Genomic DNA, 47,382 nt, shown 5'->3' on the forward strand with positions numbered 1-47,382 from the left:
TTCATAACTTCATGGCCTTGGGCTAAAGTCGGCGACCTGGAACAGTTGGTGACCGTGTCGTCGCCGACTGTGGGGTGGCGTATTGGGGCTGCGCGGCGTCCGGCGGTGGTCGGTTAGGTCCGTGCGGGGGGTCGTATGGTCAACGACGGTGTTGGCGGCCTTGGGGAAGGCCGTGTCTCGGATGGTCTCGGCATGGTGCCGGCACGGCTGTTGCCCGAGACGCGGACGGCCTGGGCCAAGTTCGATATCAAGAGCGATGACTGGATGCCGCTGTGGCGGCACATGGCCGACAGTGCCGCTGTCGCCGGGCTGTTGTGGGACCGGTGGCTGCCGTCGAATGTGCGGAGCCTGGTTGCCGCTGCCCTGCCCGGCGGGATGTCCGATGCTCGGCGGCTGGCGGTCTGGTTGGCCGGGATGCACGACCTCGGCAAGGCGACCCCGGCGTTTGCCTGCCAGGTCGACCCCCTCGCTGATCGGATGCGGGCTGTCGGCCTGGAGATGCCGTCCCGTCAGATGATGGGCCGCGACCGGAGGATCGCCCCCCACGGCCTCGCCGGGCAGCTTCTGCTGCAGGAATGGCTGGAGGTCGCTCAAGGGTGGCCGGCCCGCTCAACCGGTCAGCTTGCGGCGGTCATCGGCGGCCACCACGGGGTGCCCCCGGACGACGTGCAGATCGTCGACCTCGATCGCCGGCCGGACCTGCTGCGCACGCCCGGTTCGAGTGAACCGGTCTGGCGCCGGGTCCAGACGGACCTGCTGGAGGCCGGCGCGGACGCGTTCGGCGTGCGATCCCGGCTCGCGGACTGGCAGACCGTCAGGCTCCCGCAGCCCGTGCAGGTGGTGCTGTCGGCCCTGGTCATCGTCGCCGACTGGATCGCCAGCAACCCCGACCTGTTCCCGTACGCCCATGTGGGCCGCACGCGCACCGACGACGAGCGTGTCGCCGCAGCCTGGCGGGGGTTGGGCCTGCCGGACCCATGGCGGCCAGCGGAGCCGTCCGGCCCTGTCGATGAGCTGTTTCGGGCCCGGTTCGCGCTCCCACGCGGTGCGGCGCCGAGACCCGTCCAAGCCGCTGCGGTGCATCTGGCGCGCGCCATGCCCCAGCCAGGGCTGATGGTGATCGAAGCACCCATGGGGGAGGGGAAGACGGAGGCGGCACTCGCCGTCGCGGAGATCTTTGCCGCCAGGTCCGGTGCCGGAGGCTGCTTCTTCGCGCTTCCGACCATGGCCACGAGCAACGCGATGTTCACCCGGCTGCTGTCCTGGCTGGACCGCCTCCCGGTGCGTGACGGCGCGCGACTGTCGGTGCTGCTGGCCCACTCCAAAGCCGCCTTGAACGAGGATTACTCCGAGCTGCTGCGCGCCTCCTGGCAGCCCATCACCGCCGTCGACCTTGATGGTGACGGTGGCGACGGCGCCGGCAGTCCGCCGCGTCCCGGCCGCGGGAACGACGATCGGCGCGCGGCCGCCGAGCTGGTGGCGCATCGCTGGCTGCAGGGGCGGAAGAAGGGCATGCTCTCCTCCTTCGTCGCGGGGACGATCGACCAGCTGCTGCTCGCCGGGTTGAAGAGCCGTCACCTCGCACTGCGTCACCTGGCGCTGGCCGGCAAGGTCGTGGTGATCGACGAGGCGCACGCCTACGACACCTACATGAACTCCTACCTGGATCGCGTCCTGTCCTGGCTGGGTGCCTATCGCGTGCCCGTGGTCGTGCTGTCGGCGACGCTGCCCGCCGACCGGCGCCGCGCCCTCGCCGAGGCGTACGTCGGGGTCCCCGCGGGCGCGGACGGCTTCGACCCGGTGCAGGACACGGACACGTATCCGCTGCTGACCGCCGTCGCGCCCGGGTGCGCGCCGCGCATCGTCGCCCCGGCCGCGTCCGGCCGTCGGACCGAGGTTGTCCTCGAGCCGATCGCTGACGACCCCGCCCTGCTCGCCGACCGGCTGGTTGAGGAGCTTGCCGGCGGGGGGTGCGCCCTGGTCGTGCGCAACACCGTCGACCGGGTTCTGGAGACGGCCCAGGCGCTCCGCGAGCGGTTCGGCGCGCACGAGGTCACCGTCGCGCACGCCCGGTTTATCGACCCCGATCGCGCCGCCAAGGACGCTGATCTCCTGGCCCGCTTCGGCCCGCCCGGCGACGAAGCCGGCCGGGACGACGCGGACGGCCGCGACGACGCGGACGGCCCGGTCGACCGTTCGCGGCCGCCGCGCCATGTCGTGGTGGCCAGCCAGGTCGTCGAGCAGTCCCTCGACGTCGACTTCGACCTCCTGGTGACCGACCTTGCCCCGGTCGACCTGGTGCTTCAGCGCATGGGACGCCTGCACCGCCACGCCCGCGGCGTCGGCCAGGCCGACCGCCCGGAGCGGCTGCGCACCGCCCGGTGCCTGGTATCCGGTGCCGAGTGGAAGACCCAGCCACCCGAACCCGTCGGCGGCTCCCAGCGGATCTACGGCGCGCACGCCCTCCTGCGTTCGGCCGCGGTGCTCAACGCCCACCTTGACGGCACGTCCGTCCCGGTGCGACTACCGGAGGACATCAACCCGCTGGTCCAACGTGCGTACGCGGGCGCCCTCATCGGGCCCGAGGCATGGGCCGAGCCGATGCAGCAGGCCCGCGCGGCCCATGACGACCTCCAGGCGCGGAAGCACATGCGCGCCGAGACCTTCCGATTGGGTGCCGCGCGGCGGGCGGGCCGTCCGCTGATCGGCTGGCTGTCCCGCGGGGTCGGGGACGCCGACGACACCCGAGCCGGCCTCGCCCAGGTCCGCGACAGCGACGAAAGCCTGGAGGTCCTTGTCGTGCAGCGGCGCGCCGATGGCACGCTCGCCACCGTCGACTGGCTCGCCGACGGCCGCGGTGGTCTGCCACTGCCCACCGACGCCGTCCCCACCTCCAAGTCGGCCAAAGCCGCGGCCGCGTGCGGCCTGCGCCTGCCCTGGCACTTCTCCCGACCCGAATCGATCGACAGGGCCATCGCCGACCTCGAGGCCAACTACGTCGAGGCCTGGCAGGTGAAGGAGTGCCACTGGCTGGCCGGCGAGCTGATCCTGGTGCTCGATGGCGACCGCCGGGCCTCCCTGGCCGGCTACCGACTCGACTACAGCGATAGCGAGGGATTGCGAGTCCACCGTGACCAGTGATCAGAATCCCGATGCAGCAAGCCAGTCCGGGGCGTTCGACCTGACGGCGCGTCCCTGGCTGCCGGTCCAGTTCCTCGATGGCCGCGAGGCTGAGCTTTCCTTGCGCGAGGTGTTCGCGCGGGCCGAGGAGATCCGCCGAGTGGCCGGCGATGTGCCCACCCAGGAGTTCGCGCTGACCCGGCTGCTGCTGGCCATCCTCCACGACGCCCTCGACGGCCCGGACGAATTGGAGGACTGGGCGGAGCTGTGGGAGGCCGCGGCGCCCTTCGCCCCGGTGGCCGGCTACCTCGATGCGCATCGGGACCGCTTCGACCTGCTGCATCCGGTCACGCCGTTCTTCCAGGTCGCCGACTTGCGCACGGAGACGGACGAGGTGTCCCGGCTCGCCCGCATCGTCGCGGACGTGCCCAACAACGAGCCGCTGTTCACCATGCGGTTCCCCACCGTGGCGCGGATCGGCTTCGCCGAGGCGGCCCGGTGGGTGGTGCATGCGCAGGCGTACGACACCTCCGGCATCAAGACCGGGGTGGTCGGGGACCCCAGGGCCAAGGGCGGCCGGGCATACCCCCAGGGGGTCGCGTGGGCCGGTGCTCTCGGCGGCGTCCTGGCCGAGGGGGGCACCCTCCGCGAGACCCTGCTGCTGAACCTGATCGCCGCCGACAGCGAGGTGGTGCGCGGCGGTTCGGACGACCGCCCCAGCTGGCGTCGCCCGCCGACCGGCCCTGCGGCGGCCAAGGACCTGGCCGCCCGTCCGACGGGTGTGCGCGACCTGTACACCTGGCAGTCGCGGCGGCTGCGCCTGCACCACGACCCGAACGGCGTGCACGGGGTGGTCCTGACCTACGGTGATCCGCTCGCCGTCCAGAACATGCAGGACATCGAGCCCATGACCGGGTGGCGCCGCAGCCAGGCGCAGGAGAAGAAGCTCGGCAGACCGCTCGTCTACATGCCCCGTGAGCACGATCCGGCCCGGGCCGCCTGGCGCGGACTCGAAGCCCTGATCGCCCCGCGCGACCACGGCGTCCAGGGCCGGGGCGAGCCCGAGCGCGCATTGCGCCCCGGCCTGGTCCACTGGTTGGCGCAGCTGGTCACCAACCGGTTCCTGCCGCGCGACACCCTCATCCGCCTGCGCACCTACGGTGCCGTCTATGGCACCCAGCAGTCGGTCATCGACGAGATCACCGCGGATGCCGTCGCCCTGGCCGTCGTCCTGCTCAATGCCGACGACCCCCGCCTCGGCCAGACCGCGGTCGACGCCGTCTCCGTCGCGGAAGCCGCCGTCACCTCGCTCGGCCATCTCGCCGCCGACCTCGCCACCGCGGCTGGGGCCGAGCCCGAACCCCGCCAGGACGCCGCCCGCACGCGCGGCTTCGCGGCGCTCGATGCCCCCTACCGCCGCTGGCTGGGCAGCATTCGCGACGGCGACGATCCCCAGGCGCTGCAGGCGGCCTGGCAGCGGACCGCCCGCACTCGCCTCACCGCCCTCGCCGGCGAAATCGTCGCCGCCGTCGGACCGGCAGCCTGGCAGGGCCGAGTCATCGAGCACCCCGGCGGTTCGAGCTGGCTCGACGCCAGCTCGGCCGACCTGCGCTTCCGCGTCCGGCTGAGGAAGGACCTCCCGCTGGCCGCCGAGCCTGCTTCCGCCGCGGCCGTCGAAGCACCGGACACCTTGACCCCGGAGGTTCCCGCATGAGCAACCCGACCCGCGTCCCCGCCCCGCGGGCCCCGGCCGCGCCGATCGGCACTGTCGGCCACGTGGTCGCCCGGCACCTGGAGCGCCTGCAGCGCGGCTACCTGGCCGACCAGCCCGCTGCGGTCGCCACCCTCGCCCGCCTGCGCCGCGGTGCCGGAAAGGACGCTCAGGCCGTCCCCGACCTATGGGGTCTCATCGACACCTCGGACCTGTACGCGGACCCCACCCTCACCGGCCGTGATGTCGAGCGGGCCGAGACGGCCGTCTTCCTGGCCATGCCGCTGTGGGCCCTGCACCAGCAGTCCCGTCGCATCGGCATGCACACGGCCGGCATCGAACTCGGCGCGGCTGTACGGAAACTGATGCCCAAGGGCGAGATCGACGAGGCAGTCCGCAAGCGCTTCGTCCGCGCAGGCAGCGCTTCCACGCTCACCATCCTCGCCGTCCGGCTGCGCGAACTCGTCCTGCTGCTGCGCCGCGACGAACTCGCCCTGGATTACGCACTGCTCACCGACCAGCTGTTCCGCTGGCAGCGTCCCGGTGGACCGGAGTCCGTCCGCGCCTCCTGGGGCCGTTCCTTCCACGCCTACCGCGCCGCGTCCGAATCGGATCGGGACGCCACCGAAGCAAAGGAATCCCGATGACCAGCCGCATCATCCTCGACATCCACGCTCTGCAGAATGTCCCGCCCAGCAACCTCAACCGCGACGACACCGGCGCGCCCAAGACCGCCGTCTACGGCGGCGTCATTCGGCCGCGCGTTTCGAGCCAGGCCTGGAAGCGGGCCACCCGCCGGGCGTTCGACGACCTGCTTGACGCGAGGGAGCTGGGCGTCCGCACCAAGCGTGTGACCGAACTCCTCGCCGACCGCATCCGCGCGCTGTCCTCGGAGATCGACGAGGTCACCGCGAGGGAACTGGCCGCCGAAACCCTCCGCACGGCCACCGGCTCGAAGATCGAGGTCCCCAAGCGGCGGGCCGGCGCGAAGAAGGACGCAGATGCCGAGAGCCCCGAGGCGGCACCGGAGTCCTCCTACCTGATGTTCCTCAGCTCCCGCCAGTTCGACGGCCTCGCCGAGCTCGCCGTCGAGGGTGCGGCCGACATCAAGGGATTCCTGAAGAACAAGGACAACAAGGCCCGCGCCAAGCAGATCGCCAACAGCCGGCACTCCGTCGACATCGCCCTGTTCGGCCGGATGATCGCCGACTCCGCCGACATCAACGTCGACGCCGCGGCCCAGGTCGCCCACGCCATCGCCGTGCACCGCGGAGACACGGAGTCGGACTACTTCACCGCCGTCGACGACCGGAACACCGACGCCGAACCCGGGGCCGGGATGATCGGCACGGTCGACTTCAACTCCGCCACCCTCTACCGCTACGCCGCTCTCGACGTCGACCTGCTCGAGCGCAACCTCGGCAAGGGCCTGCGCGAGAACGAGGCCCCGGCGACGCCCGTGCGCCGCGCTGTCGAGACCTTCGTGCACGGCTTTCTCGCCTCCCTGCCCACCGGGAAGATCAACACGTTCGGGAACCACACCCTGCCCGACGCTGTTGTCGTCAAGCTGCGCAGCGCCCGGCCCATCAGCTTCGTGTCCGCCTTCGAGAAGCCCGTCCTGGCCGACCACGAGTCCGGCGGCTACATGGAGGCCGGCTGCGCGGCCCTGGCGGACTACATCCCCGAGATCGAGCGCGCCTTCGGCGCGGAGAGCACCGCCACCTGGGTGCTGCGTGTCGGACCGAACACCCACAAGATCGCCGATCTTGGCACCGAGGTCGCCAGCCTCTCGGCGCTCGTGCAGTCCGTCGGCGCGGCCGTAGCCGAACGCCTGGAGCAGCGCGGATGAACGTGCTGGTACTGCAGTTGGCCGGCCCGCTGCAGTCGTGGGGGTCCGCCGCCCGATTCGTGCGCCGTACCACCGAACCGGCCCCCACCAAGAGCGGGGTCCTCGGCCTACTGGCCGCCGCCCAGGGCCGCGATCGCGACGCCGACCTCTCCGATCTGACCGCCCTCAGGTTCGGTGTGCGCGTGGACCAGGAAGGCACCACGCTCCGCGACTTCCAGACGGCTCATGGCGCCGACGACCGGCCCTTCCCGATCTCGCAGCGGTACTACCTCGCCGACGCGGTCTTTGTCGCCGCCCTCGAGGGCGACGCCGCCCTGGTCGAGGATCTGGACGCTGCGCTGTACACCCCCGGATTCCTGCCCTACCTCGGGCGCCGGTCCTGTCCGCCGTCCCGACCCGTCAACTTGGGGGTCCGTCCCGACCGCGGCCTCGAGCAGGTGCTGGCTGCCGAACCCTGGCACGCCGCGGAGTGGTACCAGCGGCGCCGCTCGGACGAGCACGAGATCCCCTTGGCCATGAGCGTCGACGCCTCGCCCGCAGACCTGGCCGCGACGCCCGCCGCCGACACCGTCCGGGACCACCCGATCAGCTTCTCCCCCCGCCACCGCCGATACGGGCTGCGCGCCGTGCGCTCCACCACGGTGACCGTCGCCAATCCATGGGCCCGCCCGCGCATCCGCACCCGGACGACGCTGCCGGTCCACGACCCCACCACCCTCCTTGATCCGGAAGAGGACGGCATCTGATGTACCTGACCCGCTTCCGCTTCAACACCGCACGCGCGGGCGCCCGCAGGCTGCTGACCTCGCCTCAAGCCGTGCACGCAGCCGTCATGTCCGCCTACCACGGCCTGCTGCCCTCCTCACCCGGGGACGCGTCCCGGGTGTTGTGGCGGCTGGACCGAAACGCCCGGGCCGAGGTGATGCTGTTCATGGTCGGCACGGAGCGGCCGGACCTGACGCACCTGGTCGAACAAGCCGGTTGGCCCGCCGCGGCGGCCTCGGGGACCAGGGGCTGGCAGACCTACGGCTACGCGCCGTTCCTCGACCGGCTCACCAAGGGGGGCGTGTGGGCGTTCCGCCTCACGGCCAACCCGGTGCACAGCATCCGCAACCGCGACGGAGCGCCGCTCAAGCGCACGGCCCATGTGACCGCGCGGCACCAACTCGGCTGGTTGCTGGAGCGTCAGGAGCGGTCCGGGTTCCGCATTGCCGCCAAGCGGGAGGACCGGCGCACGCTGGACAGCGGCGACGAGTACGAGGCAGTCGTCAGCGACCGCCGCAACCTGGTGTTCGCCAAGGGCGGCTCGGGCGCTGAGCGGAAGGGACAGGTCAGCCTGGTGACCGTCACCTTCGACGGCCGTCTGGAGGTGACCGACCCGGACGCACTGCGGCATGTGCTCACCCGTGGCCTGGGCAAGGCCAAGGCGTATGGCTGCGGTCTGATGACGCTGGCCCCTGCGGGGCGGTGACGCAGTGGCGACCGTCGGCCGCGGCCCACGGAGCAACCCTCGGGACCTCACTCGCATTTCCGACCGCGTCTCGTTCGTCTACCTGGAGCGCTGCACCGTTCACCGTGACGCCAACGCCATCACTGCGGAGGACGCGGAAGGCGTCACCCACATCCCCTCCGCGACCATTGGCGCCCTGCTGCTCGGGCCCGGAACCCGCGTCACCCACCAGGCGATGAGCGTGCTCGGCGAGTGCGGGGCCAGCGTGGTGTGGGTCGGTGAGCACGGCGTGAGGTACTACGCGGCGGGTCGCGCGCTGTCCCGCTCGTCGGCGCTCGCCGAGGCGCAGGCCGAGCGTTGGGCCAACCGGCGGACCCGGTTGGAGGTGGCGCGCGGGATGTACCGCCTGCGGTTTCCGGACGAGGATCCGTCGGGCCTCTCCCGGCAGGAACTCCTCGGGCACGAAGGGCGCCGCGTCAAGGACTGCTACGCGGCCGAATCGGCACGAACGGGGGTGCCGTGGCGGGGCCGGCGCTACGTCCCGGGTGACTTCTCCTCGGGCGATGACGTCAACCAGGCCATCACGGCTGCCGGTCAGTGCATGTACGGAATCGCCCACGCCGTGGTCGCGGCGCTGGGGTTGAGTCCGTCGTTGGGGTTCGTCCATTCGGGCCACGAGCTGTCCTTCGTGCTGGATGTCGCCGATCTGTACAAGACGGAGATCGGGATCCCCGTTGCGTTCGACGTCGCCGCACAGGACGAGGAGGACGTCGGCGCGCGCACGCGCCGAGCCCTCCGGGACCGGATCAACGAGGCGGGCCTTCTGAACCGCTGCGTGCAGGACATCAAGAATCTGCTCGGTGTCACTCCGGATGCTGAGGCCGCTCCTTTGGGAGCGGACGCCGACGTCGTCACCCTTCGGACGGACCGGGACGAGAACGTGAGCGCCGGCCGCAACTATGCGGAGGGGGAGGTCATCTGGTGACGGTCATCGTGCTCACCAACTGCCCGGCCGGCCTGCGCGGTTATCTGACACGTTGGCTTCTGGAGATCTCGGCGGGCGTCTTCATCGGCAATCCGTCGGCACGGGTCCGAGATGCCTTGTGGGAGGAGGTTCGGCAGTACACGGGGAAGGGCCGAGCGTTGCTCGTTCACACGGCCGACACCGAACAGGGCTTCACCTTCCGCACCCACGAGCACGCCTGGCACCCCGTCGACTACGACGGACTCACTCTCCTTCGCCGCCCGGCCGCGGGCGCGTCGAAGAAGCCGCCACGGGGTTGGAGCACTGCGTCGAAGCGGCGCCGTTTTGGGAAGAGATAGACGTTATAGACCCATAAGGCTTGTATGCCTGATTCTGATGAAGTGCTAAAAACCGCGCCTTGGGGTCTATGTACCCGCAGGTCGCGGAGTGTGCTCCCCGCGGACGCGGGGAGCACCGCGATTGCTTGGTTCATGAACCTATGAGTGATACGTGCTCCCCGCGGACGCGGGGAGCACCGCGCCGCATAGCGCAACAAAAAAGAACCCCCGTAGTGCTCCCCGCGGACGCGGGGAGCACCGCTCGCCGTCTTCCTCCACGAGCTGCGGCTGGTGGTGCTCCCCGCGGACGCGGGGAGCACCGCTCGGGGACGATCGGGGCGCCCGGCCAGCACGGGTGCTCCCCGCGGACGCGGGGAGCACCGCCCAGCACCATCGCGAGCGAGTTGGCGTAGCAGGTGCTCCCCGCGGACGCGGGGAGCACCGCAGCCACCGACTGCCGTCTGGCCAGCGTTCCAGGTGCTCCCCGCGGACGCGGGGAGCACCGCTCCACCGCGCCGTCCGGATGGCGTCCACGGCGGTGCTCCCCGCGGACGCGGGGAGCACCGCTCAGTGAGGGCGGCTACTATCCCGCCCTGAAGGTGCTCCCCGCGGACGCGGGGAGCACCGCGCTTCCAGGACCAGCGGGCGCGGTAGCAGGGTGCTCCCCGCGGACGCGGGGATGGTCCCACCGATGGCCTCGCATTCACCAAGCCCGTCTTGTGCTCCCCGCGGACGCGGGGATGGTCCCTACACGGCGTTCGCCAACCAGTTCGCGGCGGCGTGCTCCCCGCGGACGCGGGGATGGTCCCAACCGGATGGTCGCGGAGAAGCGCGCCATCTCGTGCTCCCCGCGGACGCGGGGATGGTCCCAAAGGAGGCTCCTGATGTCGGGAGTGATGAAGGTGCTCCCCGCGGACGCGGGGATGGTCCCTAGTGGTGGAATGTGGGGGGTTGGGGGGGCCGGTGCTCCCCGCGGACGCGGGGATGGTCCCTCCCGCTTCTTCCGGCGGCCGGAGATCATCCAGTGCTCCCCGCGGACGCGGGGATGGTCCCTACGTCACCGCGCAGACCGTGATCAAGCCGCCGTGCTCCCCGCGGACGCGGGGATGGTCCCGTCCGGCCGCCGTTGATCAGTCGGGCCACCGAGTGCTCCCCGCGGACGCGGGGATGGTCCCGACTCGCCCGTCCGCGTGCAGCTGCTCGCGATGTGCTCCCCGCGGACGCGGGGATGGTCCCCTCGGCGGCGCCGAGCCCACGCTGCGCGTGCGGTGCTCCCCGCGGACGCGGGGATGGTCCCGCGACGACCGGGCTCGGAAGCAAGGACGCCACGTGCTCCCCGCGGACGCGGGGATGGTCCCCAGACCGTGTACAGCGTCACCCTCACCCTGAAGTGCTCCCCGCGGACGCGGGGATGGTCCCTCAACGGCGGCCCACCGGTCGCGACTGGGGAAGTGCTCCCCGCGGACGCGGGGATGGTCCCGCGCCCCGGACCCAACACCGCTCGGTCCGCATGTGCTCCCCGCGGACGCGGGGATGGTCCCCCCCGGTGAAGCCGGCACCATGAACACGTAGGTGCTCCCCGCGGACGCGGGGATGGTCCCGCGCCGCTTCCCACCGGAGCGTGGCGGGCGGCGTGCTCCCCGCGGACGCGGGGATGGTCCCCTGGCCGTAGCCACGAATCGACCAGGTCTCGCGTGCTCCCCGCGGACGCGGGGATGGTCCCGCCTGGCCCGTGTGGTCGTACTGCTGGCGGCGGTGCTCCCCGCGGACGCGGGGATGGTCCCAGAATCCGGTGTCCGGCTCAGACGCGGTCGCCGTGCTCCCCGCGGACGCGGGGATGGTCCTAGGATCCCGGATATCCGGACACGTCAGTCCCGGTGCTCCCCGCGGACGCGGGGATGGTCCCCGCTACGGCCGCAGTCCTAGCAATGATTCGCAGTGCTCCCCGCGGACGCGGGGATGGTCCCGAACTTCATTTCCCGTACCTCCTAGGTTGTCCGTGCTCCCCGCGGACGCGGGGATGGTCCCAGGTGTTGACCATGGTGCGTCCGCACCGCCGGGTGCTCCCCGCGGACGCGGGGATGGTCCCCGCCCCCTGCAAAGAAGCAGGTGGATGGAGAAGTGCTCCCCGCGGACGCGGGGATGGTCCCGCGACGCTCGGCGGGGTCAAGGCGGCGCTGGCGTGCTCCCCGCGGACGCGGGGATGGTCCCGAGCACGCTTCGGTGCACGTCCGCAACGCACGGTGCTCCCCGCGGACGCGGGGATGGTCCCCCCACCCTCTCTGATGAGCAGGTGCAGCGGTAGTGCTCCCCGCGGACGCGGGGATGGTCCCCGGGCGCGGCCGCCCTCCGCAATGGCGTCCCAGTGCTCCCCGCGGACGCGGGGATGGTCCCGGGGCGCACGGCGAGGGCCACCAGGACCGTGAGTGCTCCCCGCGGACGCGGGGATGGTCCCGGCTTTGGCCGAGTAGGTCAGCAGCCCGTCACGTGCTCCCCGCGGACGCGGGGATGGTCCCCAGCAGCAGGGGACCACGGACCCCACGGCGCAGTGCTCCCCGCGGACGCGGGGATGGTCCCCGGGTGACCGCCCTCGTACGAAATCCCCATGGGTGCTCCCCGCGGACGCGGGGATGGTCCCTGGGGAATGCTTGCTAACGACACCGTCGGAGAGTGCTCCCGCGGACGCGGGGATGGTCCCCGCTGCGCCGACTCCAGGGCGAACGCCACCGCGTGCTCCCCGCGGACGCAGGGATGGTCCCCGCCCGCCCCTCGCATCCCGCAGGGGCGGGCCGTGCTCCCCGCGGACGCGGGGATGGTCCCAGGAACGTCCCGGCGGTGCTCGCCGTCCACACGTGCTCCCCGCGGACGCGGGGATGGTCCCGCGGCGAGGTCGAACCCCCAGCCGAGTGCGCTGTGCTCCCCGCGGACGCGGGGATGGTCCCCACCGCGAGGAGCTCTACGCGAACGGGCGCCGGTGCTCCCCGCGGACGCGGGGATGGTCCCCGGTTGGCGTTGGGGCTGACAGACTCGATGGCGTGCTCCCCGCGGACGCGGGGATGGTCCCCCGCGCTCCAGCCGCCGGCCCTCCCCCGCCAAGTGCTCCCCGCGGACGCGGGGATGGTCCCCTGTCCGACTACGTGACCCGCGACGGCGTCAAGTGCTCCCCGCGGACGCGGGGATGGTCCCGTCTCCAGGGCGATCTCGTGGGCGCTCGGCAGGTGCTCCCCGCGGACGCGGGGATGGTCCCTGCATCGGCACCCGCAGCACGAAGGAGAAGCTGTGCTCCCCGCGGACGCGGGGATGGTCCCCAGCCCCGCTACAACCCGCGCCGCGTCTACGTGTGCTCCCCGCGGACGCGGGGATGGTCCCTGCGAGCCAGCAACTCTCGCAGTACAGCTCATGTGCTCCCCGCGGACGCGGGGATGGTCCCGCTTTAAGCGGCGCGCGCGGGCGGCCTTGCGGTGCTCCCCGCGGACGCGGGGATGGTCCCTGCACGTTCCCGAGATCCCGGGCGGCTTCGACGTGCTCCCCGCGGACGCAGGGATGGTCCCTGCCCGGCTACATTCAGCGGCTAGCTAGTTCTGGAAGAGCACTTCCGGATTGTTCGGCGAGGGCCCGTCCAGCAGCGGACGGTGGATTCCCTTCAGCGTCTGGTCGAAGAACGCCGTCACGTACTCGCGGGTGATCACCAGCCCGCGTTCCGGGGCGAGGGGCGGGGTCGGGAACCCGGCCTGCTGCTGGAGCAGGTCCAGGTCGCTGAAGCTGAAGTGGTCGGCGCCGGTGACCGTCAGCCATCTCTTGTAGCCGCCGAGGGCGGTCCAGGACTGCTGCCAGGTGGTGTCGTCGCCGCCGACCGGGTGGTCGACGGCCGCACCCAGCATGAGGAACGGCCGGTTGATCTGACCGGGCATCAGGGCAGGGTGGAAGGCGCCGTCCATGTTCACTCCGGCCCGTACCCGCCGGTCGGCGACCATAGTGGTGGCGGCCGCCGCTCCGCCGAGGGAGTGTCCGGCCATGCCGATCTCGTGCTTGTCGATGAGGTGCGCCAGGGGCCACGCGGTATGGCCGTGCGTCAACTCGTCGATCACGAAGGACACGTCCAGCGCGCGGCTGGCGGCGACGGAGTCGAAGTTGGGCGGCGGGTCGCCGCAGATCGCGCACGGTGGCGTCTGGCCGTTCGCCAGGGTCTCGCCGCTGTCCTCGTAGGTGTGGCCGACGAGCGCGACGACGTAGCCGTGACTGGCCAGGTCGGTCGCGAGCGAGGTGAGCGTCATGCGCGGGTCCTCGTACGCGGGGGAGAGGATCACCAGCGGGTGCTTGCCGTGCTGCGGCCGCGCGCCGTCGAAGGCGTGTGTGGTGACGCTGGAGAGGGTCTGCGGGGTGACGCCGGAGCTCGCCGGTAGCTTCCGGTGCTGGATGATTCCGGCTGCCTCGGCGAGCGTCATATAAGGGGCCGGGGTCCCGGTCCCGGGGACGGCCGGGTAGACCATCGTGACGGTCAGTCGGCGGGGGCCGGACGACGGCACCCACGGGTCGGGACGGTTCGCGTCGGTGAGGTGGATGACGTCCTCGCCGGCGGCGTAGGGGCCGGTCGGCGCGGGGAGCGTGCCCCGGAAGGACCGCGTGGCCGGGGTGGCCGCGGCCGATGCGGTGTCTAACGCGTGCGTGGCCACCGGTGCGGCCGACGGCGCGGCCGTGGCGGTGAACCCGGCGCCGGTTCCGGTGCCGAGGGCGGTGAGTGCCAGCACAGCGACAGCGCTGATACGGCGATTGCGTTTCATGGGAGTGACGCTAGGGCGCCGCAGGAGGACGGTGCCATGAAGCCTGTACCCGATCCCATGGTGAACCTAGTAGGGCCTTCGGGCGTGAACCGGTGGCGGGTCGGTGGGCGAAGACCACCGGAAAGAAGACCGCCGGATAGAAGGCCGCCAGAAATCAGTGCGGGGCGTCGTGCATCCGGTTGTGCCTCATCGACGGAAGTGGACCGCAGGAGCTTGCCGCAAGGCTGCCGCCCCTCCTGGGCCAGCAGCCGACACCGCAGTCTCCCGGCGGGACGCGATGACATGAAACGCGCCCCCTGCGAGGCCGGGACCCTGCCGCCCCCGCTGCTCCCTCCATGGTCCGGGCGGGGGCGGCAACCCGCCCGGCTGGACGTCGAGTCGTCCTCGCGTACGCTCCCCGCACGGGGAGCCCTTGGCGGTTGGCGGTCGGCTTCTTGCTGCTGCTGCTGGCGGCGGTGGCCGTGCCGGCCAGTCGGATGCGCGAGCGGCGGTGGGATCCGAGGACCGAGCGGCGTTGGACGCCCGCGCGGGGGCTGCTGTCGCCGCGGTGCACGCTGACGAGCGCGGCGCTTGCCCTGACGCAGGGTCAAGCTTTCAGCATGGCCGCATGAGTGCGACGACGATCGAGACGTTCACGGTGCGGCATGACGGGGTGGTACTTCCGGTTTCGCGGGGCGGGCGGCGGGGGCCGGGGCCGGGGGTGGTGTTCTGCCCGGGGTTGGGGACGACGCAGGAGGATCTGGGGGAGCTGATCGGGCTGCTGCGGCGGGATCATGAGGTGGTCGGCTTCGATCTCCGCGGGCACGGCGCGGCCTCCGCCGCCGAGCGGTACACGTTCGACGCGTTCCTGGGTGACTTCGGTGCCGTCATGGCCGCCGTCGGGCTGCCGGAGCCGCCCGTGCTGGTCGGGCACTCGCTGGGGGCGGACGTCGTGCTGCACCACGCCGCCGCCGCGGGGCCCGGCGCGGTCGCCGGGCTGGTGCTGGTGGACGGGGCGAACCCGCTGCCCGAGCCGTTCCTCACCGGTGACGACCTGGAGGAGTTCCGCGCGCTGGCGGAGGCCGCCGCGGGCGGGGACGAGACCGGCCGCGGTCCCACCGCGCGGCAGATCCTCGACCTCAACCTGGAGATGGACGAGGTCCGTTCCACGATCCTCGACGCGTACCGCACGGTCGAGGCGCCCGTCACCGTGGTCATGTCGACGTCCATCGCGGGCGCTGCCGCCGGCGTCATCGCCGAGGAGCGGATGGACCGTCACAACCGGCTCTGGCGCTCCGGCGCGGAACGGCTGCTGCGCGAGCGTCCGGGCATCGCCGCGCACTGGCTCGACGCCGACCACCGCCTCGTCCTCACCCACGCCCCGGACATCGCCCGGATCGTCCGGGGCGCGACACTGGCGGCATGCTGACCATCGGCGAACTCGCCTGCCACGCCGGGGTGACGGTCCGCGCGGTGCGGCACTACCACGCCAAGGGCCTGCTGCCGGAGCCGGAACGGGACGCCGCCGGCTACCGCCGCTACGGCGCGGACGCCGTGCTGGAGCTGATCCGGATCCGCACCCTCGTCGCGGCCGGCATCCCGCTCGCTCACGTGGGCGAGCTCCTGCACGCCGACGAGGAGGCGTTCGCCGCGGCGCTGGCGGACGTCGACCGGCGGCTGCGGGAGGAGATCCGGGAGCGGCAGCGCCACCGCGCGCGGATCGCGCGGCTCGCCTCGGGCTCGGCGGAGAGCGTGGCGCTGCCCCCGGAGGTGGTCGCCCACCTCGAACGGCTGCGGGCGCTCGGCGTCGACGAGCGGATCGTCCGGGTCGAGCGCGACGGCTGGATCCCGCTGGCCGCGCGCTCGCCCGAGCGCGTCGCTGAGTGGATCGAGCGCAAGCGCGAGCAGCTCGCCGACCCGCAGCTGGTCGACCTCTACCGGACGTTGGGCCGGGCCCTGGACGAGCCGGACGACGACCGGGCGCTGGCCGCCCTCGCCGACCGGCTCGCCGTGCGCCTCGCCCGCCTCGCGGAGCGGCACGGCGAGTCCGCCCTGGACGACACCGGCCTCGACCCCCCGCTCGCCCGCCTCATGGACACCCTCGCCTTCGACGCCGTCCCACCGGCCCGCCGCCTCATCGAACTCCTGGAGGAACGCGGCTGGACAGGCTGGACCCGCCTGAAGCGCGTGCCCCCGCGGGGAGCCGGCGGCAAGCGGTCGGTGCCGGGCGGCACTTGACGTGGTCCCGGTGGGGCTGAAGGGTGTCCGGATGCGTGAGTACCTTGTCCTGCTGCTGGTGTCCGCAGCGGTGACGTATCTGCTGACCGGGCCGCTGCGGGCGTGGCTGTTCGCCCAGGGGATCGTGCCGGCGATCCGGGCGCGGGACGTGCACTCCGTGCCGACGCCCAAGCTCGGGGGCGTCGCCATGTTCGCCGGGTTGTGCGCGGGGCTGCTGACGGCGACGCACTTCACGCGGGTGGGGCGGGTGTTCGCGGACACCAGCGATGTGAAGGCGCTGCTCTCCGGCGCGGCGCTGATCTGGGTGCTGGGCGTCGTCGACGACCGGTGGGAGCTGGACTCGCTGCTGAAGCTGGGCGGGCAGGTCCTGGCGGCGGCGGTGATGGTCTTCCAGGGGCTGAAGATCCTGTGGGTGCCGATCCCCGGTGTCGGGGTGGTGGCGCTGGGGCCGCTGGAGTCGACGCTGCTGACGGTCTTCGTCATCGTCATGACGATCAACGCCGTCAACACCATCGACGGCGTGGACGGGTTGGCCAACGGGGTCGTACTGATCGCCTCGCTGGCGTTCTTCCTCTACGCGTACCGGCTGTGGTTCGGCTACGGCATCCAGGGCGCCGCCCCCGCGGCGCTGATCGCGGCGGTGCTGACGGGGGTGTGCGCGGGGTTCCTGCCGCACAATCTGCCGCCCGCTCGGATCTTCATGGGCGACTCGGGCGCGCTGCTGATCGGGCTGGTGCTGTCGGTGCCGTCGATCTCGCTGGCCGGCCAGGTGGACCCGGAGTTCATCGCCGCGCAGGTCAGCTCGCACGCCGCGGCAGGTTACAAGCTGGCGCCGTTCTATCTGCCGCTGCTGCTGCCGGTGGTGATGATCGGGGTGCCGGTCTTCGACATGGGCTTCGCGATCGTCCGCCGGGCGGCGACGGGCAAGCACCCCTTCCGCGCCGACCGGGGCCATCTGCACCACCGGCTCCGCGACCGCGGCCACGGCGATGTCTGGACGGTGGCGGTGGTCTACCTGCTCTCCGCGGCGCTCTGCTGCGGTGTGGTGGCCCTGTCGGTCCAATCCGCGCGCCATTCGTGGCTGCTGATCGCGATGGGTGTCCTGCTGGCGGCCGCCGGGCTGGTCCTGGCGGCTCCGCGCATGATCGCCTTCGTCCGGCGGACGCCCCGCACGGCGGAGACCGAGGGCGCGGCATGACCTTCGACGGTGGGGGCTTCGACGCAGTGGGCTTCGACGCGATGCGCTTCGATGCGGTGCTCTTCGACGTGGACGGCGTGCTGCTCGACTCGGCGGCGGCGCACCGGCGGATCTGGGACGCCTGGGCGCGGCTGCGCGGCCTTGACGCCGAGGACGTCTGGCGGAGAACCTTCGGCCGGCGGCCCGAGGACACGGTGCGGGAGGTGGCGCCCGGGCTGGATCCGGCCGCGGAGCGGCGGGTGCTCGACGGGCTGATGGAGCGGGAGGGGGACGCGTTCCCGCCGATGGACGGCGCGGCCGCGCTCCTCGGCGCGCTTCCGGCGGACGGCTGGGCGCTGGTGACCTCGGGCAGCCGCGGCCCGGTCCGCGAGCGCTTCCGCCGCGGCGGGCTGCCGCTGCCCGCGGTGCAGGTCTACGGCGAGGACGTGCGCAACGCCAAGCCGCACCCGGACGCCTACCTGCTGGCCGCGGCCCGGCTGGGGGCGGCGCCCGAGCGCTGCGCGGTCGTCGAGGACGCCCCCGCGGGAGTCGCGGCGGGGCGCGCGGCCGGCTGCACGGTGATCGCGGTGACCTCCACCCACACCCGGGACCAGCTCGCCGGGGCCGACGCCTGGGTGGCGTCCCTTCCCGAACTCGGCGAGCTGCTGGGGGACATGGCGCGGTGACCGGGATGCGTGCCCGGGTGCGGGCGGCGTGGTGCGCGGGGCTGGTCGGTGCCGGGGCGGCGTCCGGGGCGGGGCTGCGGGCGGTGACGGTGGCCGAGTTCGCGGCCGAGTGCGGGTGCCGGCCCGGGCTGCTCGACGCGGGGCTCCAGGTCGGCACCACGGTGGGGCCGGCCGCCGTGGTGGTCGGGGTCGTGGGCGTGCTGTGGCGGGGGCGGGCCGGGTGGGCGCTCGGGGCGCTGGCGGTGCTGGCGCTGATCTGGCTGGGGGAGGGCGCGGCGCTGGCGGTCGGCGGACGGTGACGGAGCCTCAGAAGGCGGGCTGGTCGCCCGGGGCGGCGAGGTGCTCGAAGACCGGCTGGCGGAGGCGGCCCGCGGTGGTGCGCTCCAGGTAGGCGACGGCGACGGCGAGTTGGGGGCGGACCCATTGGCCGGTCTCGCCGGCCGGGACGGGGACCGCCGAGCGGTCCGCCGCGAGCGGGGCGAGGCGGGCCGCGAGGTCGCGGGCGGTGCGGTCGGTGATGCCGGAGCCGACCCGTCCCGCGTAGGCCAGGCCGCCGCTGCCGTCCGCCGCCGGGAGCGCCAGGTGCAGGCTGCGGGCGTCGCCGCGCTCGTCGGGCGTCCAGCCGATGACGAGGGCGACGGCCGTGCGGTGCCCCCGCCGCTGCTTGATCCAGTCGGGCGAGCGGACGCCCGGCCGGTAGGGCGAGTCGAGGCGCTTGGCGACGACGCCCTCGAGTTCGTGGTCCGCGACGAAGGCGAGCGCCGGCGCGAGCGACGGCCACACCGGCGGGACGGTGAGGTGCGGGCCCGCCGCCCCCAGCCCCTCCAGCAGCCGGCGGCGCTCGGCGAGCGGGCGGTCCAGCAGCGACTCGCCGTCCAGCCGCAGCAGGTCGAACGCCATCAGCACGACCGGCGCCGCCCCCGGACGGGCCCGCGCGGCCTGCAGCCGCGGCTGGAGGAGGGCGAAGGAGGGCCGCCCGGTCGCCGCGTCGAGGGCGACCAGCTCCCCGTCCAGGACCACGGACCGCCCGAGCCCCGTCACCTCGGCGAGCTCGGGGAAGCGGGGCCCGAAGTCGTTACCGGCCCGGGAGCGCGCTTCCCAGGAGCCGCCCGCGCCGCGTGCACCGCGTGCACTTCCCGCGCCGCCCGCGTCCGCGGCGAGGAGGCAGCGGGCGCCGTCCCACTTCACCTCGTAGCACCAATCGGGGGCGTCCGGGGGCGCGCCGGCGGTGGCCAGCATGGGGGACAGGCGCGGCAGGGGAGTCACGAGCCCGGTCTAAGCGGACGGGGCGCACCCCGCAAGCGGGCCCGGATGCGCGGGTCGGCCGCCCGCGTGAGCATGGAGCCATGCCCGCAACGATCTTCAAAGGCAGCATAGCGTTCGGCCTGGTCAGCGTGCCGATCCGGTTGATCGCGGCCACCGAGGAGAAGTCGGTGACCCTGCACCAGGTGCACAAGACGGACGGCGGCCGGGTCCGCTACCGCAAGGTGTGCGAGCGGGACGGCCAGGAGCTGCAGGCCGCCGACATCGAACGCGCCTACGAGGCCTCGGACGGCCGCGTCGCGTTCCTGTCCGCCGAGGACATGCAGCACCTGCCGCTGCCCACCCGCTCCACCATCGAGGTCACCTCCTTCACCGACGCCGACCAGATCGACCCGACCCTGCTCGGCCGCTCCTACCTCGTCGAGGCCGACCCCAAGTCGCCCGGCAAGCCGTATGTGCTGCTGCGCGACGCCCTCGCCGAGTCTGGCCGGGTGGGCGTGGTGCGGGTGGCGCTGCGCGGACGGGAGCACCTGGGCATGCTGCGCGCCGCGGGCGAGGTGCTGATGCTCCAGCTGCTGATGTGGCCGGACGAGGTCCGCGACGCCTCGGCGGTGAACATCCCGGAGGACACCGTGCGGGCGCAGGAGAAGCAGATGGCGGGCAGCCTGATCTCCGAGATGACCGCGGACTTCGAACCCGACCAGTACGAGGACCACTATCGCGAGGCGCTGCTCCAGCTGGTGGAGGCGAAGCTGGAGGGTGCGCCGCTGCCCGAGGCGTCGGAGGTGGGGGAGGGGGCGCAGGTGCTGGACCTGATGGCGGCGCTGAAGGCGAGCGTCAAGGACGCGGCGGGCGGCGGAAGGAAGGCGCCGGCACGGAAGGCCGCCCCGGCGGGGAAGAAGGCCGCGGCGGGGAAGAAGGCGACGGCTGCGAAGACGTCCGCGGCCAAGTCCGCCGACAAGCCCGCGAAGAAGGCGTCGGCCGCGAAGGAGACGTCCGCGAAGGCCGAGCCGAAGAGCGCGAAGAGCGCCAAGAGCGCGAAGAAGACGGCGGCCAAGAAGAAGACCGCGCCGAGCCGGCCGCGGCGCGCGGGCTGACGCGGCGATGGCCGAGGAACGCGTGCCGGTCCGCGTCGGCGACCGGGTGCTGGCCCTCACCCACCTCGACAAGCCGTGGTGGCCGGGCTTCAGCAAGCGGGACGCGCTGCGCTACTACACCGCCGTCACGCCGGTGCTGGTGCCGCTGCTCGCCGACCGCCCCGCGTCGTTCGTCCGGGCGCCGGACGGGGTCGCGGGGGACCGGTTCGTCGCCAAGCACGTCCCGCCCGGCGCGCCGGAGTGGGTGCCGCGGATGACGCTGGAGGGCAAGGAGGGCGAGCGGCAGCAGGTGGTGGTCGACGACCCGGCGACGCTGATGTGGGCGGTGAACCTGGGGTGCGTGGAGTTCCATGTGCCGCAGTGGCGCGGCGATCCGGACCGCCACGACCGGCTGGTGCTGGACCTCGACCCCGGACCGGGCGTCGACGTCATCGGCTGCTGCGCGGTGGCGCTGCGGCTGCGCGAGATCGTCGCGGCGGAGGACGGCTTCGGGGAGCTGCGCGCGGTGGTCTCCGGCTCCAAGGGCCTCCATCTGTACGCGGATTGCGACGCGCTCGCCGAGGAGCCGGCGGTGGCCGCGGCGCGCCGGATCGCGGAGCGGCTCGCCGAGGAGCGGCCGGAGACGGTGACGGCGGTGATGGCGAAGGACCGGCGGGCCGGGCGGGTGTTCATCGACTGGTCGCAGAACCGCTCGGCGAAGACGACGTGTTCGCCGTACTCGCTGCGGCTGGCGCATCCCGACGCACCGTCTGTGGCCTGCCCGATCTCCTGGGACGAGGCCGAGGCGGCGCACGAGCCCGAGGAGTTGCGCTTCACCCCGGACCAGGCGCTGGAGCGCTTGGACGCGGGCGCGTGAACGCGCGCCCCTGACAGGGCCGGACGCGCCCCGTCAGGGGCGCGGGGAACTGCGCGAGGAAGAACCGCGGACCGGAACCCGGCTCACGACGAGGCGGGAGCGGGAACGGACCGACCCGCTCAGGCGGACCCGTTCACGCGAACCCGTTCATGCACCCCCGCCCAGCGCCGCCGCGCCGATGACGGAGGCGTCCGCGCCGAGGGCCGCCGGGCGGACCGTCAGGCCGCGCAGCGGCGGCAGCAGCTCCGGCGTGAACGCCGCGCGCAGCGGCTCCCAGAAGAGGTCGCCGATCGCGGCGACGCCGCCGCCGACCACCACGGTGTCCGGGTCGAGGAGGTTGGCCGCGCCGCCCAGCGCCCGGCCCAGCGCGGCCGCCGCCCGGGTGATGACGCGGTGCGCCACCGCGTCCCCCGCCGCCGCCCGCCGGGCGACCTCGCGCAGATCCGGGTGGGCGGTGTCGCCCGCCTCGTGCGCATAGGCGGCGGCGATGGACGGGCCCGCGGCGACGGACTCCAGATGGCCGGGCCGTCCGCAGGAGCAGATCCGCTCGCCGCCGGCCGGGACGTGCCCGATGCTGCCGGCGACGCGGTGGTTGCCGTGCCGCAGTGCGCCGTCCACCACCAGGGCGCCGCCGATGCCGGTGCCGATGGCCGCGAACAGCGCGCTGCCGGAACCGGCGGAAGCAAAGGAACCGGCGGAACCGCCGGAGCCAGAGCCGGGCCCGCGGCCCGCGGCCAGCGCGCCCCAGCGCAGCTCGCCCGCGGCCAGCGCGATGGCGTCGTTGTCGGCGGCCACCGGCACCCCGAGCAGCGCGCCCAGCCGCGGCGCGATCTCGGTGCCCTGCCACTCCGGGAGCAGATCGGTCGCGGAGAGCACGGTGCCGGTGTCCGGGTCGACGACGCCGCCGGTGCCGACGCCCGCGGCGGCCGCCGTCCGGTCCGGGTCGACGGCGCGGGCCGCGTCGGCCATCGCGGCCAGCACCCCGTCGCTGCCGCGGTCCAGCGGGGTGGGCACGGCCGTCTTGGCGAGCACCCGCCCCTCGGCGTCGACGAGGGCGGCCGCGATCTTGGTGCCGCCGACGTCGACGCCGATGGTGCGCTCGTTCATGGGGAGTCGGCCCTTCGGGACGCGGGCGGAAGGATCTTGCCGCGACCCTAACAGGGCCTCAGCGGGTCGGCCCCGAGCCGTAGAAGGCGGTGCAGGTGGTGCCGACGTAGTCGGTGGCGATCTCCAGCACCGAGCGCCCGTCGGTCGAAGGGACCAGCGTGGAGCTGTAGTTGGGGCAGACGTCCAGCCGGGCGTCGGGGACGGCGACGGGCGCGGGGATCGCCGTCCAGTCGCCGCTGCCGCCGCGGTCGTTGGTGAGGACCGTCTCGCCGTTGCCGGCGGCGAGGCTGCCGTCCGGGTTGGTGACGCGCTGGCCGACCAGGAAGAGCCGGCCGTGCCACTCGGCGAGGGTGGGGGTGGCGGTGAAGCGGCGGCCGTCCGCGGTGCGCGGCACGGTGCCCAGGTCGGTGGGGTCGCCCCAGTGGTCGGCGTCCGGGGAGCGGCGCAGGTGGACGAGGCAGTCGTCGGCGCCGCCGACCCCGCACACCTCGTAGGACATCACGTACGAGCCGTTGGGCATGCGGCGGACGTTGGGCATTCCGGGGCGGTTGCCCGCGTCCGGGCCGGTGACGATGGTGGCCGGGGCGGACCAGGTGAGGCCGTCGGAGGAGAGGGACTCGGCGAGCACCTGGCTGTGCGCGGGCTGCTGGGTCTCGTCCGACCAGAAGGCGGCGAGCCGGCCGCGGGCGTCCACGGCGAACTCCGGCTCCCACAGGCCGTGGGTGTTGGCGGCGACGTCGACGGTGGAGAGCGCGGACCAGGTGCGGCCGTGGTCGTGGCTGGCGTAGACGTCCAGCCGCATCCGGCGGTCGGCGGGGCCCTGCCCGACCGAGCCCGCCCACAGCAGGGTGCCGGGCGCCAGCGCGCCGACCCGGCTGGGCAGTTCGAACAGGGTGGTGCAGCAGAGGCCCTGGGCGGCGGCGGGGTCGTCGACGCGGCCGATCTGCTGGAAGGTGGCGCCGTCGTCGTGGGAGGCCCAGACGCTGCCGTAGGGGGAGGTGGGGGAGAACGCGGTGTCCTGGGCGACGATCGTGCCGTTGGCGGCGCCGGAGTGCTGGAGGCGCACGGCCCGCGGGTACATCCCGGTGTCGGAGGAGAGCGCGGTGCGGGTGCTTGCGGGCGCGGTGCTCGCGGGCGTGCTGCTCGCGGCCGCCGCGGTGCGCGGCGCGGCGTGGCCGGGGAGGGCGAACCCCACCAGGCACGCCAGCGCCAGCACCGCGGCGCCGATCATCCGTCGGATCGTCACGTCTGTTCTCCCGTCGTCTCGTTGGACCCCCGTGCCCCGTGTTCAACGTTGTAGATGGAAGCGGGGCACGGGCTGCGCGTCAAGACGGCGGACGGGGCTCAGGTGGTGAAGTAGTGGCCCTTGTCGAGGTCCTCGATCAGGCCGGGCTGCTCGGGGCGCCAGTCCAGCAGCTCGCGGGTGAGCGTGGCGGAGGACGGCTGGTCGAGCGAGGCGATCATGCTCAGCCAGCCGAAGTGCTCGGCCGCGTCGGCCGGGTCGACGGAGGCCGTCGGCAGGTCCAGGTGACGGCCGATCACCTCGGCGATCTCGCGGAGCGGCACGCCGTCGTCGCCGATCGCGTGCAGCGGCGACCCGGCCGGCGCGTGCTCCAGCCCGAGGCGGGCCAGGCGCGCGGCGTCCAGGCGGTGGACGGCGGGCCAGCGCTGGCTGCCGTCGCCGATGTAGCCGGAGACGCCCTTGGCGCGGGCCGTCGCGATCAGCATGGCGACGAAGCCCTGGTCGCCGTCGCCGTGCACGGTGCGGGGCAGCCGCAGCACCGAGCTGCGCACCCCCCGGTCGGCGAGGCGCAGGGTGAACTCCGCGTTGGCGCCGCGCGCCTGGGCGGGGTTGTCGGTGAGGTCGGCGTCCGGGTCGATGTCGTGTCCGTCGCGCTCGGTGGTGACTGTGCCGGGGGCGGCGGGCGTCCCGGAGGCGACCACGAGCGGGCGGTCGCTGCCGGCCAGGGCGTCGCCGAAGGCCTCGACGGCCGCCCGGTCGGACCGGGCGGCGGCGGCGAAGCCGCCGGTGAAGGCGACGTCGTGGCGGAACGCCAGGTGGATCACGCCGTCCGCCTCGGCGGCGGCGCGGCGCAGCATGTCGGTGTCGTCGAGGCTGCCGCGGACGACGTCGGCGCCCGCGGCGGTGAGCGCGGCGGCGGAGTCGTCCGAGCGGGCGAGGCCGGCGACCTGGTGGCCGGCCGCGAGCAGCTCGGGGACGACGGCGGAGCCGATCCAGCCGGACGCGCCGGTGACGAATACGCGCATGAGGGTCCTCCAGAGAAGCAGGCGATCTTTGATGTCAGCGACTGACATCGTCTGCTTCGACTGTAGCGCATGATGTCAGCGACTGCCATCACGTACGATCGGCGTATGGGTCGATGGCAGCCGAACGCGCGCGGGCGCCTGGAGCAGGCGGCGCTGGAGCTCTACCGCGAGCAGGGCTTCGAGCGGACGACGGTCAAGGAGATCGCCGCGCGCGCCGGGCTGACCGAGCGCACCTTCTTCCGCTACTTCGCGGACAAGCGGGAGGTGCTCTTCCCGGACGCCAACCCGCTGCAGGAGCTGATCCTGGCGGCGCTCGCCGAGGTGCCGGCGGACGTCGCGCCGATCGACGCGGTATCGCGGGCGCTGCAGGCCACCGCCGAGCGCGCCTTCGAGGGGCGGCGGGGCTTCGCCCGGCAGCGGCAGTCGGTGATCGCCGCGCACGAGGGGCTGCGCGAGCGGGAGCTGGTGAAGCTCGCGTCGATCACCGAGGCGCTCGCGGAGGCGTTCCGCGGGCGCGGCGTCGCGGAGCCGCGGGCGAGCCTGGCCGCGGAGGCGGGATCGGCGGTCTTCGGCGTCGCGTTCCGGCGCTGGATCTCCGGCCCGGAGGACCCGGCGGACGCCCCTGACCTGGCACGGGAGATCCGGGAGTGCTTCGCGGAGCTGAAGGCCGCGGCGGCGGAGGGCGACACGATCTCCCGGTAGGCGCCGAGGTGTTGGAAGATGTTCGGCGGCGTTCGGGGGGTGGACGCGGAGATCAGGTGCGGGCATGCTGGCTCGGAGTGCGTGCGGGTCGAGCCGGCTGTTGCCACCCGTATGACAACGCTGTCATGACCGTCTGAGCCGACAACCCTTTCAGTGCCGCAATCCCACGAGGGGACCTTTCGTGTCCGAGAAGATCCGTGTCCGGGTGTGGTCCGAGCACACCGCGCCCAAGACCGTCTACCCCAACGACATCAACGGCGCCGTCGCCGCCGGCCTCTGCGGTGACATCGACCTGGCCGTGAAGACCGCCGAGCTGATGGACGAGGGCGACGGCGTCACCGAGGCCGACCTCGCCGCCACCGACGTCCTGGTCTGGTGGGGCCACATGCTGCACCGCCGGGTCGGCGACGACGCCGTGGAGCGCATCGTCGCGGCCGTCCGCGACCGCGGGATGGGCTTCGTCGCGCTGCACTCCTCGCACATGGCCAAGCCGTTCACCGCGCTGATCGGCGACGACGGCCGGCTGGGCGGCGTGGAGCTGGACGCGGGGCGCGAGCACGTCACCGTCACCGACCCGGACCACCCGGTCGCCAAGGGCGTCGGCGACTTCGTGATCCCCAAGGAGGAGAGCTACCACGAGGAGTTCGGCTGCGGTAAGCCGGACGCGGTGGTCTTCCGCAGCCGCTTCGACAACGGCCAGGAGTTCCGCAGCGGCACGGCGTACACGGTGGGGGCGGGGCGGGTCTTCTACTTCCGTCCCGGCCACGAGGACTATGTGACGCTGTACCAGCCGGAGGTCCAGAAGGTGATCCGCAACGCGGTGTACTGGACGGCCAAGCGCGAGCTCTGAGACCCGCCTCGGGTTTGCGCAACAGCGCCGCGGGGTGCGAGGTTCGTGGGCGGGTGGCCGCGCCGTAGTGGGTCACCCGCGCGGTTCCCCGCGCCCCTGGCTCCGGAAAGGTGGTCCGCCCCCTCATGCGACTGATGCTGGTGCGCCACGGTCAGACCACGTCCAATCTGCTCAAGGCGCTGGACACCGAGGCGCCCGGCGCGGAGCTGACGGAGCTGGGGCGGGAGCAGGCGGAGGCGCTGGTCGCGCGGTTCGCCGGCGAGCGGGTGGACGCGGTGTACGCGTCCGTGCTGCGGCGCACCCGGGCGACCGCGGCGCCGCTCGCGCGGGAGCGCGGGCTCACGGTGGCGGTCCGGGAGGGCCTGCGCGAGATCAGCGCCGGCGACCTGGAGATGAACGCGGACGACGAGTCCGAGGAGCTCTACATCAAGACCGCCATGGAGTGGGCCCGCGGCCGCACCGGGCTGCGCATACCGGGCGGCGAGAGCGGCGCGGAGATGCTCGGCCGCTTCGACGCGGCGGTGGCCGGGATGGCCGGGGCCGGCGCGTCCGCGGTCGTCGCGGTGAGCCACGGCGCGGCGATCCGCACCTGGGTGGCCGCGCGGGCGGGGAACATCGATCCGGACTTCACGCTGGCCAACCCGCTGCGCAACACCGCGGTGGTCGTCCTGGAGGGCGGCATGGCCGCCGGCTGGACGGCCGTCGACTGGGACGGATCCCGCCCGGCCGGATGAGCACGAGGCGGCCCCGCGCCCCTGGTTCGAGGGGCGCGGGGCCGGCCCGCGCGTCAGGCCTTGTTCTCGCCCGCGGGGAGGCTGCGGTAGGAGTCCTCCGGGGCCTTGTCCGCCTTGCCGCTGCCGGAGGACGACTCGGGCTTGAGGTTCTTGCGCACCGAGTCGAGGATCGTCAGGCCCTGTCCGACCAGGCCGGCGGCGATCTCGCTGAGGCCGTCGGTGCCGTTCAGGACGTTGACGTTGGCGCCGCGCAGGCCGTCCGCGGCCTTCTCGACGATCTGCGGCAGCTGCTCGATGAGCATCCGGTCCAGGGCGACGCGGTCGTTGGACGCGGCCGCCTCCGCCTGGATCCGCATCCGGTCGGCCTCGGCGGTGGCCAGCACGCGGATGCGCTCGGCGTCCGCCTCGGCCGGCTTGATCACCTCGGCCTGGAGCTGCTGCTGCCTCAGCTCGGCGGCCCGCTGGGCCAGCTCGGTCTGGGCCTGCAGCACCTCCTGCTGGGCGTGCGCCTGGGCGAGCGGCCCCGCCTGGGCGGCCTTCGCCTGCGCCTGCTCCACCTGGGCGTTGTACTCGGCCTGGACGACCGCGGTCTGCCGGGTGAACTCGGCCTGCTTGCGGGCCGACTCCTGCTCGGCCTCGGCGGAGGCCTGCCGCGCCTGGGCCTGGGCGATCTGCGCCTGCCGCTGGATGGCGGCCTTGTGCGGCGCGGACATGGCGTCGATGTAGCCGGTCTTGCCGTCGTCGATGGACTGGATCTGCAGGGAGTCGACGGTGAGGCCGATCTTGGCCATCTCGGACTTCGAGGTGTCCAGCACCTCGGTGGCGAGCTTCTGGCGCTCGGTGACGATCTCCTCGACCGTCATCGAGCCGATGATGGAGCGGAGGTGGCCGGCGAAGATCCGACCGGTCAGGATCGACATCTGGTCCTGGTCGGAGAGGAACCGCTGGCCGGCGTTGACGACGCTGTCGTCGTCGTTGCCCACCTTGAACGCGATCACAGCGCGCACCGTCAGGGCGATGCCCTGCCTGGTCACGCAGGTCTCGGCGACCTCGGCCTCGCACATCGCGAGGGTGAGGTAGCGGACCTTGCGGAAGAAGGGCAGTACGAACTTGCCGTGGCCGGTGACCACCCGGAACGGCGCGTTCTTGATGCGTCCACCCGAGATGAGCATCGCCTGGTCTGGGGCGGGAACGCGGTAGCCGAACATGGGCTTCTCTTCTCTTCGGTCTTCAGTTAGGTAGGAGCGGCTGGATCGTCGACGTCCTCGCCCCAGGCGATGACATCGACCTCTCGGGCGCCGCGGGATTCGACCACGAGCACCGTCGAGCCCTTCGGCAGGGGCTGTTCCGACCAGGCGAGAAAAGCTTCGGAGCCGCCCCGGACGCGGACCAGCACCTCGCCTGGCCCGACGGTGCCCCGGGTGGCGTGGAGCAGGATCCCCGTCAGGCCGATCACGGCCTCGTCCGCCATGGACTTCGACCCCCTGTCGCTTTGACGTTGCAAACGACGACACTAGCGCGGGGCGCGGTTCCCGTGCAGGTGGCGGGGAGGTTCGGGCGTGTGCCGGAGAAGAGGGGGGCGGCGCCGGGACGGCGTCAGCCGCGGCCGGCGAGCAGGCCGGTGGTGCGCCAGACCGCGCGGCTCGCGGGGCCGTCCAGGACGCCGGTCTCGTCGAAGAAGGCGACGAGCTTGGCGGCGGAGGCGCGCAGCGTCTCGCGGCGGTGCGGGCTGCGGCGCGCCTGGGCCATCGCGGCCTTGGGGTCGATGCCGCATTCGGCGTAGGCGCGGGGGCTGATCAGGGTGCGCATCACCACCCGGGCGATCTCGGCCGTCAGGCCCCGGACGTACGCCTTCTCGGCGCGGCCGGCGGTCAGCATCTGGCGGCGCAGCTCCTCGCGGGCGTAGCGGACGTGCCGGGACTCCTCGATGACGTGGATCCGGGTTACGCCGCGCATCAGCGGCTGGACGCGCTCGTCCGGGAAGACCAGGCGCTGCATCCAGTCGAGGATCTCCTCGCAGAGCAGCGTGCCGGTGAAGGAGCCGGGGGTGGTGGAGAAGGACTTCAGGAAGCGCGCCAGGTGGTGGTCGACCGTGGTGGGCCCGTAGAGGGGGGTGTCCAGGGTGGTGATCAGCCGGGCGAACATCTTGGAGTGCCGGCACTCGTCGGCGATCTCGGTGAGGGCGTAGCGGGCGTGGCCGCTGGTCGGCGCGTGGTCGTAGATGTGCCGCAGGAGCAGCTGCATCAGGATCGTCTCGAACCAGATGCCGGCGGCCGCGATGGAGGACGCCTCGTGCTTGGAGAGCAGGATGCGCTGCTCCTCGCTCATCCGCCGCCACAGCGGGGTGTCGTAGAGGGAGACGAGCTCGGGCGGCCAGTACCAGAGGCCGTCGGTGAAGGGCGCGTCCCAGTCCAACTCCTTGTCGGGATCGAAGGAGTGGCGGTCGGAGGCGGCCAGCAGGCGCGTCGCGACCTCCTCGCGGTCGCGCAGCGCGGCTGCCGGACCGGTGGCGGTGGGGGAAGCGGTGCTGCGTGCCGTGGGTGCCATGGGAAGACCCTCCCGGGGGGAGATGCGACGGCTCTGCACTCTGCGTTCTACTCATCAGTAGACAAGGGTGCGGAAGGGCCGTCAATCCCCTGGGAGGGTTCTCATTGGACGCCGTGTCAACGACGCACGTCAGCTGTTACCCGATGAGCTGGACTTCTTCGAACTCTTGGTCTGGGGAAGGGACTTGCAGTACGTCTTGACGCCCTTCAGGTCGGTCTGCTCCTTGAGCGCGTCCGTGTGCGAGTGCTGCGCGCGGTTCAACTCGTCGGTAAGGAACGTCGCCACCGCGGTGTGCCCCGCGGACTTCGCCGCGCTGATGCGCTTCTGGAGGTTGGCGATCTCGCCGTGCCGCTTGCCGTTCTTGGTGCCGTCCAGGCGGCGCAGCTCCAGCTGCAGCCGGCGGCGGGTGACCGGCATGTTGCGGCACAGCCGGCGCGAACCGTCCTCGGTCTTCGCCGACTTGGACGTCGAGCCGGAGGACGAGGAGGACACGGCCGCCGCCGCGGTGGCGGCGTGCGACGTGCCGGTGTCGGCGTTGGCCGCCGCCACACCGACCGTGGCGCCCCCCGCCACGGCGACGGCGACCGCGACGCCGAGCGCCGCCTTGCGGGTCCGGGTCAGGCCGGACAGCCTGTGCATGGTCTTCATGGACCCGAAGTTAGGGGTCCGCCTTGTGGATTCTTTGTGGGCAGCCGGACCTCCATGCGCGCGCCCGGCAAAGGCGCCGCCTCCGCCGCCCGGACGGTGCCGCCGTGCAGCGCCGCCTGCTGGGCGGCGAGCGCCAGGCCCAGGCCGGAGCCAGGGCTTCCGGTTCGGCGGCGGAACCGCTCGAAGACCGTCTCGCGCTCGGCGGGCGGGATGCCGGGCCCGGCGTCCTGCACCACCAGCACGGCGTCGCCGCCCTCCTGGCGCAGCGTCACGGTGATCGGTGGGCGGCCGTGCACCAGGGCGTTGCCCAGCAGGTTGTCGACGAGGATGCGCAGCCCCGGCTCCCAGGCCGGCAGCGTCAGCTGCTCCGGCAGCTCGGCGCGCACCTCCACGCCGGGGCAGCGGCGGCGCAGGTCGGCGACGGCCGCGTCCACCGTCTCGGCGAGGTCGGCGGGGCGCAGCGCGGCGGTGTCGACGAGCTCGCCGCGGGCCAGGGTGCGCAGCGCGGTGAGGGTGGCGTCGATGCGCTGGTGCTGCTCCGTCAGATCGGCGACGATCTCGGCGTGCTCGGCTTCGGAGAGCCGGCCGGTGCCGGCTGCGGCGAGCACGTCCAGGTTGGGGCGCATGCTGGCCAGCGGGGTGCGCAGCTCGTGCGCGGCGGCGGAGGCGAACGACCGGGCCGACTCCAGGGCCTGGGCGGTGCGGCCGGCCTGGGCGTCGTAGCGGGTGAGGATGGCGTGCAGCACGGCGGCCAGCTCGTCCACCTCGGCGACGCCGGTGCGGCGCTGGGCGAAGGAGGCCGACGCCCCCGAGAGCGCCGTGGGGTCGAGGGCGGCGGTGCGGTCGCGCAGCCGCCGCAGCGGGACGGCGGCGCGCCGCGCGACCAGCAGCGCGAGCAGCGCGGAGGCGGGGGCGGCGCCGGCCGCCGTCCAGAGCACGGCGGTGCGGACGCCGTCGATCTGCCGGTCCACCGCGCGGTTGGAGGAGTAGACGGTGAGCTCGGCGGGGCCGCCGTCCTGGGGGTCGGCGATGCGGCGGGTGCGGGTGCGCCAGCCGGCGGTGTGCACGCTGCCGTCGGCGGGCTGCGGCCCGTCCGCGGCGCGCACCGTGCCGTCCGGTCCGGTGAGGCGGACGCCGATGTCCAGGGCGGCGCCGTAGAGCTGGCGGAAGGACTTGCGGGCGGCGGCCGGGCGGGCGGTGTCCTGGGCGGCGAGCAGGCCGCGGGCGGCCGGCACCAGGGCGGTGATCCGGTCGCGCAGCTGCCGGTCGGCCTGGGCGCGCAGGTCGTGGGCGGCGATGGTGAGGACGGTGAAGCCGGCGCCGAGGACGAGGAGCGGGACGAGCACGGCGGTGGCGAGCGCGAGCCGGGTGCTGAGGCGGAGGTTCACGGGCGGGGGCCGCCCGGGTTCCCGGGCTCGCCGTACCGTTCCGCCTTGGGCTCGCGGAGGACGAAGCCGACGCCGCGGACGGTGTGGATGAGGCGGGGGCGGCCGTCCGCCTCCAGCTTGCGGCGCAGATAGCTGACGAAGGTGTCGACGACGTCGGTGCGGACGTCCATCTCGTAGCCCCAGACGGCGTCCAGCAGTTGGCCGCGGCTGAGCACCAGGCCCGCGTTGCGGGTCAGGTGCTCCAGGAGGTCGAACTCGCGGCGGGTGAGGGTGAGGGGCGCGCCGTCGCAGGTCGCCTCGCGGGCGGCGGGGCGGAGCGCGAGGGGGCCGAGGCGCAGGGACTCGCCCTCGGCGGCGTTGGCGGCGGACGCGTCGGCGGCGTCGGCGGTCCGGCCGGAGCGGCGGAGCAGGGCGCGCAGCCGGAGCGTCAACTCGCTGAGGGCGAAGGGCTTGACGAGGTAGTCGTCGGCGCCGGCCTGGAGCCCCGCGACGCGGTCCTCCAGCTCGTCGAGGGCGGAGAGCATCAGCACGGGGATGTCGTCGCCGGCGGCGCGCAGGGCGCGGCAGACGGCGGCGCCGGACTCGTCGGGGAGGCAGACGTCGAGGACGAGCACGTCCGGCGGCGGCTCGGCGCGGCCGGCGTGGTCGGCGGCGACGGGGTTGCCGGCGAGGGCGGCCTTGGCGGTGCGGGCGTCCACGGCGAGGGTGACGGCGAAGCCGCCGAGGCGCAGGCCGCGCTCGAGGGAGCGGCGGATGGCGGCGTCGTCGTCCACGACGAGTACCCGGGGCGTGTCCATGTCGGTAGCAGAGCGCGGGACCGGTGAAGGCCGGGTAAGGAGCGTGTCGGCGAGGCGGTCAGGCCGGGTCCCGCTCGGCTGCTCCGGCCCGCGCGGTTCCCCGCGCCCCATCGGGGCACGCGTTGCCGGACGGTCCGGACGGTCCGGACGCGGGCTCAGGTCAACCGGACCGTCACGGACGGGTCCTCCGTCACATGGCCCGCGACCTCGGCGCGGCCCTCGCCGGCCGGCCGCGCGTCGAGCAGCGAGCCGGCGCCCTGGCGGACGCGGACGGGGCGCCCGACCAGGTCCGCCAGGACCATCGCCGCGGAGCCGGTCGCCTCGTCCTCCGGTGTGCCCACCGCCGAGGAGAAGTTGCGGGCCCGCACCGTCCCCGCCGCCTCGTCCTCCCACGCCCACACCAGCCGCCGGGTCGGCGTCCCCGCGTCCGGCACCGGCAGCGCGTCCACCTCCGCCGGCGAGCCGAGCTGGACGTACTCGCGCTCCGGGCAGTCCGCGAGCGCCCCGCGGATCCACACCCGGCCGTCCGCCTCCCGCCCGGCGGCGACCTCGCCCGCGAGCCGCGGGCGGAGCACGTCGATCGGCGCGCCCTTGAGGCGTCCCAGCAGCCAGGCCGCGCCGACCGCCGGGTGCCCGGCGAGCTTCATCTCGTCCGCCGGGTGGAAGATCCGGATCGCGTTGGCGGCGACGTCGTCGACGAAGACCGTCTCGGCGAAGCCCAGTTCGGCGGTGATCCGCGGCCCCAGCTCGGAGGGCAGGCCCGCGGTGTGCAGCAGCACGCCGAGGGGGTTGCCGTGCCGGCCGTCCGCGTCCGTGAAGACGCGCAGGACCAGCGCGGTGTACTCGGCGGGGGAGTGGGGGGAGGCGGGGTCGGCGGCGCTCGTCATGACCCGATCCTAGTGCGGTGATCACTCTTGTCGGTTGACGGCATGTTTGAAACGCTTGCGCGCATGACGCAGAGCCGAACCCTGCCGCCCGTGCCTCTCGGACCGGCCGGCAACCGCACCCGGAAGACCCTGGTCGTCGGCATCGACGGCACCCTCTTCGACCGGGTGCGCGACGCCGACGCCCCGACGCTCGCCGGCCTCGCCGCCGACGGGCTGCTCTCCGAGTGGCTGCTGCCCTACGACAGCACCGGCGGCAGCGCCAACACCGAGTCCGGCCCCGGGTGGTCGAACATCGCCACCGGCGTGTGGCCGGACAAGCACGGCGTGCTCCACAACGGCTTCGACGGCAAGCGGTTCGACAAGTACCCCGACTTCCTCACCCGGTTGAAGGCCGCCGACCCGGAGGCGTCCACCTTCGCCGTCGCCAACTGGTCGCCGATCCTCACCGAGCGCGAGAACGGCCCGATCTTCTCCCCGGCGGTCGACGTCCGGGTGGACGGCGGCCGCGCCTGCGACGCCGGCGAGGACGCGCTCTGCACGGCGCTCGCCGCGCGCTACCTGCGGGAGCAGAACCCGGACGCGGCGTTCGTCTACATCGGCCAGGTCGACGAGATCTCCCACGGGCTCGGTCCGGACTCCGACGAGTGCCTCACCGCGATAGGCAACGCCGACGCGCATCTGCGGGAGCTGCTCGACGCGCTGCGGGCGCGGCCGACGTATCCGCAGGAGGAGTGGCTGGTGCTGGTCACCACCGACCACGGCCACAAGCCCGGCGGCGGCCACGGCGGGCCGACGCTGCCCGAGCGCTCGGCATGGGTGGTGGCGCACGGCCCGGGCATCCCGGCGGGGGCGGTGCGCGACGACGTCCGCCATGTCGACATCCTGCCCACCGTGCTGGACTGGGCCGGGGTGGCCGTCGACCCCGCGTGGGACCTGGACGGCCGCCCGCTGCGGGAGTTCGCCGGGGTGTGAACCGGGTTGGGTAGCCTGGCGGGATGAGTGATGATCACCAGGCTGCCGCCGGGGCCGTGGAGGCCGTGCTGTTCGACTTCTCCGGGACGCTGATGCGGATCGAGCCGGGGGAGGCGTGGGTCTCCGCGGTGCTCGCCGATGCCGGCCTGGACGTCCCCGAGGCCGAGCGGGTGCGCTGGGCCCGGCTGGTGGAGGGCGCCGGGGGGCTGCCGGGCGGGGCGATGCCGTCGTCCGTCCCGCCGGAGCTGGAGCGGCTGTTCGCGGAGCGCGACCTGGACGCGGAGCGGCACCGCGCGGCGTACAGCGGGCTGGTGCGGGCGTCGGGCTGGCCGTGGCCGGAGCTGGTGGACGCGCTCTACGAGCGGCACATGACGCCGGCGGCGTGGCGCCCGTACCCGGACGCGGCGGCGACGCTGGACGCGCTGCGGGCGGCGGGCGTGCGCACCTGCCTGATCAGCAACATCGGGTGGGACCCGCGGCCGGTGCTGGACGCGGCCGGGCTGCTGGAGCGGCTCGACGGGGTGGTGGCGTCCTTCGAGGAGGGCGTGCAGAAGCCGGACGCGAAGCTCTTCGGGATCGCCTGCGAGCGGATCGGCGCGGACCCGCGGCGGACGCTGATGGCGGGGGACAGCGCGGGCGCGGACCGCGGTGGGGAGCCGCTGGGGATCCGGACGTTCCTCGTCGAGCCGCTGCCGGTGGAGGAGCGGCCCGACGGGTTCGCGGACCTGCGGGCGTTCGCGGCGGCGCGGGCCGCCTGACGGAGGGTCAGCCGCCGAGGAGTCCGCCGACGACGCCGGTGACGGTGTCGACGGTGCCCGTGAGGGTGTGCGTGACGGCCCCGAGGAGGCCGGTGCCGGTGCCGGTGCCGCTTCCGGAGCCGGTGCCGCTTCCGGTGGAGCCCGAACCGGACGAGCCCGAACCGGAGGAGCCCGAACCGCTGCCGGAGCCTGATCCGGAGGAACCGGAACCGCTCGACGAGCCTCCGGAGGAGCCGGTCTTCGTCCCGGTACTCCCCGAGCCGCCGGACGAGCCGGATGAGCCGGATGAACCGGATGAACCGGTGGAGCCCGTCGATCCGGTCACCGTGGTGCTGCCGGACGCCGAGGCCGGCGGGAGCGAACGCGACCGCGGCTTCTCGGCGGAGGCCTGCGCGGCGGTCCCGCCGGACTTCCGGGTGGCGGTGGACGCCGAGGCGTCGTGGTGCCGGGCGGCGACGGTGCGCGCCGGCAGGTGCGTCGGCGAGGCCGCGTGGTGCGGCGGCTTGGCGGGCCGCGGGTCGCCGCCGCCGCCCCGGCCCGGCTGCGGGTCGGCGGGGACGCTGCGCGACGGGGCGGGACCGGCCTCGCTGGGGCGGCCCGTGTGGTCCTCGTGCGTCAGCAGCCCGGCGCCGCCGACGCCGGCGGCGACCACCGTCGCGGCTATCAGGGCGATGCGACGGCGTCGGTCCCGTGCCGCGGCGGCGAGCAGGCGGTCGGGCGCGTCGTTCATGGTCGGTCAACTCCCCCGGTTGACGGTGCGCACGGCTGTCCTGTGCGCGTCGCGGCCTCCGATTGTGCGCGGCCCCGCCCGCCACGCCGAGACCTCACGCATATTCCCCCCGACTTTCGGCCACGCGCCCCGCCCGACCGCCGCGCGTTCGCCGGAGGCGGCCGGCGGCGTGTCGGGTGATGCTGATGGTGCGTCGGGTCGCGACGGTGCCCCCGGACGCTGTGCATTCGGGGGCACCGGCGGGGCGGGGCGGGCTAGTTCTTGATGCCGAGGAGGTTGTCGAACCAGGTGGAGACCGGGTCGCTGTGCTCCTGGGTGGTGCCCGAGGAGGAACCGGAGGGCGAGGGCGACGCCGTGGACCCCGTCGAGGAGGACGGAGCCGGGGTGGAGGAGACGGTGCCGCTCGCCCGGGTGGTCGCCGTGGTGTTCTTCGTCGCGGGGGCGGCCGCCTTGCCCGTCGCCGTCCGGGACGGCGTCGCGCTCGGGGTCGGCCGCGTCGCCGTGTGCCGGGAGTCGTACGCCGCCGCCTGCGGGGCGTACTGGTGCGGGCTCGTCGACTTGCCGTGGCCGGCGGTGTGCGACGGCGATCCCGCGCCCTCGCTCGTCGGCGAGGTGTCCGTCGGGAGGTCGGGCGCGCTCGCCGCCGGCTGCTGCGCCGACGCGCGCTGCTGCCCCGACGGGCCGCCGCCGAGGCCGAAGAGCGCGGTGAGCCCCGCGCCCAGCGCCACCGCGGCCGTCGCGCCCAGCGCGACCGGGCCCTTGCGGCCCGAGCGGGAGCGCCGGTGGGCGCCCTTCGCCTGCAGGCCCAACTCGTCGGCCGCGCCGACGAGGTGGCCCGTCCCGGTCCCGGTGACGGTCGCCGCGGACGGGTCCGGCAGCGCCGGCACCGGCCGGATCGGCGTCGCCGGCCCGTCGCGGAACAGGTCCAGGTCGGAGTCGAGCGGACCCTCGGGCGGGTCCTCCCGAAGTCGCGGAAAATCCGGTATGCCCGACTTGTTGGCGCGTTGCGGCACCGCGGGCAGCCGCGGCACCGGCAGCTCGGACGTCGTCGCCGCGTCCTGCGACGCCGCGCCCGCGGCACCCGCGGACGCCCGCTCCTCCGGCGTGCACGCGCAGGCGCGCGCGCCGGCGGGCAGCGGGCCGGGGCCGATGAACAGCCCGCCCGCGTCCGGCAGTCGGCCTCCGCAGCGGGTACACGTCCCGGCGTCGCCTGGTATCTCGCTCATCCCCCTCATCCCCTTCACCTCTCGGTGAGCCGACCCCCCGTGTGACGGTCTGTCGTTCTTCCGGTTTGAGTTGTCCGAGTTGCTTGACGTACCGCAGGACCGTACAGGAACACCGCCCCTCCCGCCGACCCCGAGGGCACCTCGGTGTCTGTGGCGCATGACACGATGGCCGATATGGGACTGGAGAAGAACGCCGCAAAGGTGATCGACCAGCTGTGGGCCCGCATCGCCGCCCATGACTGGGCCAAACTGGGCGAACTGCTCGCGCCCGAGCTGGTGGTGGAGTGGCCGGTGAGTGCCGAGCGCATCGAGGGGCCGCGCAATTTCGTCGCCGTCAACTCCGAGTACCCGGAGGGCTGGTCGATACGGGTGCTGCGGATCGTGCCCGCGCCCGACGGCGAGACGGTCGTCTCCGAGGTGGAGGTCCCGCACGAGGAGCTGGGCGATTTCCGGGCGGTCTCGTTCTGGACGGTCCGCGACGGCCTGGTCGTCGCCGCCCGCGAGTACTGGACGTCCACCGGCGCCGACCCCGTCCCGGAGTGGCGCACGCCCTACACCAGCCGCGTCGCCCCCGAGTGAGCCCGGTTCCGAGCCCCGTTCCGAGCCCCGTCCCCGGCCCGCCGCCGGCGGGCCGTCAGCTCGGCAGCGTCACCGGGTCCTTGCCGGCCGTCGCCTGGCGGTAGACGGCCTCGGCGGCGTCGCCGACATAGGCCGCGTACGAGGTGTCCGGGTTGCTGCCGCCGGTCTCCCAGCCCCCGATCACGCCGATGATCTTCCCGGTCCGCCCGTTGAACCCGGCCATCCACGGGCTGCCGCTGGTGCCGTCGTCGTAGCCGGCGCAGCCGATCCTCAGGAAGTCGTCCTGGAACGGCACCGCCGTGCCCGTGCAGCTGCGGGCCCGCCCCTCGTAGACGGAGTAGCCGACGAGCTGCACCTGGTGGTCGGTGTGCCCGGCGTTGAAGTCCATGGTGTTGGCGCCGACCACGTTCTCCACGTTCCGGCCGTCGAGGCCCGGCCCCACCTCGGCGAAGCCGATGTCGTAGGGGGCGCCGTCGACATGGCCCAGCTTCAGGTAGCGGGGGTCGATCCAGGTCCGCTTGAGGTTCACCGGGAACGCCCCGAACGGCTTCTGGCCCTGGTGGTACTGCGGGACGAACGCGTAGTGGCCGTGCCGGTCCGGGTTGTCCAGGCAGTGCGCGGCGGTGACGATCAGGTTGCGGCCGGGGCTGTGCACCACGGAGGCCGTGCACTCGCCGGCGTCCGAACTGATGCCCGAGTCCCCGACGTTGGTTCCGGTCATGAAGAGCCGGCCCACCACCGGGATCCCGTCGAACGGCGTGCTGCCGGCGATGCCGCCCGAGGCGGTGCGCGTCCCGTGGCTGCCCTGGGCGCCGTCCTGGCTGTCGCCCGTCTCGCCCGTGTCGTCCGTCATCCGGGCCGCCGTCCAGTAGCGGCTGGCCGCCTGCGCCGTCCAACTGCCCAGGCCCGGCGTGATCCTGCCGGGCGGCGGGGCCGCGGAGTCCGCCGAGGGGGAACCGGGATCGCCGTGCCCCAGCGGCATCACCGACGAGGCCAGCGCCAGCGACAGACCGACGCCGACCACGGCCGCCGCTGCCGCCCGAACCGCCCGCCGCATCCCTCGCGTCAAACCTGATCCGCCCTTTCGGTCTCGGATTCGGTCTCGGACCGCCATCGCACCTGTTTCGACACTGTAACGGTCGCGGGTGTCGCGGCGGTGTCAAAGAACCGTCGGAAACCCGGCCCCTCCGTCGGGGCCGGGGCCCACGGGAGCGTACCGGACGGTAATGTGGCGGTCGTGCGCCACAGGAGGGACACGCCGACCATGGGAGACCTTCCCGACGCCCGCAGCCACGCCGAGGACACCTCGCCGCTGCGCATCGCCATGCTCAGCTACAAGGGCAATCCGTTCTGCGGCGGCCAGGGCGTCTACGTCCGCCACCTCTCGCGTGAACTCGCCCGGCTCGGCCACCGCGTGGAGGTCTTCGGCGCCCAGCCGTACCCGGTCCTCGACGATGTGCCCGGAGTCACCCTCACCCCGCTGCCCAGCCTCGACCTCTACCGCCAGCCCGATCCGTTCCGGACCCCGCCCCGCGAGGAGTACCGCGACCTGGTCGACCTGCTGGAGGTCGCCACCATGTGGACGGCCGGCTTCCCCGAGCCGCTCACCTTCTCGCTGCGCGCCCGCCGCCGGCTCTCCGCGATGCGGCGCGTCTTCGACGTCGTCCACGACAACCAGACCCTCGGCTACGGGCTGCTCGGACTGGAGCGGTTCGGCCTGCCGCTGGTCACCACCGTCCACCACCCCATCACCGTCGACCGCCGCCTGGACCTGGAGGCGGCCGCGCCGCACGGCTGGAAGAAGCAGCTGTCGGTGCGCCGCTGGTACGGCTTCGCGCGGATGCAGGCGCGCGTCGCCCGCCGGCTGCCGTCCATCGTCACCGTCTCCGAGCACTCCGCGGCGCAGATCCGCGACGAGTTCGGGGTGCGGCCCGAGCGCATCCACACCGTGCCGATCGGCGCCGACACGCGGATCTTCCACCCGGATGCCGCACGCACCGCCCCCGTTCCCGGACGGATCGTCACCACCTCCAGCGCCGACGTCCCGTTGAAGGGGCTGGTGCACCTGGTGCGGGCGCTCGCCAAGGTCTCCGCCTGCCGGCCGGACGCCCATCTGGTGGTGATCGCCAAGCAGCCCGCGAAGGACGGCCCGGTCGCCGCCGCCATCGCCGACCACGGTCTCGCCGACCGCATCGAGTTCCGCACCGGCATCTCCGACGAGGACCTCGGCGACCTGCTGCGCAGCGCCGAAGTGGCCTGCGTCCCCTCGCTCTACGAGGGGTTCTCGCTGCCCGCGGCCGAGGCGATGGCCTCCGGCACCGCGCTCGTCGCCACCACCGGCGGCGCCATCCCCGAGGTCGCCGGCCCGGACGGCGAGACCTGCCTGGCCGTGCCGCCCGGCGATCCCGACGCCCTCGCCGACGCCCTCGGCCGGGTGCTCGACGACCCCGCGCTGCGCGGCCGCCTCGCCGAGGCCGGACGGCAGCGGGTGCTGCGCCGCTTCACCTGGGAGGCGGCGGCGCGCGGCACCGTCGAGCAGTACCGGCGGCGGATCGCGGCCGCCCGCGGGCCGCGCGCCCTCCGACGCCCCGCAGCTTCCGCTGGTTCTCCTGGTCCCGCCGGCTCCACCGGTTCCGCTGGTTCGCGCACAGAAAAGGCCCCCACGTGCTGACAGTCGACTTCGCCCGCTTCCCCGTCGCCCGGGGAGACCGTGTCCTCGACATCGGATGCGGGCAGGGCCGCCACTCCTACGAGCCGTTCCGGCGCGGCGCGCACGTCGTCGCGCTGGACCGCAACGCCAAGGACATCGCCGAGGTCAACGGCATGTTCCGGGCCATGGAGATGGAGGGCGAGCCGCCGGCCGGCGCCACCGCGCGGGCGATCGAGGGCGACGCGCTGGCGCTGCCCTTCCCGGACGCCTCCTTCGACCGCGTCATCGTCTCCGAGGTGCTGGAGCACATCCCCGACGACAAGGGCGTGCTCGCGGAGGCGGCGCGGGTGCTGCGGCCCGGCGGGATGCTCGCCGTCACCGTGCCCCGCTTCGGCCCGGAGAAGGTCTGCTGGGCGCTCTCCGACGCCTACCACGAGGTCGAGGGCGGCCACATCCGCATCTACCGGGCGGACGAGCTGGTGCGCCGCGTCGAGGAGGCCGGCTTCTCCGTCTACGCCACCCACCACGCGCACGCCCTGCACGCCCCGTACTGGTGGCTCAAGTGCGCGGTCGGGGTCGACAACGACAAGGACCCGCTGGTGACGGCGTATCACAAGCTGCTGGTCTGGGACATCATGAAGAAGCCGGCCGCCACCCGGGTCGCCGAGCAGCTGCTCGACCCGCTGATCGGCAAGTCGTTCGTCGCCTACGCCACCAAGCCGCACGAGGGCGCCCGGGACGCCGCCGGCGCGGAGTGACGGACGCGATCACCGCCCCGGGCGTGCTGGGGCGGGACGCCGTGCGCGCCACCGTCCGGACCATCCTCGGCGCCCAGCGGCCCGACGGGGCGATCCCGTGGTACCGCGGGGCGCACCTGGACCCCTGGGACCACACCGAGGCCGCCATGGCCCTGGACGCCGCCGGCGAGCACCGCGCCGCCGCGCACGCCTACCGCTGGCTGGCGCGCAGTCAGAACGCCGACGGCAGCTGGTGCTCCCGCTATGTCGCCGGCCGGGCCACCGACCTCGCCCGGGAGACCAACTTCACGGCCTACGTCGCCGTCGGCGTCTGGCACCACACCCTCGCCACCTCCGACGGGCGCTTCGCCCGCGCGCTGTGGCCGACCGTGCGGGCCGCCCTGGACCACGTGGTGGGCCGGCAGCTGCCCGGCGGGGCGATCGCCTGGCGGGACGGCGTCGAGGACGCGCTGCTCACCGGCTCCTCGTCGGTGCTGCACGCGCTGCGCTGCGGGCTCGCCCTCGCCGACCGCCTGAACGACCCGCAGCCGGACTGGGAGCTGGCCGCCGAGGACCTCGCCGCCGCGCTGCGCCGCGGCGCCGCCGGGCCGCCCGGCAGCGGCGGGTTCCTGGCCAAGTCCCGCTTCTCGATGGACTGGTACTACCCGGTGCTCGGCGGGGCGCTGCGCGGCGCCGAGGGGGCGGCCCGGCTGGCCGCGGACGGCGCCGACTGGGAGCGGTTCGTGGTGCCCGGCCTGGGCGCGCTGTGCGTCGACGACCAGCCGTGGGTGACGGGCGGCGAGAGCGCCGAACTCGCCCTGGCGCTGTGGTCGGTGGGGGAGGCGGACCGGGCGGCGGAGGTGTGCGGCTGGATGCAGCACCTGCGGCACGCGGACGGCTCCTACTGGACCGGCTACGTCCACCCCGACCGCGCCTTCTGGCCCGACGAGCGGACCACCTGGACGGCGGGGGCGCTGCTGCTCGCGCTGGCGGCGCTGGGCGGCGACCCCGCCGTCGGCGCGGTCTTCGGGGCGACGGCGGGGGCTGCCGCGGCCGGGGCCGCTGCGGAGGGCGCGGCGAGCGCGGAGGGTGCGGCGAGCGCGGAGGGTGCGGAGACGGCCGCGGCCCGGCCCGCCGTCCTGGGTGAGGACGGGGCGGACCGGGCCGACCGGACGCTGGCGGGGCGTCAGCCCCGCTGAATCCCGGCGGTGTTGTGCAGCAGACCGCGCTGCTTGCTGCCGTTGGACTGGTCCTCCACCAGCAGCGACGCACCGCGCTGCTCCAGCGCCAGGTGCCAGACGCCCGGCTGGAGCTGCGCCACCGGCGCGCCCTGGGCGCCGCCCTCGGCCATCAGCGGACGCGGGTCCGGCACGGCGAACCAGAACGGCGAGAATCCGCCGGCGCCGCCGCCCGGCTGGGGCTGCGGGGTCGGCGCGGGCGCTGGCTGCTGGTCCTGCGCCTGCTGGCCGTGCTGGCCCTGTTGGCCGTGCTGGCCCTGCGGCCCGAACGGGGCCGGCTGCGGCAGCGGCTCGGTCTGCGGCAGGCGCTGCGTCTCCGGGTGCTGGCCCGGCATCGGCTGACCGGGCTGGCCCGGCTGCTGCCCCTGCTGCGGGTAGCCGTAGCCGCCGCCCGGCTGGCCCGGCATCGGCTGGCCGGGCTGGCCCGGCTGCTGGCCCTGCTGCGGGTACCCGTACGCGCCGGGCATCTGGCCCTGCGGGCCGGGCTGGCCCGGCTGGCCCTGCTGCGGGTAGCCGCCGAACGCCTGCGGCTGCTGCGGCTGCTGGGGCCGGTCCGCCGCGAGCGGGAGCTTCAGCGCGGGCACCATCGGCGTCGCCACCGCTGCACCGGCGAGCACCAGCGACATCAGGAGCACCAGGTACGAGCCGAAGCCGTGCGAGGCCCCGCCGCCCAGCTGCCCCCACAGCGCGGCCCAGAAGACCGAGACGCAGAAGGGGATGCCCCACTGGTCCAGCTTGAGGCCGGCGAAGACCTTGTCGCGGGCGCCGGGCGCGGCGTGGCCGAAGACGATCAGCGCGGCCCCGGCGAGGCCGAGCAGCACGACGGACTGCACCAGGGGGAAGAGCCCGGAGTGCCACAGGTTCACGCTGGCGCTGCCGACGCTGTAGTACGGGAAGAAGGAGAAGATCAGGAGCAGCACGGCGGCCGCGGCCACCGCCGCGTCTCCCCTGTTGAGCGTGCGAGGGTTCACAGGTCGTCCCCAGTAGGTTCGTGTTCGTCGTAGTGATCGCGCATATCGGTTTTTTCTACCGGTTCGCCCGGGCGGACGTCCAACGCGATGGGAGGAATGCCGGGAACGCTCAACCCGTGGACCGGGTGAGGAAAGCGGTGAGCCCGGAGGCAACCCCCTCTGCTGCTTTCTGACGCCAAACCGGGCTGGTGAAGTTCCGTGATTCGGTCGCGTTTCGCATGTTTCCGCACTCCAGGAAGACCTTGGGGACCGTGGAGAGGTCGAGCCCGCCCAGGTCGGTGCGCGTCACCAGGCCCGAGCCGTCGCCGATGTAGTTGGCGGGCGAGCTGCCGGTCGTGTGCGCGAACGCCGCGCGGATGTCCCTGCCCAGCACGCCGGAGGGGGCCAGGATCGGGCCGGTGTTCGCCACCGAGGAGTGCACCCGGCCGGGCAGGATGACGTGGAAGCCGTGGGCGCCGGCCGCGTTGCTGCCGTCCGCGTGGATGGAGATCGCCGCGTCCGCGTGCGCCTTGTTGCCGATCGCCGCGCGCTCGTCCACGCACGGCCCCCAGGAGCGGCCGCCGTTCTGGGTGAGCACCACCTTGGCGCCCGCCGCCTCGAGGATCTTCTCCACCCGGCGGCTGACGTCGAGGGTGAAGCTCGCCTCGGAGTAGCCGCCGTTGGTGGAGGTGCCGGTGGTGTCGCAGGGCTTCTTGCCGTCGCCCATCTCCACCAGCTTGTTGATCTCGGTGGTGTGGTCGGCGTTGTGGATGTTGTGGCCGGGGTCGATCACCACCGTCCTGCCGGCCAGCGGCCGGCCCTTGGACGCCGAGTCCGAGGCCGGGCCCGAGTCCGAGGAGGACGGCGAGGGGGAGAGGGAGCGGGAGGACGGCCGGGGGGACGCGGACGCCGAGTGCGGGCGGGCGGCGGAGCGCCCGTCGCCGCTGCTGGCCTTTGCGGTGCCGCTGCCGCCTCCGCAGCCGCCGAGGGCGAGCGCGGCGCCGGCGGCGAGCGCGGCGGCGAGCAGGGTGCGAGGGCGTGCGGTTGTGGGGAGCGCGGGTTCGGGGTGCGCGGCCGGATCGGCCGCGACGGCCGCTCCGGCTGGTGTGTCCTCAGATCTCATCCTGCGTCCTTGTGGGCTGACCGTACTGCTGAGCGATCGGGTTCCACTCGGCGGTGAAGGTCTGCTTCGCCGCGGTGGCCGAAACGCTCGCGGTGTTCGCCCGGTTGTAGCTTGCGGTGTGCGCCGTGCTGCCGGAGGAGCAGCTGTTCTGCACCTCGCCGGCCCAGGCAGCGTAGCCGCGGTCGGCGGACGCCGAATTCTGCCAGGCCGCACGGAGGTCGGCGGCCACCTTGGCCCCGTTGGGCAGCTTGTCCGTCCGCAGCTTGCCGAGATCGCGGACCAGCCCGTCGCGCTGGGTGGCCGCCTGCTGCAGCTGGGTCTGGGCCGCGGAGACGGTGGACGGGGAGGCGCAGGCGTCCACGTCCCGCACGGCGGAGACCACCTGGCCGCGGGAGGAGGAGCTGCGGTCCAGCAGGGCGCTGAGCGCGGCCGCCTGGCCGGCGGCGGTGCCGCCGCCGTCGGTGGCGGAGGGGCTCGCGCTGCCGGAGTCGGAGGCGGTTCCGCTGGATCCGGTGGAACCGCTGGAACCGGTCGAGGCGGACGTCGACGGGGAGTTCTGCGCGGAATTGCCGGATTTGGGCGACGGGTTGAGCAGCAGTACCGCGGCCACGCCGACGCCGGCGCTGAGGATGAGCACCAGCGCGATCAGCAGCCAGCGCGGCATCCCGCCACCGCCGCGCGGGCCGGAGCCGCCGTCCGCGGGCCCCAGTGGCTGGTACGGCGGTTGCGGTTGAGGCTGTGGTTGCTGTTGTTGCGGCTGCTGTTGCGGTGGCGGCTGGGGCTGCTGCCGCGGCTGGGGCGGCAGCGGGACGCCGGACTGGGTGGCCTCCTGGTGCACCCCCGGCGGCATGTTCGGCGACGTCGTCGGCGGCCCCTGCGTCGGCGGCGTGCGCGGCGCCTCGCCCGGGGGACGCATCACCCAGCCGCCCGCGCCGTTCCGCGCGTGCGGATCCCACTCGGCATGCGGCCGGTCCTGCCGGTCGTCGCCCCCGCTCATGTCCCGTCCCCCCTCTTCGCGTTCACAACGTACCGCGCGCGCGGCGGCCGGGGCGCCCGGATTCGATCAGACGCGCCGCAGGATCCGCAGCGAGCCCTCCCGGCCGGCCTCCTCGAAGCGGCCCGACTCGACGGCGCGCAGCCAGATCCGGTAGGGCGCCTGGCCGCCGTCCGCCGGATCGGGGAAGACGTCGTGGATCACCAGCAGCCCGCCCGGGGCGAGGTGCGGCGTCCAGCCCTCGTAGTCGGCGGCGGCGTGCTCGTCGGTGTGCCCGCCGTCGACGAAGACCAGGCCGAGGGGGGCGCCCCAGAGCGCGGCGGCCTGCGGGGAGCGGCCGACCAGGGCGAGGACGTGGTCCTCCAGGCCGGCGTGGTGGAGGGTGCGGCGGAAGGCCGGGAGGGTGTCCATCAGGCCCACGTCGGGGTCGACGAGGGACGGGTCGTGGTACTCCCAGCCCGGCTGCTGCTCCTCCGAGCCGCGGTGGTGATCCACCGTCACGCAGAGCACGCCGGCCGCGCGGGCGGCGGCGGCGAGCAGGATCGTGGACCGCCCGCAGTAGGTGCCCACCTCCAGCAGCGGCAGGCCCAGCCGGGCGGCGTCGACGGCGGCGCGGTGCAGCGCCTCGCCCTCCTCCACCGGCATGAAGCCGGGCGCCGCAAGGAAGGCGCGGCGGATGTCGTCCTCGATCTCAGCGGTCTGGTGCGCAACCATGGGCACCATGGTGACTGGTGAGACGGACGGGACCGGCTCCGGCCCCCTCGATGCCCTCGTGTCGATCACGGACTATCTGACGGCCCATACGACGATGACCGTCGCCTACGCGGACGCGGACGGTCCCCAGGCCTGCGCCGTCCAGTACGCGCTGGAACCGCGCGAGGGCGACGGGGTGCCGCTGCTGCGGTTCGTCTCGGAGGCCACTACCCGGCACGGCGCGGCGTTCGAGCCGGGCGCGGCGGTGGCGTTCACGGTCCAGGACGACGGCCAGCAGTGGACGTCCCTGACGGGCATCCAGGGCACCGGCACCGTCCGCGTCCTGACGGGACCGGAGCACGACGCGGCCTACCACCACTACCTCGCCGCCTTCCCCTTCGTCGCCGCCTCCGACCCCCTCCGCGAGGCCCTCGCCCGCAGCGACCTCTTCGAACTCACCCCCACCTGGCTCCGCCTCATCGCCAACGCCCACCGCTTCGGCCACAAGGAAGAATGGCCCACCCCGAGGTAGCGGCCCGCGCCCGCCGCGCCGGTTCCGGCGAGACCGGTGGCCGCGCCGCCGGCTGCGCCCGCCCCGCCGCGATCATCGCCGCAGCGCTCGGCTCGGCGCAGCGGCATCCGGCTCGCCGCGCGACCTGCCGGTCGGCGGGCCGAGGCGCCGCAGCGCCCACCCGTCACGATCCACGCCGCGACACAACGCCGACCGCGTCACGCTTCCGTCGCGCCGGGTCGCCTGCCGCCGCCGGGCCGGTGCGCCGCCGCGTCCGGGCACTCCGCGCACGGTCGCGCCGCCGTCCGTCGCGCTGCCGTCTGTCGCGTGCGGCCGGGGGCCTGCCGGGGTGTCGGGGTGTGGCGGGGTGTCGGCCTCGGCGTTCGACCGGGTCGTGCGTGTCGCCCTGCTGGCGGCCGGGCTGGGCGCTCGGCGGGTTGTGCGGGGTTGCCTGCCGCCGCGTCGGGGCGCTCCGTGCACGGTCGCCGCGCCGCCGTGCGGCGCGTGCGGCGCGTGCGGCCGGGGGCCTGCCGGGGTCTCGGTTCGTGGCGGGGTGTCGGCCACGGCGTCCGACCGGGTTGCGCGTGTCGCCCTGCTGGCGGCCGGGCCGGGCGCTCGGCGCGTTGTGCGAGGTTGCCTGCCGCCGCGTCGGGGCGCTCCGTGCACGGTCGCCGCGCTGCCGTCTGTCGCGTGCGGCCGGGGGCCTGCCGGCGCGTCGGGTCGTGGCGGGGTGTCGGCCTCGGCGTCCGACCGGGTTGCGCGTGTCGCCCTGCTGGCGGCCGGG

44 protein-coding genes and 2 CRISPR repeat arrays are annotated in these 47,382 nt (G+C 74.0%); of the genes, 25 read left to right on the forward strand and 19 right to left on the reverse strand.

The features are described 5' to 3' along the window. The first annotated feature begins 135 nt into the window (after positions 1–135). Genes cas3 through cas2e form a run of 8 tightly spaced genes read left to right on the forward strand, consistent with a single transcriptional unit; the run spans position 136 to position 9,453 of the window. Complete coding sequence (gene cas3, locus BIV57_RS06865; protein ID WP_473234597.1) at positions 136–3,141, forward strand: CRISPR-associated helicase Cas3'; 3,006 nt, start codon at positions 136–138, stop codon at positions 3,139–3,141. Beyond that, complete coding sequence (gene casA / locus BIV57_RS06870) at positions 3,131–4,834, forward strand: type I-E CRISPR-associated protein Cse1/CasA (protein ID WP_071655768.1); 1,704 nt, start codon at positions 3,131–3,133, stop codon at positions 4,832–4,834. The genes cas3 and casA overlap by 11 nt, the downstream gene beginning before the upstream one ends. Beyond that, positions 4,831–5,478 carry a type I-E CRISPR-associated protein Cse2/CasB gene (gene casB / locus BIV57_RS06875; protein WP_071655769.1) on the forward strand — a complete coding sequence of 216 codons (648 nt, stop codon included), beginning with the start codon at positions 4,831–4,833 and terminating at the stop codon, positions 5,476–5,478. Before casA ends, casB begins: the two co-directional genes overlap by 4 nt. Further along, positions 5,475–6,680 (forward strand): type I-E CRISPR-associated protein Cas7/Cse4/CasC, encoded by a 1,206-nt coding sequence (gene cas7e / locus BIV57_RS06880; RefSeq protein ID WP_071655770.1) that lies wholly within the window; start codon positions 5,475–5,477, stop codon positions 6,678–6,680. The genes casB and cas7e overlap by 4 nt, the downstream gene beginning before the upstream one ends. After that, the gene (gene cas5e, locus BIV57_RS06885) at positions 6,677–7,426 is read left to right on the forward strand and encodes a type I-E CRISPR-associated protein Cas5/CasD (protein WP_071655771.1); all 750 of its coding nucleotides are present in this window, start codon (positions 6,677–6,679) and stop codon (positions 7,424–7,426) included. Before cas7e ends, cas5e begins: the two co-directional genes overlap by 4 nt. Then, positions 7,426–8,151 (forward strand): type I-E CRISPR-associated protein Cas6/Cse3/CasE, encoded by a 726-nt coding sequence (gene cas6e / locus BIV57_RS06890; protein ID WP_071655772.1) that lies wholly within the window; start codon positions 7,426–7,428, stop codon positions 8,149–8,151. The genes cas5e and cas6e overlap by 1 nt, the downstream gene beginning before the upstream one ends. A gap of 4 nt (positions 8,152–8,155) precedes the next feature. Then, positions 8,156–9,115, forward strand: a complete 960-nt coding sequence (gene cas1e, locus BIV57_RS06895) for a type I-E CRISPR-associated endonuclease Cas1e (RefSeq protein WP_071655773.1) — start codon at positions 8,156–8,158, stop codon at positions 9,113–9,115. After that, positions 9,112–9,453 (forward strand): type I-E CRISPR-associated endoribonuclease Cas2e, encoded by a 342-nt coding sequence (cas2e, locus tag BIV57_RS06900; protein WP_071655774.1) that lies wholly within the window; start codon positions 9,112–9,114, stop codon positions 9,451–9,453. The genes cas1e and cas2e overlap by 4 nt, the downstream gene beginning before the upstream one ends. Before the next feature lie 90 nt (positions 9,454–9,543). After that, positions 9,544–12,071: a CRISPR direct-repeat array (repeat unit 29 nt; unit sequence GTGCTCCCCGCGGACGCGGGGATGGTCCC). 91 nt (positions 12,072–12,162) lie between these two features. Then, a CRISPR array of direct repeats spans positions 12,163–12,983; the repeat unit is 29 nt; unit sequence GTGCTCCCCGCGGACGCGGGGATGGTCCC. 24 nt (positions 12,984–13,007) lie between these two features. Here cas2e and BIV57_RS06905 read toward each other — a convergent pair. Continuing rightward, positions 13,008–14,213, reverse strand: coding sequence for an alpha/beta hydrolase family protein (locus tag BIV57_RS06905; RefSeq protein WP_071655775.1), 1,206 nt, complete (start codon positions 14,211–14,213; stop codon positions 13,008–13,010). A 607-nt stretch (positions 14,214–14,820) separates the two neighbouring features. Between BIV57_RS06905 and BIV57_RS06915 the strand changes: the two genes are divergently transcribed. Genes BIV57_RS06915 through BIV57_RS23985 form a run of 5 tightly spaced genes read left to right on the forward strand, consistent with a single transcriptional unit; the run spans position 14,821 to position 18,592 of the window. Beyond that, complete coding sequence (locus BIV57_RS06915) at positions 14,821–15,621, forward strand: alpha/beta fold hydrolase (RefSeq protein ID WP_071655777.1); 801 nt, start codon at positions 14,821–14,823, stop codon at positions 15,619–15,621. Further along, entirely contained in the window at positions 15,615–16,430 is an 816-nt protein-coding gene (locus BIV57_RS06920; protein WP_071655778.1) for a MerR family transcriptional regulator, read from the forward strand. Before BIV57_RS06915 ends, BIV57_RS06920 begins: the two co-directional genes overlap by 7 nt. Before the next feature lie 31 nt (positions 16,431–16,461). Then, positions 16,462–17,628 (forward strand): MraY family glycosyltransferase, encoded by a 1,167-nt coding sequence (locus tag BIV57_RS06925; protein WP_139275492.1) that lies wholly within the window; start codon positions 16,462–16,464, stop codon positions 17,626–17,628. Then, entirely contained in the window at positions 17,625–18,293 is a 669-nt protein-coding gene (locus BIV57_RS06930; RefSeq protein WP_245797463.1) for an HAD-IA family hydrolase, read from the forward strand. Before BIV57_RS06925 ends, BIV57_RS06930 begins: the two co-directional genes overlap by 4 nt. Then, positions 18,290–18,592, forward strand: coding sequence for a hypothetical protein (locus tag BIV57_RS23985; RefSeq protein ID WP_071655780.1), 303 nt, complete (start codon positions 18,290–18,292; stop codon positions 18,590–18,592). The genes BIV57_RS06930 and BIV57_RS23985 overlap by 4 nt, the downstream gene beginning before the upstream one ends. 7 nt (positions 18,593–18,599) lie before the next feature. Here the strand turns inward: BIV57_RS23985 and BIV57_RS06940 are convergent, their stop codons facing one another. Next, a complete protein-coding gene (locus BIV57_RS06940; RefSeq protein ID WP_217651702.1) occupies positions 18,600–19,559 on the reverse strand; it encodes an ATP-dependent DNA ligase in 960 nt (319 codons plus the stop codon). A gap of 80 nt (positions 19,560–19,639) precedes the next feature. Here BIV57_RS06940 and ku point away from each other — a divergent pair, with 80 nt between their 5' ends. Both ku and BIV57_RS06950 read left to right on the forward strand, forming a co-directional pair. Continuing rightward, positions 19,640–20,653 (forward strand): non-homologous end joining protein Ku, encoded by a 1,014-nt coding sequence (gene ku / locus BIV57_RS06945; protein ID WP_071655782.1) that lies wholly within the window; start codon positions 19,640–19,642, stop codon positions 20,651–20,653. A gap of 7 nt (positions 20,654–20,660) precedes the next feature. Further along, the gene (locus BIV57_RS06950; RefSeq protein WP_071655783.1) at positions 20,661–21,509 is read left to right on the forward strand and encodes a DNA polymerase domain-containing protein; all 849 of its coding nucleotides are present in this window, start codon (positions 20,661–20,663) and stop codon (positions 21,507–21,509) included. Between the two features lie 147 nt (positions 21,510–21,656). Here BIV57_RS06950 and BIV57_RS06955 read toward each other — a convergent pair whose 3' ends face one another. From BIV57_RS06955 to BIV57_RS06965, 3 genes are all read right to left on the reverse strand, one after another. Continuing rightward, complete coding sequence (locus BIV57_RS06955; RefSeq protein ID WP_071655784.1) at positions 21,657–22,616, reverse strand: ROK family protein; 960 nt, start codon at positions 22,614–22,616, stop codon at positions 21,657–21,659. Between the two features lie 58 nt (positions 22,617–22,674). Further along, positions 22,675–23,862: a sialidase family protein gene (locus tag BIV57_RS06960; protein ID WP_139275494.1), complete on the reverse strand. Its 1,188-nt coding sequence runs from the start codon at positions 23,860–23,862 to the stop codon at positions 22,675–22,677. A gap of 98 nt (positions 23,863–23,960) precedes the next feature. After that, complete coding sequence (locus BIV57_RS06965; RefSeq protein ID WP_071655786.1) at positions 23,961–24,884, reverse strand: SDR family oxidoreductase; 924 nt, start codon at positions 24,882–24,884, stop codon at positions 23,961–23,963. Between the two features lie 105 nt (positions 24,885–24,989). On the opposite strand from BIV57_RS06965, the gene BIV57_RS06970 reads away from it, so the two are divergent. The 3 genes from BIV57_RS06970 (at position 24,990) to BIV57_RS06980 (ending at position 27,170) form a co-directional block, all read left to right on the forward strand. Next, a complete protein-coding gene (locus BIV57_RS06970; protein WP_071655787.1) occupies positions 24,990–25,586 on the forward strand; it encodes a TetR family transcriptional regulator in 597 nt (198 codons plus the stop codon). A gap of 181 nt (positions 25,587–25,767) precedes the next feature. Beyond that, a complete protein-coding gene (locus BIV57_RS06975; RefSeq protein ID WP_071655788.1) occupies positions 25,768–26,436 on the forward strand; it encodes a ThuA domain-containing protein in 669 nt (222 codons plus the stop codon). A 125-nt stretch (positions 26,437–26,561) separates the two neighbouring features. Next, entirely contained in the window at positions 26,562–27,170 is a 609-nt protein-coding gene (locus BIV57_RS06980) for a histidine phosphatase family protein (RefSeq protein ID WP_071655789.1), read from the forward strand. 53 nt (positions 27,171–27,223) lie between these two features. On the opposite strand, the gene BIV57_RS06985 is transcribed toward BIV57_RS06980, so the two are convergent. The 7 genes from BIV57_RS06985 to BIV57_RS07015 form a co-directional block, all read right to left on the reverse strand. Beyond that, on the reverse strand, positions 27,224–28,378 hold the full coding sequence (locus BIV57_RS06985) for an SPFH domain-containing protein (protein ID WP_071655790.1): 1,155 nt from the start codon (positions 28,376–28,378) through the stop codon (positions 27,224–27,226). A 26-nt stretch (positions 28,379–28,404) separates the two neighbouring features. Beyond that, positions 28,405–28,641, reverse strand: a complete 237-nt coding sequence (locus BIV57_RS06990; protein ID WP_071655791.1) for a hypothetical protein — start codon at positions 28,639–28,641, stop codon at positions 28,405–28,407. Between the two features lie 125 nt (positions 28,642–28,766). Beyond that, on the reverse strand, positions 28,767–29,717 hold the full coding sequence (locus BIV57_RS06995) for an AurF N-oxygenase family protein (RefSeq protein ID WP_071655792.1): 951 nt from the start codon (positions 29,715–29,717) through the stop codon (positions 28,767–28,769). A 129-nt stretch (positions 29,718–29,846) separates the two neighbouring features. Next, positions 29,847–30,365: a hypothetical protein gene (locus tag BIV57_RS07000; RefSeq protein WP_071655793.1), complete on the reverse strand. Its 519-nt coding sequence runs from the start codon at positions 30,363–30,365 to the stop codon at positions 29,847–29,849. Beyond that, the gene (locus BIV57_RS07005; protein WP_071655794.1) at positions 30,362–31,753 is read right to left on the reverse strand and encodes a sensor histidine kinase; all 1,392 of its coding nucleotides are present in this window, start codon (positions 31,751–31,753) and stop codon (positions 30,362–30,364) included. Before BIV57_RS07005 ends, BIV57_RS07000 begins: the two co-directional genes overlap by 4 nt. Further along, a complete protein-coding gene (locus tag BIV57_RS07010) occupies positions 31,750–32,550 on the reverse strand; it encodes a response regulator transcription factor (protein ID WP_071655795.1) in 801 nt (266 codons plus the stop codon). The genes BIV57_RS07005 and BIV57_RS07010 overlap by 4 nt, the downstream gene beginning before the upstream one ends. Before the next feature lie 155 nt (positions 32,551–32,705). After that, complete coding sequence (locus BIV57_RS07015; protein ID WP_071655796.1) at positions 32,706–33,437, reverse strand: PhzF family phenazine biosynthesis protein; 732 nt, start codon at positions 33,435–33,437, stop codon at positions 32,706–32,708. A gap of 90 nt (positions 33,438–33,527) precedes the next feature. On the opposite strand from BIV57_RS07015, the gene BIV57_RS07020 reads away from it, so the two are divergent. Both BIV57_RS07020 and BIV57_RS07025 read left to right on the forward strand, forming a co-directional pair. Further along, the gene (locus BIV57_RS07020) at positions 33,528–34,409 is read left to right on the forward strand and encodes an alkaline phosphatase family protein (RefSeq protein WP_071655797.1); all 882 of its coding nucleotides are present in this window, start codon (positions 33,528–33,530) and stop codon (positions 34,407–34,409) included. Positions 34,410–34,432: 23 nt separating this feature from the next. Further along, positions 34,433–35,167, forward strand: a complete 735-nt coding sequence (locus tag BIV57_RS07025) for an HAD family hydrolase (protein WP_071655798.1) — start codon at positions 34,433–34,435, stop codon at positions 35,165–35,167. 7 nt (positions 35,168–35,174) lie between these two features. Here the strand turns inward: BIV57_RS07025 and BIV57_RS24955 are convergent, their stop codons facing one another. Both BIV57_RS24955 and BIV57_RS07035 read right to left on the reverse strand, forming a co-directional pair. Continuing rightward, positions 35,175–35,897, reverse strand: coding sequence for a hypothetical protein (locus BIV57_RS24955; RefSeq protein WP_071655799.1), 723 nt, complete (start codon positions 35,895–35,897; stop codon positions 35,175–35,177). Between the two features lie 254 nt (positions 35,898–36,151). Continuing rightward, complete coding sequence (locus tag BIV57_RS07035; RefSeq protein WP_071655800.1) at positions 36,152–37,123, reverse strand: hypothetical protein; 972 nt, start codon at positions 37,121–37,123, stop codon at positions 36,152–36,154. Positions 37,124–37,297: 174 nt separating this feature from the next. On the opposite strand from BIV57_RS07035, the gene BIV57_RS07040 reads away from it, so the two are divergent. Continuing rightward, complete coding sequence (locus BIV57_RS07040) at positions 37,298–37,702, forward strand: nuclear transport factor 2 family protein (RefSeq protein WP_071655801.1); 405 nt, start codon at positions 37,298–37,300, stop codon at positions 37,700–37,702. Positions 37,703–37,757: 55 nt separating this feature from the next. Here BIV57_RS07040 and BIV57_RS07045 read toward each other — a convergent pair whose 3' ends face one another. After that, on the reverse strand, positions 37,758–38,759 hold the full coding sequence (locus tag BIV57_RS07045; protein WP_139275497.1) for a trypsin-like serine peptidase: 1,002 nt from the start codon (positions 38,757–38,759) through the stop codon (positions 37,758–37,760). 207 nt (positions 38,760–38,966) lie between these two features. Here BIV57_RS07045 and BIV57_RS07050 point away from each other — a divergent pair, with 207 nt between their 5' ends. From BIV57_RS07050 to BIV57_RS07060, 3 genes are read left to right on the forward strand one after another with little or no spacing between them, the layout of a single operon-like run. After that, positions 38,967–40,373, forward strand: coding sequence for a glycosyltransferase family 4 protein (locus tag BIV57_RS07050; protein WP_071655803.1), 1,407 nt, complete (start codon positions 38,967–38,969; stop codon positions 40,371–40,373). Continuing rightward, positions 40,367–41,110: a class I SAM-dependent methyltransferase gene (locus BIV57_RS07055; RefSeq protein WP_071655804.1), complete on the forward strand. Its 744-nt coding sequence runs from the start codon at positions 40,367–40,369 to the stop codon at positions 41,108–41,110. Before BIV57_RS07050 ends, BIV57_RS07055 begins: the two co-directional genes overlap by 7 nt. Next, positions 41,107–42,288, forward strand: coding sequence for a prenyltransferase/squalene oxidase repeat-containing protein (locus BIV57_RS07060; RefSeq protein ID WP_071655805.1), 1,182 nt, complete (start codon positions 41,107–41,109; stop codon positions 42,286–42,288). The genes BIV57_RS07055 and BIV57_RS07060 overlap by 4 nt, the downstream gene beginning before the upstream one ends. On the opposite strand, the gene BIV57_RS07065 is transcribed toward BIV57_RS07060, so the two are convergent. The 4 genes from BIV57_RS07065 to BIV57_RS07080 all read right to left on the reverse strand — a co-directional run bounded on the left by BIV57_RS07065 (position 42,276) and on the right by BIV57_RS07080 (position 46,108). Next, entirely contained in the window at positions 42,276–43,298 is a 1,023-nt protein-coding gene (locus tag BIV57_RS07065) for a hypothetical protein (protein WP_071655806.1), read from the reverse strand. The two genes, BIV57_RS07060 and BIV57_RS07065, sit on opposite strands and share 13 nt — an antisense overlap. Before the next feature lie 109 nt (positions 43,299–43,407). Next, positions 43,408–44,400: an N-acetylmuramoyl-L-alanine amidase gene (locus tag BIV57_RS07070; protein ID WP_079170090.1), complete on the reverse strand. Its 993-nt coding sequence runs from the start codon at positions 44,398–44,400 to the stop codon at positions 43,408–43,410. Continuing rightward, a complete protein-coding gene (locus BIV57_RS07075; RefSeq protein WP_139275499.1) occupies positions 44,390–45,397 on the reverse strand; it encodes a hypothetical protein in 1,008 nt (335 codons plus the stop codon). Before BIV57_RS07075 ends, BIV57_RS07070 begins: the two co-directional genes overlap by 11 nt. A gap of 66 nt (positions 45,398–45,463) precedes the next feature. Next, positions 45,464–46,108: a class I SAM-dependent methyltransferase gene (locus BIV57_RS07080; RefSeq protein ID WP_071655808.1), complete on the reverse strand. Its 645-nt coding sequence runs from the start codon at positions 46,106–46,108 to the stop codon at positions 45,464–45,466. Positions 46,109–46,115: 7 nt separating this feature from the next. Here BIV57_RS07080 and BIV57_RS07085 point away from each other — a divergent pair, with 7 nt between their 5' ends. Continuing rightward, the gene (locus BIV57_RS07085) at positions 46,116–46,619 is read left to right on the forward strand and encodes a hypothetical protein (RefSeq protein ID WP_071655811.1); all 504 of its coding nucleotides are present in this window, start codon (positions 46,116–46,118) and stop codon (positions 46,617–46,619) included. Positions 46,620–47,382 lie beyond the last annotated feature (763 nt).

The sequence above is a fragment of the Mangrovactinospora gilvigrisea genome, assembly GCF_001879105.1.
Classification (GTDB): domain Bacteria; phylum Actinomycetota; class Actinomycetes; order Streptomycetales; family Streptomycetaceae; genus Mangrovactinospora; species Mangrovactinospora gilvigrisea.

Bases quoted from the DNA above. Each gene is read 5' to 3' on its own strand.
- BIV57_RS07035 (WP_071655800.1), bottom strand. From the start codon at position 37,123: ATGAGCGAGATACCAGGCGACGCCGGGACGTGTACCCGCTGCGGAGGC.
- BIV57_RS06905 (WP_071655775.1), bottom strand. From the start codon at position 14,213: ATGAAACGCAATCGCCGTATCAGCGCTGTCGCTGTGCTGGCACTCACC.
- BIV57_RS06930 (WP_245797463.1), top strand. From the start codon at position 17,625: ATGACCTTCGACGGTGGGGGCTTCGACGCAGTGGGCTTCGACGCGATG.
- BIV57_RS06925 (WP_139275492.1), top strand. From the start codon at position 16,462: ATGCGTGAGTACCTTGTCCTGCTGCTGGTGTCCGCAGCGGTGACGTAT.
- BIV57_RS07050 (WP_071655803.1), top strand. From the start codon at position 38,967: ATGGGAGACCTTCCCGACGCCCGCAGCCACGCCGAGGACACCTCGCCG.
- BIV57_RS06955 (WP_071655784.1), bottom strand. From the start codon at position 22,616: ATGAACGAGCGCACCATCGGCGTCGACGTCGGCGGCACCAAGATCGCG.
- cas7e (WP_071655770.1), top strand. From the start codon at position 5,475: ATGACCAGCCGCATCATCCTCGACATCCACGCTCTGCAGAATGTCCCG.
- BIV57_RS07085 (WP_071655811.1), top strand. From the start codon at position 46,116: ATGGTGACTGGTGAGACGGACGGGACCGGCTCCGGCCCCCTCGATGCC.
- BIV57_RS06995 (WP_071655792.1), bottom strand. From the start codon at position 29,717: ATGGCACCCACGGCACGCAGCACCGCTTCCCCCACCGCCACCGGTCCG.
- BIV57_RS06990 (WP_071655791.1), bottom strand. From the start codon at position 28,641: ATGGCGGACGAGGCCGTGATCGGCCTGACGGGGATCCTGCTCCACGCC.
- BIV57_RS07040 (WP_071655801.1), top strand. From the start codon at position 37,298: ATGGGACTGGAGAAGAACGCCGCAAAGGTGATCGACCAGCTGTGGGCC.
- cas6e (WP_071655772.1), top strand. From the start codon at position 7,426: ATGTACCTGACCCGCTTCCGCTTCAACACCGCACGCGCGGGCGCCCGC.
- BIV57_RS06915 (WP_071655777.1), top strand. From the start codon at position 14,821: ATGAGTGCGACGACGATCGAGACGTTCACGGTGCGGCATGACGGGGTG.
- cas5e (WP_071655771.1), top strand. From the start codon at position 6,677: ATGAACGTGCTGGTACTGCAGTTGGCCGGCCCGCTGCAGTCGTGGGGG.
- BIV57_RS07010 (WP_071655795.1), bottom strand. From the start codon at position 32,550: ATGGACACGCCCCGGGTACTCGTCGTGGACGACGACGCCGCCATCCGC.
- BIV57_RS24955 (WP_071655799.1), bottom strand. From the start codon at position 35,897: ATGAACGACGCGCCCGACCGCCTGCTCGCCGCCGCGGCACGGGACCGA.
- BIV57_RS06950 (WP_071655783.1), top strand. From the start codon at position 20,661: ATGGCCGAGGAACGCGTGCCGGTCCGCGTCGGCGACCGGGTGCTGGCC.
- BIV57_RS06920 (WP_071655778.1), top strand. From the start codon at position 15,615: ATGCTGACCATCGGCGAACTCGCCTGCCACGCCGGGGTGACGGTCCGC.
- BIV57_RS07000 (WP_071655793.1), bottom strand. From the start codon at position 30,365: ATGAAGACCATGCACAGGCTGTCCGGCCTGACCCGGACCCGCAAGGCG.
- BIV57_RS07080 (WP_071655808.1), bottom strand. From the start codon at position 46,108: ATGGTTGCGCACCAGACCGCTGAGATCGAGGACGACATCCGCCGCGCC.
- BIV57_RS07045 (WP_139275497.1), bottom strand. From the start codon at position 38,759: ATGCGGCGGGCGGTTCGGGCGGCAGCGGCGGCCGTGGTCGGCGTCGGT.
- BIV57_RS07025 (WP_071655798.1), top strand. From the start codon at position 34,433: ATGAGTGATGATCACCAGGCTGCCGCCGGGGCCGTGGAGGCCGTGCTG.
- BIV57_RS07015 (WP_071655796.1), bottom strand. From the start codon at position 33,437: ATGACGAGCGCCGCCGACCCCGCCTCCCCCCACTCCCCCGCCGAGTAC.
- BIV57_RS06980 (WP_071655789.1), top strand. From the start codon at position 26,562: ATGCGACTGATGCTGGTGCGCCACGGTCAGACCACGTCCAATCTGCTC.
- BIV57_RS07070 (WP_079170090.1), bottom strand. From the start codon at position 44,400: ATGAGATCTGAGGACACACCAGCCGGAGCGGCCGTCGCGGCCGATCCG.
- BIV57_RS06970 (WP_071655787.1), top strand. From the start codon at position 24,990: ATGGGTCGATGGCAGCCGAACGCGCGCGGGCGCCTGGAGCAGGCGGCG.
- cas3 (WP_473234597.1), top strand. From the start codon at position 136: ATGGTCAACGACGGTGTTGGCGGCCTTGGGGAAGGCCGTGTCTCGGAT.
- BIV57_RS06985 (WP_071655790.1), bottom strand. From the start codon at position 28,378: ATGTTCGGCTACCGCGTTCCCGCCCCAGACCAGGCGATGCTCATCTCG.
- ku (WP_071655782.1), top strand. From the start codon at position 19,640: ATGCCCGCAACGATCTTCAAAGGCAGCATAGCGTTCGGCCTGGTCAGC.
- casB (WP_071655769.1), top strand. From the start codon at position 4,831: ATGAGCAACCCGACCCGCGTCCCCGCCCCGCGGGCCCCGGCCGCGCCG.
- BIV57_RS07075 (WP_139275499.1), bottom strand. From the start codon at position 45,397: ATGAGCGGGGGCGACGACCGGCAGGACCGGCCGCATGCCGAGTGGGAT.
- BIV57_RS06965 (WP_071655786.1), bottom strand. From the start codon at position 24,884: ATGCGCGTATTCGTCACCGGCGCGTCCGGCTGGATCGGCTCCGCCGTC.